This window comes from Massilia mucilaginosa, assembly GCF_011682145.1.
Taxonomy (GTDB): Bacteria; Pseudomonadota; Gammaproteobacteria; order Burkholderiales; family Burkholderiaceae_D; genus Telluria_A; species Telluria_A mucilaginosa.
Window position 1 is genome coordinate 1 of record NZ_WHJH01000004.1, and the last position, 55,811, is coordinate 55,811.

Here is a 55,811-nt window from a genome sequence, read left to right on the forward strand (position 1 = left end):
TCGCTACCGCCAAGCTCAACGGCCTTGATCCGGCGCGCTGGCTGGCCATCGTGCTGGAACGTCTCCCGACGTGCCCCAACAGCCAGATTGATTCGCTGCTGCCATTCCCCGACTTTACTTAGCGCTAAACAGGCTGTACAGGTGGGGCCGCTGGCCGCTTACCCGCCAACCCCGCTTCATGGCGATCCTTCCTACCGAATTGTTTTTGCCTTGGGCAAAACTTTTCAAAATATTTTTCGGTGCATTGGGCAAAAAATCGTGTTTTTCAAGGCCTTGAAAACCCCTGGTAGCGCCTTTAGATTGGATTCAACGGATGCTCCACGGAGGTCCGTCAACTTATCGCTTAACTTCTAAAAGGATACTTATCATGCGTACATTCGACCTTGCTCCTCTCTATCGTTCCGCTATCGGCTTCGACCGCCTGGCCAACCTGCTGGAATCGCAGCGCGCCGATGCGCAGCCCAGCTATCCACCGTACAACATCGAACTGGTCAGCGAAGACAAGTACCGCATTGTGATGGCACTGGCCGGCTTCGACCGCTCGGAAGTCGAGATCATCACCGAGCGCGACAGTCTGCACATCACCGGCCGCAAGCAGAAAGAGGACACCCAGCGCACCTACCTGCACCGTGGCATCGCGGCGCGTGATTTCGAGCAGCGCTTCCAGTTGGCGAACCATGTCAAGGTCACCACGGCCTCGTTCGACAACGGCATGCTGACCATCGAACTGGTGCGTGAAGTGCCCGAGGCGCTCAAGCCGCGCCGCATCGTCATCGACGGTGGCGAGAACGTGCAGGCGCTCGAGCAGCGCCAGGCCGCCTGATCGGGGCCAGCCGGCTCGCGCTGTATAGCCAGCTGAGCTAAACACCGGGGCGCCCGCAGCAAGGGGCGCCCCGTTCCACGTGCTGGCCGGCTTGTCGTTACCGGCGGCAAGAGCATTAAGACAACCCTAAGTCTGATACCGCATCATTGCATCATTGGCCAGGCAGCAAGTGGTCACGAAGCTGCAAGACAAAAGAAGCAAAACCAGGCAAAGCAACACAGTAAACAACAACAAGCGTTCATTACTGAACATATCCTTTCAAACCAGGAGTACGTCCATGCATAACGAAGGTGCCATCACTGTCATCACCGCCAAGCGTCTCACGCTAGCCCTTGCCGCCGCGGGCGCCATTGGCGGAGCGGTTGGTGCGATTGCGGTCAACCATAACAACGCAGTCGCCTCCGCTCCTGTCGCGCTCGCCGCGCAGGCACCCTCCGCCGTGCCGCCGGCCGCGCCATCGGCCGTGCCATCGGCCGCCCCCGTCAATCCAGGCGCCCCCGCGCCGCTGGCGGCCGGCGTGGTGCTGCCCGACTTCACCCAGATCGTCTCGCGCAACGGCCCGGCCGTGGTTAACATCCGCGTCATGGGCAGCACCAAGACCGCCATGGGCCAGCAGCGCGGCCGCGGCATGCCTCCGCAGTTCAACGAGGACGACCCGTTTTTCGAATTTTTCCGTCGCTTCCAGGGGCCGCAGATGCCCCGTGGACAACAACGCGACACGCCCGTTTTTGGCGCCGGTTCCGGGTTCATTATCAGCCCGGACGGTGTCATCCTGACCAATGCGCACGTGGTGCGCGACGCCAAGGAAGTCACGGTCAAGTTGAACGACCGGCGCGAATTCCGCGCCAAGGTGCTCGGCTCCGACCCCAAGACCGATGTGGCGGTGCTCAAGATTGACGCCAAGAACCTGCCGGTAGTGCCAATCGGCAAATCGAACGATCTCAAGGTGGGCGAATGGGTGCTGGCGATCGGCTCGCCGTTCGGCCTGGAAAGCACGGTCACGGCCGGCGTGGTCAGCGCCAAGGGGCGCTCGCTGCCCGACGACAGCCAGGTGCCGTTCATCCAGACCGACGTCGCGGTCAATCCCGGCAATTCGGGCGGCCCGCTGTTCAATACCAAGGGCGAAGTGATCGGCATCAATTCGCAGATCTACAGCCAGACCGGCGGCTACATGGGCTTGTCGTTCGCCATTCCGATCGATGTGGCGTACCGCATCAAGGACCAGATCGTTACCACCGGCAAGGTGCAGCATGCCAAGCTCGGCGTGACGATCCAGGAAGTGAACCAGGGTTTCGCCGATTCCTTCAAGCTCGACTCGCCCGAAGGCGCGCTGGTGTCGAACGTGGAAAAAGGCGGCGCGGCCGACAAGGCCGGCCTCAAGTCGGGCGACATCATCCGCAAGCTGAACGGCCAGCCGATCATTGCCTCGGGCGACTTGCCGGCCATGCTCAGCGTGGCCCGGCCGGGCGACAAGGTCAGCCTCGACGTCTGGCGTGACGGCAAGATCGTGCGCATCGATGCACGCCTGGCCAACGCCAGCGACAAGGTGGCGCAGGACGAGCGCGAACCGGCCGCCGGCGCCGACCAGAGCGCGAAGCTGGGCCTGGCCCTGCGTCCGCTCGACCCCAACGAGAAGCGCCAGTCCGGCATTAGCGCGGGCCTGGTGATCGAAGACGCGGCCGGCGCCGCCTCCTCGGCCGGGGTCCAGCCGGGCGATGTTTTACTGTCTGTCAATGGCCGTCCAGTCAATTCGGTCGACCAGGTGCGCGATCTGGTGGGCAAGGCCAGCAAGTCGGTGGCCTTGCTGATTCAGCGCGGTAATGACAGAATCTTCATTCCGGTGCGGATCGGGTAATCGTGCCCCTTCCGCCCGCAGGATACGAGAAAGAAGGATGTGATGCGGTTGCTGCTGGTGGAAGACGATACGATGATTGGCGAAGTGGTGCTCGACCTGCTCAGGGCCGAGCACTACGCGGTCGACTGGGTCAAGGATGGCGAAATGGCCGACACGGCCCTGCGCCAGTCGCAAAGCTACGACCTGGTCCTGCTCGACCTGGGCTTGCCGCGCAAGGATGGCCTGGAAGTGCTGCGCGCCATGCGCACGCGCAAGGACCGCACCCCGGTGCTGGTGGCGACCGCGCGCGACGCGGTCGAGCAGCGCATCGCCGGCCTCGACGCCGGGGCCGACGACTATGTCCTCAAACCCTACGACCTCGACGAGCTGCTGGCGCGCATCCGCGCCTTGCTGCGGCGCGCCGCCGGACGCGGCGAACCGGTCTTCGAATACAAGGCCATCAGCATCAACCCGGCCACCCGCGAAGTGCAGGTCAACGGCGTGCCGGTCACCTTGTCGGCGCGCGAGTGGGCGGTTCTGGAAGCCTTGATTGCGCGTCCCGGCGTGGTGCTCTCGCGTGCCCAGCTGGAAGAAAAGCTGTACAGCTGGCGCGATGAAGTGAGCAGCAACGCGGTGGAAGTGTATATCCACGGCTTGCGCAAGAAGCTCGGCAGCGATCTGATCCAGAACGTGCGCGGGGTCGGCTACATGGTGCCAAAACTATGAACCTGGCGCACTCGCTGCGCGGCCGTCTGTTGTGGTTTTTGCTCGCGGCCATCAGTATCGCCGCCGTGGCGCAAGCGTCGATCGCCTATCGCACGGCGCTGTCCGACGCCGACCAGATTTTCGATTACCACATGCAGCAGATGGCGCTGTCGCTGCGTTCCAGCGCGCCCTTGTCCAACAACACCGAGACGGCCGCGAACGTCGAGGCGGACGCCGAAAACAACGAGCTGATGGTGCAGGTCTGGACCCCGGACGGGGTGCGCGTATTCCGCACCGTCTCGCGCACCAACTTGCCGCAGCACGCGGTGCTGGGCTTTTCCAACGTTAAGGCCAACAACACCACCTACCGCGTGTTCTCGGTGCAAAGCAGCACCCAGACCCTGCAGATCGCCCAGGACATGGCGGTGCGGCGCAATATGGCCGGCAACCTGGCCCTGCGCACGGTCGGCCCGATCGCGGTGATGATGCCGATCTTGATGCTGGTCGTCTGGTGGGTCGTGAGCGGCTCGCTGCAACCGGTCTCGCGCGTGCGCACCCAGGTGGCGGCGCGCCAGGCGGACGACCTGTCGCCGGTGTCGGAAGCGGACTTGCCGGATGAAGTGCTGCCGCTGGTGCAGGAATTGAACCTCCTGTTCGGACGGGTGAAAACCGCCTTCGACGCCCAGCAGCATTTCGTGGCCGACGCCGCGCACGAACTGCGCACGCCGCTGCAGGCGCTCAAACTCCAGGTGCTGAGCCTGGAGCGGGCCGACAGCCCGGAAGCGCGCGGGGTGGCGGTGGGACGGCTGACGGCCGGCATCGAGCGCGCCACCCGGCTGGTCGAGCAATTGCTGGTGCTGGCGCGCCAGGAAGCGAGCGCGGCCAGTGGAGTGAAGACCCAGCCGGTCGAGCTGGCCGACCTCGCCAAGCGCGCCCTGGCCGACCTGGCGGGCGCGGCGCAGACGCGCGGCATCGACCTTGGGCTGGCGCGTGCCGACCCGGTGCGGGTGGCGGGCCAGCCCGACGCGCTGATGATCATGCTGCGCAACCTGATCGATAACGCGCTGAAATACACGCCAGCCGGCGGCACGGTCGACATCAGCGTGACGGGGGAGGGCAAGGGTGCGGCCCTGGTGGTGGAAGACAGCGGCCCGGGCATTCCGGCCGACGAAAGGGAGCGGGTATTCAACCGCTTCTACCGCATCGCTGGCAGCGAGGCCAGCGGCAGCGGTTTGGGGCTGGCCATCATCAAAGCGATCGCCGAGCGCCACGGCGCCAGGTTAGGCCTGGGCGAATCGGCCAGACTGGGCGGCCTGAGCGTCCGCATCGACTTCCCCTAGGGGTCAGACCCCGGTTTTTCAGTTGGGGGTCTGACCCCGGTGTTCCCGAAGTCGATAGCGGAGAGGGGGCTGACCCCGGTGTTGCCTGTAATCAACGGTGCATACGCCTACTTCTTAATAATCGCCTGCAACAACGCAAACGCCTCATGCCGAATCGTCGCATCGGCAGCGGCCAACTCCTTGCGCGCCTGCACCAGCGCAGGCTTCTTGAGCATCTTCTTTTCCGCCGCGTTCGGCACCGGCGGTTCCGGCGGGAACATGCTGGCCCGGCTGTTATACGTCTGCTGCAACAAACGCTTGCCATAATCCGACGCATAAAACGCCGTCAGTTCATTGGCCGCCTCGGTCCCGATCACGCGCGCCACCGGCAGCGCCAGGCGTTTGTAAATTTCCTGCGGCGTCACCTTGTCGAGCTTGGCGAACACGCTGGCGCGCTGCTCTTCATTCACATACCGGCTCGCACCGGCCACCGAGCGCATCATTTTTTCCGACTGCATGGCTTCCAGCATGGCTTGCACCGCCTGCACCCGGGCGGCATCGGGCGTTGCCACCGGCACCGACGCACCCGGGGTGGCGGTAGGCACGGCGGTAGGCACGGCGGCAGGTACGGCGGCCGGCACAGCGTGGGAAAGCGGCGCGCAGGCCAGCAATGCGGCCAGGGTCAGCGCGTAAGATCGTTTCATTTCTTCATCCTTTTCAACAGTCACAGGGCTGCCCGTCAACGGGCCAGCCGACACAATAATGCAAAAGGGCAGACCAGGTTGACGCGACCCGGCCTGCCCTTCACCTTTAGCGACCGCTGCGCTTAAAACTTATGCCACAGACGGGCGAAATACGACGCGCCGTTCATGCCGAACTGCACCGACTCATACTTGAAGCCGTTGTCGGTCTGGTCCGGATCCTGCTCGGTCGGCTTGACATTGAAAATATTCGCGCCGCCCACGGTCAGCTTGGTCTTGTCGCTGAAATTATACGTAAAACTCAGGTCGGCCGAGGTCTTGGCCTTGTACACCTGGTTCGGGGTCGGAGGACCGGACCAGGTGCCGAGGGTTTGCTTGCCGAAGTGGATCACCTTGAAGTCGGTGCCAATCTTGCCCAGCGAGTACTCGAAGCCCAAAGTCGCCTTGCGCCGCGGTCCGCCCTGTTCCAGGAACAGGCGCTCGCGTTCGGACAGCAGCACGTCTTCGTAGCCCTTGAAGGCGGCCGGCGCATTCACCCCGGTCACTTCGGTCTTGCTGATGTTCATGGCCAGGAAGGTATTGAGCTTGCCGCCGGCCAGTTCGCTGCGGTTCGACACTGTCAGGTCCAGGCCTTGCGTCTTGGTATCGATCGAATTGACGAAGAACTGGGCCGCGCCCACGCCCAGGGTGCTCAGCAGCGGCACGATCGGCGCGTAGTTGTCGGCGTCGAAACGGCCCGAGAACACGATGCGGTCGTCGATCGCGATGCGGTACAGGTCGGCCGTGATCGAGGTGGTCGGGGTCGGCGTCCAGGTGCCGCCCAGAGTGAAGCTGACCGACTCTTCTTCTTTCAGCTTGGGAATGCCGATCGCATTGGCCACATTGCCGCCGTTCGGCGCGAACACCGAATCGACCGGATTGCCGTTGACGAACTCGGTAAACGTCGACGAGAAGAACGCTTGCTGCAGCGACGGCGCGCGGAAGCCCGTGCTGGCCGAACCGCGCAGCAGGATCGCATCGCTGATCTTGTAGGCGGCGGCCAGTTTGCCGGTCACGCTGTTGCCGAAGTCGCTGAATTTCTCGTAACGCACGGCCGACAGCACTTTCAGGCGCTCGGTGATGTCGGTCTCGACATCGATGTAGGCCGCCACGCTATGGCGGCTGCGGTCGGTCGCGTCGGACGGGCGGAAGCCCGGAAAACCCTGGCTGCCCGGGTCGCCGCCGAAGCCGGGACCGTCGACATCGTTGTAGGAACCGGCTTCGCCGGCGAAGATTTCGTAGTTTTCCTTGCGGAACTCGGCGCCGAAAGCCAGGTTCAGGCCGCTCATGATGTTCGGATAGAAACGGCTGGCATCGGCATTCGTGGTCAGCTGCGTGGCGGCAAAACCGCCGGCGTCGAATTGTGAGGCCGACACGCCCTTGCCGCCCTTGAGCAGGTCGGCGTTGGCGATCGAGGCATTGAGCGTATTGCTGATGTTGTAAAGCATCTTGTTGTAGCCGTAGGTCTGCGAAAAGTCCGCATTCCACTCGCCCAGCTTGGCGCGATAGCCGACCGTGCCGTAATGGTCGTCGATATCGGCATTGATGTACGGTGCGAAACCGTTCGGATACATGGCTTGCGCATTACGCACCGGAATCTGGTCCGGACCGCGGCCGAACGCGGCCGACGAAGCATCGCGCTTCTGGGTGCCGGCCGTGAAATAGAGCTTGCCGTCGACCATGGGAATGTCGCCGTTCAGGTACAGGGTCTGGTTCTGCACCTTGCTGTCGCCGATGGTGCGCAGGCTGCCCGCGTCGGCCCGGTTCGAGCGGCCACGGTCCAGATACTCGGCCGTGATGCCGACCACGCCGCCGGCCACGGCCACGCCGCAGTAGGCCGAGGCCAGGTAGTTCTCGCCGTCGCCGGCCGAATACTGGCCGGCACCGAGCACGCTCTCGCAGCCGAGCGATTTTTTCAGTTCGATATTGATGACGCCGGCGATCGCATCCGAGCCGTACTGGGCGGCGGCGCCATCGCGCAGCACCTGGATGTTCTTCACCGCCAGCAGCGGAATCGCATTCATGTCGGTGCCGGTGTTGCCGCGGTTGCGCGCGCCGAAAATGTTCACCAGCGAGGTGCTGTGACGGCGCTTGCCGTTCATTAACACCAGGGTTTGATCCGAGCCCAGGCCGCGCAGGGCGGCCGAGTCGACCAGGTCGGCGCCGTCGGCCCCGCTCTGGCGCGTCGAGTTGAACGACGGCGAAATGTAGGTGAGCGTCTGGGCCAGGTCGAACTGGCCGCCCTGCTCGGCCAGGCGGGTCATGGGAATCAGGTCGACCGGGACCGCCGTATCGGTGGCGGAGTTGGCCGAGACGCGGCGTGAACCAACCACGCTGACGCTGGGAATGACTTCTTCTTTGGCGGCTGGCTGGCCCGACTGGGCGAAACTGGCGGGGGCATACACGGCGAGAGCGGCACTGCCGTACAAAGCGAGCAAGACGGACCTACGTAAAGTGGTGGGGGTGAACACGCGACGGTCTCCGGGTTTTTATGAGAAAGGAGATTGATTCTAATGCAATTTCCATGGCCGCCGTCCAGCACGTTGTGGCGCAATGACAACGTTGTCATTGCCCGTCCGCAGCCTCGGCCCGTCCGCCCACCAGGATCGCATCTGCCTCGCAGCGGGCGCGGATCAGACAGGGCGCGCCCAGTGCACCACCCTGATGCACCATGATGGTGCACCCCAGGTGGGCCGCCAGCGCGCCCGCCGCCACCCCGGTGGCGCGGTCTTCCATGGCCGCATCGAGATGGTTGAAGTTGCGCCCTTCGTACGTGTGCTCAGCGCTGCGCCACAGCACGTAGCAGCCGTTGACCCCGTGTTCGCGGCCCCACGCGACGATGCGCTCCAGGGGCGGGTGCAGCGCGTGCAAGGTGGCGCGCTCAGGCACTTCGATCAGCAGCTTGGGACTGCCGACCGAGGCCAGCACCGGCGCTGTCGCCAGCCTCAAATCGGGCTGGTCCAGCAGCCAGGCGGCCAGCGCCGTATCGACCGCGACCGCGACGGCGGGGACGGGCTGGGCTTGCAGCGCGACAAAATAGTCTTCTCCCTCGCGCCTCAGGAGCAAGGTTTGCGCGCGCATCGCCGTGCTCAGCACGATGTCCGACGCGGCCTGGCCGGCGCGCGCGAACAGCAGCTGCGCCGCGCCCAGGGTGGCGTGCAGGCACAGCGGACTCCTGGCATGCGGATAGTAATAGTCGGCGATGAATGCCTGGCCCGGCCCGGCGTCGAGAAACACGCAGGCCGGATGCGGCTGCCCGCGCGCAAATGCCTGGCGCGCGGCGGGCGTGGCCGGCCCGCCTTCGATCACCATCGCCATATTCCCGTGACCGGGCAATGCACCAAAACAGCGCACCAGATGAGCCTGCATAGTAATTCCCAATTGGTAAGAAAATGGCGGGAGGTATACTGTGTTTTCATACAGTAGTTTCCCTGATAAATTTGATTGTAATATTTTTCCATGAGTAGCACCGTTCCCGCCCCCAGCCTGCCCGATTACGCCGAGTTGTATTGTTTGACCAACTTTTCCTTCCTGCACGGCGCTTCCCACGCCGAAGAACTGGTGGCCCGCGCCGTCCAGCTCGGTTACTCGGCGCTGGCGATTACCGACGAATGTTCGCTGGCGGGGGTGGTGCGTGCGCATGCCGAAGCCAAGAAGGCGGCGCTGCCCCTGATCATCGGCGCCCATTTTCACCTGTGCCACGATGATGGCAGCGCGGCCCTGTCGCTGATCCTGCTGGCCCGGAACCGCAATGGCTACGGCAACCTGGCCGAGCTGATCACCCTGGCGCGCACGCGCACGGCCAAGGGGACCTACCTGCTCACCCCGGCCGACCTGGCCACGCCCGCCCCGCCGCAAGCCCACCTGGCCGGCATGCCCGACTGCCTGGCGATCTTGTTGCCCGCCTATCCGGGCCACGACCCGGCCGACCTCGACCGCCTGCACACCCAGGCCGCCTGGATCGCCGCCACCTTCCCCGATCGCGCCTGGCTGGGCCTGAACCTGCTGCACCGCGCGTTTGACGAAGCGCACCGCGCCACGGTCGACGAAGTGGCCTGGCAGCACGGGCTGGCCGTGGTGGCGCTGGGCCACGTCTGCATGCACGTGCGTTCGCGCAAACCGCTGCACGACACCCTGTGCGCGATCCGCCTCAACACGCCCGTGGCCGAGTGCGGCTACGCACTGGCGCAAAACGCCGAACAGCACCTGCGCGCGCGCCTGCGCCTGGCCAACCTGTACAGCCCCGAGGCGCTGGCCGAAACGGTGCGCATCGCGCGCCTGTGCACGTTTTCGCTCGACCAGCTGCGCTACGAATACCCGGACGAACTGGTGCCGCCCGGACAAACGGCATCGGGCTACCTGCGCGCCGAAACCTACATCGGCGCGCACCACCGCTTTCCCCTCGGCATACCGGCCAAAGTCCAGGAACAGCTCGAAATCGAACTCCAGCTGATCGGCGAACTGCGCTACGAACCCTATTTTTTGACGGTGTACGACATCGTGCGCCATGCGCGCTCGATCGGGATTTTGTGCCAGGGGCGCGGCTCGGCCGCCAACTCGGCCGTCTGCTACTGCCTGGGGATTACCGAAGTCGACCCCGCGCGCGGCAATTTGCTGTTCGGACGCTTCATTTCCAAGGAACGGGACGAACCGCCCGACATCGACGTCGACTTCGAACACCAGCGGCGCGAAGAAGTGATCCAGTACATCTACAACAAATACGGGCGCACCCGCGCCGCCCTGGCCGCCGTGGTGATCAGCTACCGTCCCAAGAGCGCCCTGCGCGACAGCGGCAAGGCGCTCGGGGTCGACCTGGCCATCGTCGAAAAAGTCGCCAAGACGCACCACTGGTTCGACAGCAAGGACGACCTGCTCAGCCGCCTGGCCGAATGCGGGCTCGACCCGGACTCGCCGCTGGCCCGGCAATGGGCGACCCTGGCCCAGCGCCTGCTTGGCTTTCCGCGCCACCTGTCGCAGCACCCGGGCGGCTTTGTCATCGCCGCCGGCAAGCTCTCGCGCCTGGTGCCGATCGAAAACGCCACCATGGCGGAGCGCAGCGTGATCCAGTGGGACAAGGACGATCTCGAAGAACTCGGCCTGCTGAAAGTCGACGTGCTGGCGCTCGGCATGCTCTCGGCGCTGCGGCGCGCGCTCGACCTGGTGGGCGAGCTGCGCGGCACGGTGTTTTCGCTGCAAGACATCCCGGCCGAAGACCCGGCCACCTACGACATGATGTGCGCGGCCGACACGGTGGGCGTGTTCCAGATCGAATCGCGCGCGCAGATGAGCATGCTCCCACGCATGCTGCCGCGCACCTTTTACGATCTGGTGATCGAAGTGGCGGTGGTGCGGCCGGGGCCGATCCAGGGCGGCATGGTCCATCCCTACCTGCGCCGGCGCCAGGGATTGGAAAAACCCGACTACCCCAAGGAGGAATTGAAGGAAGCGCTGGAACGCACCCTGGGCGTGCCGATCTTCCAGGAGCAGGTGATGCAGGTGGCCATGATCGCGGCCGGCTTCACGGCGGGCGAGGCCGACCAGCTGCGCCGTGCCATGGCCGCCTGGAAGCGCAAGGGCGGGCTGGAAAAATACTACGGCAAGATCGTCAACGGCATGCTCGAGCGCGGCTATACCCTGGAATTTGCCGAATCGATCTTCAGCCAGATCAAGGGTTTCGGCGAATACGGCTTTCCCGAATCGCACGCCGCCAGCTTTGCGCTGCTGGCCTACGCCAGTTCCTGGCTCAAGTGCCACGAACCGGCCGCCTTCCTGTGCGCCTTGCTCAACAGCCAGCCGATGGGCTTCTACAGCCCCTCGCAACTGGTGCAGGACGCGCGCCGCCACGGCATCGACGTGCGCGCGGTGGACGTGGCCATCAGCGGCTGGGATTCCAGCCTGGAGGTGGGGCAGGGCAGCCAGCCCGCCGTGCGGCTGGGCTTGTCGCTACAGCGCGGCATGCGTCCCGAAGCGGCGGCGCGGATCGAAGAAGCGCGCGCCGTCAAGGCGTTCGAGAGCGTGGCCGACCTCGCGCGCCGGGCCGCTCTGGACCGGCACGACCTGCAAGTGCTGGCGGGCGCCAATGCGCTGCACGGGCTGGCCGGCAACCGGCGCCAGGCGCTGTGGCAAGCGGTGGGCGCGGTGCCCGACAAGGACTTGCTGCGTCCCACCACGCCGGACGAAGACCTGCCGCTGCTCGCTGTCCCGAGCGAAGGCGAAGAGATTGTCGGCGACTATCGCTCGCAGGGATTGACGCTGGGGCGGCACCCGCTGGCGCTGCTGCGCGCGCGCCTGCTCGCGCAGCGTTTTTTGCCGGCCTCGCAACTGAACGATTTCAAGCAAGGCCAACTGGCGCGCGCCTGCGGCATTGTCACGGTACGGCAACGTCCGGCCACCGCCAAGGGCGTGCTGTTCGTCACCATCGAAGACGAGACGGGCAATGTGAACGTGATTGTCTGGCCGAGCCTGGTGGAACAGCAGCGGCGCGAAGTGCTGGGAGCGAGTTTGCTGGGCGTGTACGGCGTGTGGCAGAGGGAAGGGGAAGTGCGGCACCTGGTGGCCAAGCGGCTGGTGGACATGAGCCACCTGATGGGCCGGCTCGACACCAGCAGCCGCGATTTCTGCTAATCCTACAAGAAAAGCAGCCAACTCCCACAACCGGGGTCAGAGCTCTGACTCGAAACATTTCTTAACATTTCTTAACCGGGGTCAGACCTCGACGTCGAATAAAGCCGAGGTAGGACCGAGGACCGTTAACCTCAAAACCGTCATTCCCGCAGGCGGGAATCCAATTCTGTCGAGCCGCCTGTAACGGTGCGAAATTGGATTCCCGCCTGCGCGGGAATGACGGTTTTGAGGGTGGCGACAGGATCAGCGTTTGCTAACACTCAGCGTTTGCCGAGAGTCAGCGTTTGCCAAAAATCAGCGTTTGCCAAAAATCAGCGTTCGCCTAAGTCCAGCATCCGCCCCTGTCCCGCGCAATTTAATGCGCGTTGGTGCCGTAGTAGCTGTGAATCTGGCTCGACCATTGCTGGTTGGCCATATCCGGCCAGTGATCGGTATCGAAACCCGGCGCGTTGTCGATGCGCTCTTTGTCGATATCGAGCGTGAAGCGCTTGTTGGCGGTGTCGAGCGTCAACGCAGCCCAAGGCACCGCGAACAATTTCTCACCAATGGTCAGCACGCCACCGCTCGACATGACTGCATACGCAATCTTGCCAGTACGCATGTCGAGCATGATTTCTTTGATTTCACCGAGGTGCTCGTTTTTCAGATTGTGTACGTGGTCGCCGATCAAGGTATCCGCGCCCATCAGTTCCGGACCGGGGCCTTTCGAGCCTTTGTCGACATACATGCCATAAGCATCGCGTTCTTCGTAGGACATTTTGACCTCCTGTGGTAAAAGTTCAATCCTGAGGCTTGAGCAAGATCATGTCTGTTCGCTGGCGCACACCAAATGAGTAATCGGCAATCTTTCAAATTGATCAAGATGGAATGTCCGACGTAGCCGTCCGCTCGGCCGTTGTTGCTGTTTTTTACCTTGTTTTGCGGAAGCATTGGCTGGTTTAAGGTATAATTTCAATTTCCCGCACGTGCCGTTCGGCACCATCTGCAATGACCAAATTTGTCTTCGTCACCGGTGGCGTTGTGTCTTCCCTTGGAAAAGGGATTGCCGCCGCCTCCCTCGCCGCGATCCTCGAATCGCGCGGCCTTAAAGTCACCATGCTCAAGCTCGATCCGTACATCAATGTCGATCCCGGCACGATGAGCCCGATGCAGCACGGCGAAGTCTTCGTCACCGACGATGGTGCCGAAACCGACCTCGATCTGGGCCACTACGAGCGCTTCATCAGCACCCGCATGCGCAAGGTGAACAACTTCACCACCGGCCAGATTTACGAATCCGTGATCCGCAAGGAACGCCGCGGCGAGTACCTCGGCAAGACCGTGCAGGTGATCCCGCACATCACCAACGAGATCCAGGATTACATCTACCGCGGCGCCGAAGGCGTGGACGTGGCGCTGGTCGAAATCGGCGGCACCGTGGGCGACATCGAATCGCTGCCCTTCTTGGAAGCGGCGCGCCAGTTGTCGCTGCGCGCCGGCCGCAAGTCGGCCGCGTTTGTCCACCTGACCCTGGTGCCGTACATCGCCTCGGCGGGCGAACTGAAAACCAAACCGACCCAGCACAGCGTGCAAAAGCTGCGCGAAATCGGCATCACCCCGACCGCGCTGCTGTGCCGCGCCGACCGCCCGATTCCCGACGACGAACGCGCCAAGATCTCGCTGTTCTCGAACGTCGAAGAGCAGGCCGTCATCTCGGTGTGGGACGCCGACACCATCTACAAAGTACCGCAGATGCTGCACGACCAGGGCCTCGACGCGATCATCCTCGAAGCCCTCGGCCTGGAAGCGCCGCCGGCCGACCTGTCGATGTGGACCAAGTTGATCTACGCGCTGGAAAACCCGAAAGCGGCCGTCACCATCGGCATGGTCGGCAAGTACGTCGACCTGACCGAATCGTACAAGTCGCTCACCGAAGCGCTGCGCCACGCCGGCATCCACACCGAAAGCCGGGTCAACATCGAATACCTGGACTCGGAAGACATCGAGACCAAGGGTTGCGACCACCTGGCCAAGTACGACGCCATCCTGGTACCGGGCGGCTTCGGCAAGCGCGGCGTGGAAGGCAAGATCATGGCGGCGCGCTACGCCCGCGAAAACAAGATCCCTTACCTGGGCATCTGCCTCGGCATGCAAGTGGCCCTGATCGAATACGCGCGCCACATGGCCGGCCTGACCAACGCCAACTCGACCGAATTCGACACCGACACCGACCAGCCGGTCGTGGCCCTCATCAACGAGTGGCAGAACCATGACGGCAAGGTCGAAAAGCGCGACGAAAAATCCGACCTGGGCGGCACCATGCGCCTCGGCGCGCAAACCTGCGCGGTCAATCCGGGCACCCTGGCTGCCGAAATCTACGGCAGCGTGGTCACCGAGCGCCATCGCCACCGCTACGAAGCGAACAATCACTACCTGTCGCGCGTCGAAGCGGCCGGCATGATCGTCTCGGCGCGTACCCCGACCGAAGATTTGTGCGAGATCATGGAACTGCCGCGCACCGGAGAAAATGCGCACCCGTGGTACATGGGCGTGCAGTACCATCCCGAGTTCAAATCGACCCCGCGTACCGGCCACCCGCTGTTTACGTCGTTCATCAAGGCCGCGCTGGCGCACCAGGCTGCCAACGGCCATGCAGCGGCGGGCGCACCCACAGGAGATGCAGCATGAAGCTTTGCGGTTTTGACGTCGGCCTCGAGCACCCGATTTTCCTCATCGCCGGCACCTGCGTGATCGAATCGCGCCAGATGGCGATGGACACCGCCGGCACCTTGAAAGAAATCACCTCGGCGCTCGGCATCCCGTTCATCTACAAGTCATCCTTCGACAAGGCCAACCGCTCCTCGGGCACCTCGTTCCGCGGACCCGGCATGGACAAGGGCCTCGAGATCCTGGCCGACGTGCGCCGCGAAATCGGCGTGCCGGTCCTGACCGACATCCACTCGATCGAAGAAATCGCCGCCGTCTCGAGCGTGGTCGACGTGCTGCAAACGCCCGCCTTCCTGTGCCGCCAGACCGACTTCATCATCGCCTGCGCGCAGTCGGGCAAACCGGTCAACATCAAGAAGGGCCAGTTCCTCGCGCCCGGCGACATGAAGAACGTGATGGACAAGGCGCGCCAGGCCGCGCGCGACGCCGGCCTCAATGAAGACAACTTCATGGCCTGCGAGCGCGGCGCCTCGTTCGGCTACAACAACCTGGTCTCCGACATGCGCTCGCTGGCGATCATGCGCGAATCGAACTGCCCGGTCGTGTTCGACGCGACCCACTCGGTACAACTGCCGGGCGGACAGGGCACCTCATCCGGTGGCCAGCGCGAGCACATTCCCGTGCTCTCGCGCGCAGCCGTGGCGGCCGGTATCGCCGGCCTGTTCATGGAAACGCACCCGAACCCCGCCCAGGCGCTGTCGGACGGCCCCAACGCCGTGCCGCTCGGCCGCATGAAGGAACTGCTCACGACGCTCGTCGAACTCGACCGCGTGGTCAAGAAAGCCGGCTTCCTCGAATCGAGCTTTGCGTAAGTTTGTATAGTGCGGCACTTGCCGCCGTCCTGATCGCCCTGACAGATGCAGGCGGACCGTTCGCGGTCCGCCCACCTTTTTCTTACCCTTTGGAGATTGAAATATGAGTGCTATCGTTGACATTATCGGCCGCGAAATTCTCGATTCGCGCGGCAATCCAACCGTCGAATGCGACGTGCTGCTCGAATCGGGCGTGATGGGCCGCGCGGCGGTACCGTCGGGCGCCTCGACCGGCTCGCGCGAAGCGATCGAACTGCGCGATGGCGACAAAAGCCGTTACTTCGGCAAGGGCGTGCTGCAAGCCTGCGAAAACATCAATACCGAAATCTCCGAAGCCATCATGGGCCTGGACGCGAACGAACAAGCGTTCCTCGACCGCACCCTGATCGACCTCGATGGCACCGACAACAAGAGCCGCCTGGGCGCCAACGCCATGCTGGCCGTGTCGATGGCGGTCGCCAAGGCCGCCGCCGAAGAAGCCGGCCTGCCGCTGTACCGCTACTTCGGCGGTTCGGGCGCGATGCAAATGCCGGTGCCGATGATGAACGTCATCAACGGCGGCGCGCACGCCGACAACAACCTGGACATCCAGGAATTCATGATCATCCCGGTCGGCGCGCCGAGCTTCAAGGAAGCAATCCGCTACGGCGCCGAGATCTTCCACACGCTCAAAAAGATCCTGCACGAGAAAAAACTGGCGACCTCGGTCGGCGACGAAGGCGGTTTCGCGCCGAACGTGGCCAACCACGAAGAAGCCATCAAGCTGATCATGCAAGCGATCGAGCAGGCAGGCTACGAGCCGGGCACGCAGATCTGCCTGGGCCTGGACTGCGCCGCGTCCGAATTCTACAAGGATGGCAAATACCACCTTGAAGGCGAAGGGATGCAGCTGACCTCGACCGAGTTCACCGACATGCTCGAAACCTGGTGCGACAAGTACCCGATCATCTCGATCGAAGACGCGATGCATGAAGGCGACTGGGATGGCTGGAAGATCCTGACCGACCGCCTCGGCAAAAAAGTGCAGCTGGTGGGCGACGACCTGTACGTCACCAACACCAAGATCCTGAAAGAAGGCATCGAGAAAGGCATCGCCAACTCGATCCTGATCAAGATCAACCAGATCGGCACCCTGACCGAAACCTTCGCGGCAATCGAAATGGCCAAGCGCGCCGGTTATACTGCCGTCATCTCGCACCGTTCCGGCGAGACCGAAGACTCGACGATCGCCGACATCGCCGTTGGTACCAATGCCCTGCAGATCAAGACCGGCTCGATGTCGCGTTCGGACCGCATGGCCAAGTACAACCAGTTGCTGCGCATCGAAGAAGACCTGGGCGACATCGCCAGCTACCCTGGCCGTAGCGCTTTCTACAACCTGAAGTAAGCCGACCGCACCGGCTGGCCGTGCGCCGGCCGGTGCCATCCTCCTTTTCATGCGCCTCATTACGCTCGTTCTTGCGACCCTCCTGATCCTGATCCAACTGCCGCTGTGGCTGGGCAAGGGTGGCTGGCTGCGCGTGGGCGAACTGGAAAACCAGGTGATCGTCGCGCAGCGCAAGACGGTGGAACTGAAGGCGCGCAACGCCAAGCTCGACTCCGAAGTGCACGACCTGACCAACGGCACGGGCGCGGTGGAAGAACGCGCGCGCTTCGAGCTCGGCATGATCAAGAAGAACGAGATCTTCATCCAGATTCTGGATGCCAACGGCCACCCCAAAGAATCGGCCACCCCGCTCCCGCCGGTCAAGCCCGACACAAAGACTACCCCCTGAAGCAAACTCCCACCACCGGGGTCAGAGCTCTAATTCGAAATTAGTTAGCCTCTGGCACAGTTACGCCCAACCGGGGTCAGAGCTCTGAAGCGAAACAATTTTCGCTTAGGTAACTTCTTCGATCCACATTGCGCCCCAGCAAGCGCAAGTTTCATCACTGCTCATCGATTCCTGCCATGGGGCGATTGAGTGCGCGTGGATGGCGGAACACATTCGTTTTTACAGCAAGCACCAACTCGCGTTGCCGGAAAGTCAGAAATTGCTCATTAAAGCTCTGACCCCGGTTGTAGGGGGGTGACTCTTGAGCGTGTCGGCGGCGATACCGAATCGTCGGATAATTCCTCTGCTGTTTCTCATTTTCACTCATTTTCGTTGACAACGAGCTTCAATCGGTATTTAATTTCTGTAACGACAGAAATGAATGAAATTGGAGAAATCATGGCATTGGGACCGACCGAACGGAAATTCGTCCTGCACTGGGGCGAGATGGGGACGCGCTGGGGCGTGAACCGCACCGTGGCGCAGATTCACGCGCTGCTGTTCCTCGCCAACCGCCCGCTGGCGGCCGAGGATATCGCCGAGACCTTGTCGGTCGCGCGTTCCAACGTGAGCAACAGCCTCAAGGAGCTGCAAAGCTGGAACCTGATCCGCGTCACCCATTTGATGGGCGACCGCCGCGATCACTTCGTCGCCCTGCAGGATGTGTGGGAGATCTTCCGCGTCATCGTCGAGGAGCGCAAACGGCGCGAAATCGATCCGACCCTGACCGTGCTGCGCGAATGCGCCATCGAGGGCGATACCGATAGCGCGCTCGAACCAGCCTCGCTGGCGCGCATGAACGAGGTGCTCACGTTCCTCGACATGCTCGGTACCACCTACGACGATTACAAGCACCTGCCGCCGGCGACCCTGCAGCGCTTCCTGAAGATGGGCGGCAAGGTCGCGCGCTTCCTCGGACCGGACGACAAGGACCCATCATGAGCGGCGCCGAACTGACGCTCTACTTCGACGGCAAGTGCCCGTTCTGCCGCGCCGGCATGGACAAGCTGGCGCGCTGGGACCGCGCCGGACGCCTGGCGTTTGCCGATATCGCCGCCCCCGGCTTCGATCCGACCCACCTGGGCGTCGACATGGCCGCCCTGAACCGCGAGCTGCACAGCCAGACGCGCGACGGCCGCGTACTGGTCGGCGTGGACAGCCTGCTGCGCTCTTACACCCTGGCCGGCCAGGCCTGGCGCGTGCTGCCGCTGCGCGTGCCCGGACTGCGCACCGTGTGCAGCTGGTCGTATCGCCTGTTCGCGCGCCACCGCTACCTGATGTCGCGCGCGCTGGGCTACCGCTCCCCGACCTGCACCGAAGGCGTGTGCGAGCGCCCCAATCCCTTCTTCAAACGCTGAAAGCCCATATGCACTCTGCCACTCTTCGCCGCTGGGCCATCCGCTGGATGTTCGCGGCCATCGTCACGCACCTGGTGGTCGGCATGCTGCTGCCGTGGTTCGCCGACGCTGCGATCTTCAGCGGCTACCATCGCGGCATCGAAACCGCCTTCTGGGGCGCCACCGTGCCGCCCCAGGCCCACGCGCAGCAGATCTGGTGGATCTCGCTGTTCGGCCCCACCGTGCAAAGCGCGGCGCTCTGGATGGGCGCCCTGGCGTGGATCGGCGCCCGCCAGCGCAGCGCCTTTGCCTGGGGCGCGCTGATCGCCGGCATGCTGTTGTGGGCGCCGCAGGACATGCTGGTGTCGCTGCGCGCCGGCTGCTGGGACAATGTCTGGATCGATACCTTCGCGCTGGTGACGATGCTGCCGCCGCTGGCGTACCTGTTCTACGTCGACCGCGCGCAGGCGGTGCGCGCATGATCGCGTCCGAAGGCGAGTTATTCAAGAAGATCCTCGGTCCCGCATGGCGCGGACTGCACCCCGATATCCAGGCGCGCTTCGACCATAACCCCATGCCCGGCAAGCCTTTGTACTACACCGGCCGCATGACGGAGCTGACCTGCTCGAGACTCGGCCGCGTGCTCGGCTACCTGACCATGCCGCTGATCCGGGGCGCGCTGATGCCGTATAACGACGCCGACTTTCCGGTCGATATCGAGGTCTATTCGAAAGAGGGCAGCGCGGCCATTTTCAAGCAGCGCATCTATCGCCTCAACGGACGCAAGCCGGTGCAGTTCACGTCCTACATGCTCGAGAGCGCGCGCGGCGAAGTGCTCGAATACGTCGGCATGGGGATGGGGATGAAGCTGGTGCTGGCGGTGCGCGACGGGAACCTGCATTTCGAGAGCGATGGCTATTTTTGGCAGGTGGCGGGCGTGCGCATTCCCGTGCCGGCCTGGCTCACGCCGGGCAAGACCTACCTGTGCCACCGCAATAACGACAGCGCGCAGTTCGATATCCGTATCGAGATCCGCCACGCGCTGTTCGGTACAACCTTCACGCAGGCGGGCGTGTTTCGCGAGGTACGGCCATGAATACCCATGTATTGGCATTGCAGTTGATGGCGTTCCAGGGATGCCTGGGCGCCTTCGACACCCTGTATCACCATGAACTGACCGAGGCGCTCCCGGGGCGCGCCAGCGCCAGGCTGGAACTGTCGATCCACGCCGTGCGCGCGCTGATGTACAGCGCCATGTTCATCGGCCTGTCGTGCTGGCGTTTCAATGGCCTGTGGGCGGTGCTGCTGCTGGTCGTCTTCGCGGTCGAAATCGTGCTGACCCTGTGGGACTTCGTGGTCGAGGACAAGACCCGCCTGCTGCCGGCCACCGAACGCGTCACCCATACGGTGCTGGCCATGAACGGCGGCGCCTTCATCGCCTTGCTGGCGCTGAACGCGGGCGAAGCTCTGGCGCTGCCGACCGCGCTGGTGTGGGAACCGCACGGCGCCCTGAGTATCTTCCTGTTCGTCTGCGGCCTCGGGGTCGGCTTGTCCGGCATTCGCGATGCATTCGCGGCGCGCGCGCTTGCCCGCCAGGCAGCGCAGGCGCGCGCACCCGTCTTGCGTTTCGGGGATGCCGAGTGCGCGGTGCTGGTCACCGGCGCCACCGGGTTCATCGGCCAGAAACTGGTGCGCGCACTGCTCGCCGACGGCCATCGGGTCACGCTGCTCACGCGCCAGCCGCGCGCCGCTGCCTGGATGTTCGACGCCCGCGTGGAGTGCATCGCCGACATGGGCGCCTTGCCGCCTGCGCGCCGCATCGATGTGGTGGTGAACCTGGCGGGCGCCCGCATTCTGGGCTGGCGCTGGAGCGAGGCGCGCCGCGCGGCCTTGCGCGCCAGCCGCATCGGCACCACGCGCAAGGTGGTCGCCTGGATCGCGGCGGCGCATCACAAGCCGGCGCTGATGCTGTCGGCGTCGGCCATCGGCTACTACGGCATCCAGGCGCAGGGGATCGATACGGTGCTCACCGAACGCGATGGACCGCAGCCGATGTTCATGTCGGACCTGTGCCGCGAGTGGGAAGAAGCTGCCTACGCGGCCGCGGCGCATGGCGTGCGCGTGGCGTGCATGCGTTTCGGCCTGGTGCTCGGCACCCAGGGCGCGCTGCCGATGATGCTGTTGCCGGTCAAGCTGGGCATGGGAGGCCCGCTCGGGGGCGGGCGCCAGTGGCTGTCGTGGATCCATGTGGACGACCTCATCGCCGGCATGGCCCACCTCTGGACGACGGGAGAGGGCGGGGCCTGGAACTTCACCGCGCCTGAAGTCCTGTCGCAGGCGGACTTCAACAAGGTGGCCGCCAGGGTGTTGAAACGCCCGTACTGGCTGCCGACGCCCGGCTGGCCGATGCGCCTGGCGCTGGGCGAACAGGCCGACCTGCTGCTCGAAGGCCAGCGCGTGGCGCCGGCCAGGCTGCAGGCCAGCGGTTTCGCCTTCCGCCATCCGGCCCTGGCCGGGGCGCTGGCCAATTTGTTATGACGCTTAGAGCCTATCTCAGTAGATCGGGGGAAGCTGACGGTGATGCATGGCAGGCGAGGGCAAGGCGCGAGGAGGCCGCATGGCTAACCATGCAACGACGAGGGTATTTCGAAGGAATACCGAGGCGGCACTCGCCCCAGCGCGGCGCGCGGCAGGGCGGGGCCGACATCGACGCTGGTGACGGCGGCGAAGCTGGAAGGGGCAAGCGCGGCCGCCATGACCAGGGCGAGCAATGTCCTTCGGGGTGTGCGCATGTCGACCATCTCATGTACGCTAAAAACTCAAAAGGTCTTTCAATTCCTGGGCATTGCGGCGCGAGATTTCCAGCACTTTGCCGTCGCTCATGGTCACCTCGTATCCCATCGAGATCGATTCTTCGATGGCGCGGATTTCCTGCAGGTTGATGATGCACTGGCGGTTGGCGCGGAAGAAGAACTTGACCGGCAAGCGCTCTTCGATGCTGTTCAACGATTTTTTGACGTAGGCTTTTTCGCTGCCGAAGAAAATGCGCACGTAGTTCTTGCAGCTTTCGATATAGCGGATCGTCTCCAGGCTCACCAGGTGGCAGCGCTCGCCGTCCTTGACGAAGATTTTGCTGTTGATGTCGAGCGGCGGCCTTGCCACCGCCGCCGGCGCGGCATCGGCCGCGGCCAGCTTGGCAATCGCGGTGGCCAGCCGTTCGTGGCTGACCGGTTTGAGCAGGTAGTCGATGGTGTTGTAGTCGAACGAGCGGATCGCGTATTCGGAGTAGGCGGTCGTGAAGACGATGCGCGGCAGGTAGTCGAGCATCTCCAGCAGGTCGAAGCCGCTGGCGCCCGGCATGTGGATGTCGAGGAACAGCACGTCCGGCCGCAGTTCTGCGATCATCGGCGCGGCCGTTGCCGGGTGATCCGCCTGGCCGACCACCTCGACCCCGTCGAACTGGCCGAGCATGCGCACCAGGCCCTCGCGCGCCAGGCGCGAGTCTTCAATGACCATCACCCTCATGCGGCGCGCTCCAGCGGCAGCGTGACAGTGACCTTGAAGGCGCCATCGGCGTGCGCCGCGTTCAGGGTGGCCAGCTCGCCATACAGCAGGTGCAGGCGCTGTTCGATATTGAGCAGGCCGATGCCGGTGCAGCCGGGCCTCTGGACGGGGGCGTCGGGGGCGTCGTTGCGCACTTCCAGTTGCAGGCACTGGCCCAGCTGGCGCGCGTCGACCTTCAGGGTGCCGCCGCCCTGAAGCTGGTCGAGGCCATGCTTGACGGCGTTCTCCACCAGCATCTGCAAGACCATCGGCGGCATCAGCGCGTCATCCAGGCCGGGCGCGATGCGAAGGGAGAAGTCGAGCCGTTCTTCCAGCTGCGTCTTGACGATGGCCAGATACTTGGTGATGATGCCCACTTCATGATGCAGGCTGACTTTTTCGTGCCGGCTGCTTTCGAGCGAGTAGCGCAGGATGTCGGAAAACGAGGTAATCATGGCGTCGGCGCGCTGCGCATCTTCGTGGATCATGAAGCGGATGTTATTGAGTGAGTTGAACAGGAAGTGCGGATTGAGCTGGTTCGACAGGCTGCTCAACTGCGCTTCCTTGAGGTTGTTCTGCAGGCGCAGGTTGAACAGTTCGGCGTTCTTGATGCGCCGGCTGCTGCTCACGCTGATGTAGATGAAGCCCCATACCGCCACGAACAGCTGGCTCTTGGGTGCTTCGTCCATGAACTTGTTCATGATGAGTTCGGACGGGATCACCGGTATCTTGAGCGCTTTGTATTTGGCGCTGATGGCTTTCAAGAACATCGGCGTGACCACGGCCGTGACGCAGGCGCCGATCACCATGCCGGCCAGCGCGCTGTAGATCACCACGATGGCAATCAGCCTGGCGATCGGCACCGCGTCGCCGCCGCGCCGCTTGTACAGCCAGCGCAGCACCAGTACCGCCAGCGTGTAGAACGGAATCCACGCCAGGCTGGTATAGACCTGCAATCTGACCATGAAACCCCACACCACGGCGATGGCGATGCTGGCCGTCAGCCCGACCGCCACCGCGCTGAAGTGGTAAAGCCAGAAGTCGCGCTCGCGCGGGAAGAAGTGAAGTGGCATGCGGTCGGCTTATCCAGTGGATGATCGGAGAGCGCATTCTAACAAGACGGCCGGTCCGGCCTGGTCGCCGCCTTACTTGGCCGCTTTGCGCCGTTCGCGCTCGGCCGCGCGCGCGGTGACCAGTTCCGCTTCGAAGCGCGCCGCCGACGCAGCCTGCGCTTGCACCGGTCCGCCCAGCGCCAGGCGGAAGCCTTCGCCGATGCTGCTCGGGTTATCGATTCCCGCGTGGCCGCGCACCACCGTGCGTACGTTGCGCGACGAGAAGCTGCCGCCCCGGTGAATCATCATCGGCGACTCGCGCTTGCTGCAGTTGGTGGTCCATGCCGAGCCGTCGACCGGCGCGCCGTCGTAGTTCAGGTGTTCGCAATCGGCCACGTATTCACCCACATTGCCGATCATGTCGTACAGGCCGAAGGCGTTCGGCTCGTACATGCCGACTACGGTGGTAAAAGCGGCGCCGTCTTCGCAGGTGGCCGGTTTTCCGGTGCGGCCGATGATGGCGGCGATCGCCTTGCTGCCCGTGAAATCGCGGATGTTCGCATGGCGGCACACCTGGGTGGCGTCGTCGCCGAAGTAATAGTCGCCCGTGCTGCCGGCGCGCGCGGCGTATTCCCATTCGGCTTCCGACGGCAGGCGGTATGGCTTGCCGGTTTGGGCCGACAGCCATGCGGCGTAGGCGGTGGCGTCCTTCCAGGTGACGCACATGACCGGATGGTAGTCGCCTGGCGCGTATGCGGGCGTGTTCCAGGCGCCAGGGCCCATGTCCATGCCCCATTCGGTGCTGGCGAACTTCCAGCACTGGTTCTCGGTCTTGTGGCCGGTCGCTTCGACGAACTGGCGGAACTGGCCGACGGTCACTTCATATTTCGCCATCTGGAAGGCGGGCACGCGCACCGCGTGCACCGGCTGGTCGGTCGGATAGTCCTTGGCCGTGCCCGGAACGGTGCCGCCCATCGTGAACGTGCCGCCTTTGATGGCGGCCATCGGCGGTTCGGTCACGCTGCCGGGGGCGGCTGCCGCGCCGGTCGATGCCATCAGGGCCAGGGAGAACAGGAGGGTGCTTTGCATGTCGTGCCTTCATCAAGTGGGGTGGTGAGAATGAAGTGCATTCTGGGGGAGCATGCTGTCGTTTTGGCAAAAAGGTGCCGACCGGCGCTATGCGGGGATGAGCGGCGCTGCGGACCGGCAGACACGTCCCGTAACACTTCTTACCGGTGCATGCTGGTTGCAAGGAGCGAATCGCGGTGTAATGGGTACATGGACGACACGCAGTAGTCGCCCTGGTCCCCGGAGCGGCAGTATGTTCAGGCGGCCCATTTGCTGCAGGCAGTATTGACGACAGGAGTTCATATGCACAAGAAAGCCCTCATCATCGCCCTCATGGCTGTTTGCATGGGCATCGGCAGCGCAGCGTTCGCTCAATCGCGCGACTATCGCGGCGAGCATGGTCAGCGCAGCGAGCACAATGAACGCAATGACCGCTACGAGCGCCATGAGCGCCATGAGCGCGACAATCGTTATGAGCGTGACCGTCACGACAATCGCCGCGGCGACCGTTACGACGGCCCGCGCGGCGGCTACCAGGGCCACGATGAGCGTCCGGCGGCGCGTCACCACTTCCGTCGCGGCGCGTACCTGGATCAGCGCTATCGGGGCAGCAGCTACGTGGTGAGCGACTGGCGCAGCCGTCGCCTGAGCGCGCCGCCGCGCGGGGCGCACTGGGTGCAGGCCAATGGCGACTATGCGCTGGTGGCGATTGCCACGGGACTCATTACACAGGTGCTGTTGAACCAATAACGCCGATACCGGGGCAGGGGCTACAATGCCGCTTTTGCTCCGGCCGCGCCGCCTGGTCTTTCATGACACCGAACCACAAACCCTTTCATCCCGACCTGCTTGCGCTCCAGCAGGCATACGACGCGCACGGCCTGACATGGAACGTGCCCCGGTGCGAGGCCGAAAGCGCGGACTATGCGGCGACCGCCTTCGAAGTCGATGGCCTGCGGGTGCGCTTCCGGGTTGCCAAAATCACGCCGACCAAGGTGGGGCAGTTCGTCACGCTGTGGAAGCGCATCGGCGCCGGCCCGATCCAGCCTTTCGACGACACCGACCCGGTCGACCTGTTCGTGATCAGCACCCGCGACGGCGAACAGTTCGGGCAGTTCGTCTTCCCGACGGCGGTACTGGCCGCGCGCGATGTGCTGGCGCGCAGCGGGCAGGGCGGCAAGCGCGCGATTCGCGTGTATCCGCCATGGGTTGCCACGACCAGCAAACAGGCGCAGGCCACGCAGCGCTGGCAGCTCCCGTATTTTGTCGCGAACGGCGCCGATGCCATCCGCATGGGGACGTTGTACGGCCGGGCCGCGTTACCAGGCCGCAACGACGCGTGACACGCTTGCCATCGACCCGCCACCGGGTGCACAATCTGTCGAAACGAAGCACCGCAGCCACTTTCATCTACGGGAACTGCCATGAGCCGTCGACAAAACCGAACCAGGCTGGTTTTTGACTCATCCCTGCGTACATTGCCGGAGCAGGATATCCGCACCATCCTGCGCGCGGCCGATCCGCTGATTGCCATTGCCGGGCGCGCCATGCTGATCAAAGTCCTGAGGGGGTCGCGCGCGCAGGATGTCCTCAAGTACGGGATGGATGACAATCCGTGCTACGGCGCTTACCAGGGCCGCACCGAGGCCGAAGTCCTGGCCATGGTCGACTGGATGATCCTGAACGATTACCTGGGCCTCGATTTTGCGGGTGACTTGCCGCTGCTGTTCTATACAGAACGGGGATGGAGCATCGAACGCGAGATTTACGCCAACGAGCTGATAGACGGCTTCGACAAGTTGCTGGCGCAGGCCGCGCCGCCGTATGACATGCTGTATCTGAAGGACCGCAGCAGGGACATGATATTGCTGCTGCTCGAGATCCTGCATGAACGTGCCGATCCGAAGTATGTGCCCATCCTCGAGGCGTGGGCACAGGTCGACTATGCCAAGGTGCGCAAGGAGATTGCCCGCGTCATTGGGCATGTGAGCGCGCCGGCGCCTGCGTCCCAGTCTGCTGCGACTTCCAGTACTCCAGCGGCGACCTCCCCACCAGTTTCGTGAAGTCGCGCGTGAAGTGGGCCTGGTCGAAAAACCCCAGCTGGCTTGCCAGGGCCGCCAGGTCGACCGGCCCGGGCCTGGCCAGGCGCCAGCTCGCCTCCTGCAGCCGGTAGCGCTGAATGACCCACTTGGGCGACACCCCGACATAATTACTGAACAGCCTTTGCAGCGCGCGTTCTTCGATCCCCACTTGCGCGCACAGGGCGGCTACGCTGGCCGGGCCATCGACGGCGGCGGCGGCGGCCACCGCTTGTTCGGCGGCCAGCGCGCGTGCGTCCGGCGCCGGCAGCACGGCGAGCAGCATCGCTTCTGCCGCAATGACCATGCCGGCGTCGCCGGCGCCGCCGAGCACATGCTGTTCGGCCTCGATCGCCGGCACGCGCAACACATCGTCGACTGGCATGGTGCGGTCGGCCAGGGTTGATACCGGATGATCGATGAAGGGACGCAGTCCGCCCGGCCTGAAGCGTACCCCCAGCACGCGGCCCGCGCCGGCCACGCTGCGCTCGAACGCGCCGCGCACCACGCCGTGGATGGCGCTCTGGCCACGGTCGAACACCAGGTGCGCGTTCGGATACGGCAGCACGCGCTGAATCTCCGGCGCGCGCTCGCCCATGTTCCATTCGACGATCCAGTAGTAGTCGACAAACGGCGCCAGCGGCGCCGCCGGCGGATAGGTGGCCAGGCGGATGCGGCGCGCCATGCCGAGCGGATCGACGATGCCTTTCGGCGTCGCTGGGGCGGTGTCGGGTTTATCCAAGATGTTTGTCGTCCTTGCGCATATTGTGGTGGTTCCCGCGAGCGGCCGCGCGTTTGGCCGCGGCGCCGCCCATCCTCGACTTGAAAGCCAGCCATGTCCTTGTTCCGTTCCAGCGCAGCCGCGCTCTCCCTGCTCGCCGCCCTGCCACCCGCCAGCGCCCAGTCGGCGCCAATCACGCAGCGTGCCAGCGGGCCGTTCGAGATCACGATCATACCCGCCGGCGCCCCCGACAAGGAAGGCCGCACCGCCACCGCCCGCATGGCGCTCGACAAGCGCTATACGGGCGCGCTGGCCGCCAGCGGCAAGGGCACCATGCTCACGGCGGTGAGCGATACCAAAGGCTCGGCCGCCTACGTCGCCATCGAGCGTGTCAGCGGCACGCTGGCGGGGCGCAAGGGCAGTTTCGTGCTCCAGCATGCGGGCACCATGCGTGGCGGGACGAGCCAGGCCGCGATTACCATCGTTCCCGATTCGGGGACGGAGGAGTTGAGCGGGATCGGCGGCAGCGTGGTGCTCACCGTCGTCGACGGCCAGCACTTTTACGCGCTCGACTACACGCTGGGCAATTAGTGTCCCGAGTCAGAAATTGGTTGAATAAATACGGCGATAATCGCGCCGATACCGCGTCACAAATGCTCGCCAGGCATTTGCCTGTCTGCGCTTTGTTCCTTGTCTCGGTGCGATTTCGCCATATTTAATCATCAACGAATTTCCAACTCGGGACACTAGCCGCGCACGGCGTCGACAAAGGCGCGCAGGGCGGGCGGCATCTGGCGGCGGCTGGGGTAGTACAGGAAATACTGGGACGGCGCGGCCTCGCACTCGGCCAGCAGCACCTGCAAGCGGCCGGCGCCGATGTGGGCCGCCGCATCGGCGTGGTAGACGTAGGCCAGGCCGGCGCCGTCGAGCGCCGCGCGGAGAATCAGCTCGTCGTCGTCGAACACCAGCGCGCCGTTGACGGCGACCGAGAAGCTGCGACCGCCCTGCGCGAACTCCCAGGCGTAGCGGCTGCCGCTGGGGAAGCGCCGGCCGATGCAGCTGTGATTTGCCAGCTCGCGCGGCGTGGCCGGCGCCCCGTGCAGCGCCAGATAGGCGGGTGAGGCGACGACCACGAAGCGTTGCGGCGGGCCGAAAGGAATGGCGATCATGTCGGCGGCCAGCCGTTCGCCGAAGCGCACGCCGGCGTCGAAGCCGGCGCCGACGATGTCGAGCAGGCCGTCGTCGGTGACGGCCTCCAGCTGCACGCGCGGACAGGCGGCGGCGAAGCGCCCCAGCATGGGGGCAAGCAGCAGGCGGGCGGCGGAGCGCGGCAGGTTGATGCGCAGGGCGCCGGCCGGCACGTCCTGCAGGCTGTCCAGTTCCGCCAGGGCGTCGGCGATTTCGCCGATGGCCGGCGCCAGGCGGGCCAGCAGGCGCGCGCCGGCCTCGGTCGGCGTCACGCTGCGGGTGGTGCGGTTAAGGAGGCGCACGCCGAGCCGTTCTTCCAGCGCGCGCAGGGTGTGGCTCAGCGCCGAGGCCGAGACGCCGCGTTCGGCGGCGGCCTTGCGGAAGCTGCGCAGGCGGGCCACGGCGGCGAAGGCGCCGAGTTCGTGCAGGTCGGTCATGGATTGATGAATTCTTCTCAGTAGTGCATGCGCAATAAGGCATCTTATCCGATCAAACCAGGCCGCGCATACTGGCTGCTTCATTCAAACCACAAGGAGTTAGCTGTGATGAAAACGCGCACATTGGGTTCGACCGGCTTGTCGGTGTCGGCCATCGGCATCGGTTGCATGGGAATGAGCTTCGCCTACGGCGGCGCCGACGAGGCAGAGTCGCTCCGCACCTTGCACCGCGCCGTCGAACTGGGGGTGACGATGTTCGATACCGCCGAAGTCTACGGACCCTACGCCAACGAGGAGCTGCTGGCGCGCGCTTTTCGCCAACTGCGCGGCAAGGTGACCATCGCCACCAAGTTCGGTTTCCGGATCGGGGCGCAGGGGCGGGGCATGGAGCGGGTGACCGGGGTGGACAGCCGCCCGGAACACGTGCGCGCGGCGGTCGAGGGCTCGCTGGCCCGGCTGGGCGTGGAGACAATCGACCTGCTGTACCAGCACCGGGTCGATCCGGCGGTGCCGATCGAAGAGGTGGTCGGCGTCATGGCCGATCTGGTACGCGAAGGCAAGGTGCTGCATCTGGGTTTGTCGGAGGCGTCGGCCGAGACCTTGCGGCGCGCTTGCGCGGTGCATCCGATCGCCGCGCTGCAGTCGGAGTATTCGCTGTGGAGCCGCGAGGTGGAGGACGAGGTGCTGCCGGCCTGCCGTGAACTGGGCGTGGGCTTTGTGCCATACAGCCCGCTGGGACGGGGCTTTCTCACCGGGCAGCTGGGTTCGACCGAGGGACTGGCGGCGGACGATTACCGGCGCGGCCTGCCGCGCTTCCAGGACCAGGCGCTGCGCGCCAACGCGGCGCTGGTGACGCGCCTGGAGCAGTTGGCCGCCGCACGCGGGGCCAGCGCGGCCCAGCTGGCGCTGGCCTGGCTGCTGGCGCAGGGTGATCACATCGTGCCGATTCCGGGCGTGCGCCAGCTGGCCAATCTGGAGCAGAACGTGGCAGCCGCGGAACTGGTGTTGAGCGCGGCCGACGTGGCGGCGATTGCCGCCGCCGTGCCGCGCGGTGCGGTGAGCGGCGCGCGCTACAACCAGAAGGAGATGGGCATGGTCGGGTTGTGAGATGCCGGCGCGGCCGGTGCTGGCACGCGTCAGGCGAATACCGTGAGCGACGGCGCCGCCCGGGGTCCGCTGTCGTAGGCGCGTTGCAGCGCCAGGCGGCGCGGGTCGGCGCTGTCCGGCGCGGCGCTATCCGGCGCGGCGGCCGATGGCGTTTGCGTGCTGCGTTCGGCGGCCAGTTCGGCGCGTGCCTGTTGTTCCATTTGCCCGGCCTGGGCGGCGACGGCGCGGTCCGCGCCCGACGGGTCGGCCGGCGCCAGCGCGGCCGCTGCGATGGCGCGCGCACGGCTGATGGTCTCCTGCGGCGTGCCGCCGGGCGAGGTATCGATCTGCACTTCGCCGCCGATGGCATAGTTGACGCCATTCGGTCCGCGCTGGTAGGTATAGCTGGCGCCGGAGAGCGCCAATCCACCGGCGGCGGCCAGGTGGGCCTGTTCGTGCTGGCGTACTTCGGCGTCGCGGGCCTTGAGCTTGTCGATCCGGGCCAGCGCTTGCGGCGTCGGTTCGGTGCGCGCAGGGGCTGCGCGCGCCACAATGGCGGCGGGGACTGCGCTGGCGGTGGCGGCGACGCTGCTCATGGTGGGGCGCGTGTTTGGGTTGCGGATGCGTTCACGGGTGACGGTGAAAAACCGGCCCGGTGCCGCCAGGATGGCTCGTCCACAAGCCGCCGGCTGCACCGTTTTCCGATGATAGCAAATTTATGGGCTGTGCATACATTGGCGGCGCGCCGGCCTGTGGCATGATGACGGCCGGTCCGCCAGTGTCAAGGACAAGCGCTCAGGCTTGCAGGCCGTGCCCGCGTGAGGGCGTCAGGCCGGCGCCAGGTCGAGCAGGTACAGCGCGCCGTCCACCCGCGCGCCGTCGACGATGGCAAGCTGCGGCAATTCGCGCGCGTGCACGAAGCCGCATTTGCGCAGCACCGCCGCCGAGCCCTGGTTGGCATGCGTGATCTCGGCGCGCAGTTCTTTCAGCTGCCAGGCCGTGCGCGCCAGGCCGATCAAATTGCGCAGGGCGAAGGTGGCCAGGCCCTTGCCGGTCTGGTCGTGCGCGATGCGGTAGCCCACTTCGGCCGAACCCTCGGCGCGGTCGATGTCCTTCAGGTTGGCGCGTCCGACGATGCGCCCGTCCTCATCGAGCAGCAGGCACGGATGCCAGGCGCCGCTGGCGTGGCCTTCCAGGTATTGCGCAATGTGGCGCGCCACGCCGTCGGGCGAATAGAACGCCGGCTCGCGCGCTTCCACATGGCGTTCGAACCAGGCGCGGTTGGCCAGTTCGAACGCCAGCAGGGCGTCGGCGTCGTCCTGCCCGAGGGTGCGCATGGTGTGGCTGGAGACGGCTGTCATGCTCAGGCCTGCGGCGCGCTGGCGATGCTGGCCAGCACGGCGCGCACGGCGTCCGGCACCGGCACCGAACGGTTGCTTGCGCGGTCAACGTAGACGTGCACGAAATGCCCCGCCGCGGCGGGCAGCGCTTGGTCGTTGCGGTACAGCGCCAGCTCGTAGCGCACGCTGGAGTTGCCCAGCCTGGCCACGCGCACGCCCACATGCACCGTGTCCGGGAAAGCGATCGAGCTAAAGTACGAGCAGCCCGTATCCACCACCAGCCCGACCACGCTGTCGGCGTGGATATCGAGCACGCCGCGCGCGATCAGGAACTGGTTCACGGCGGTGTCGAAGAAGCTGTAGTAGACGACGTTGTTGACGTGCTGGTAGGCGTCGTTGTCCATCCAGCGCGTGGGAATGGCCAGGAAATGCGGGAACGCGGAGCGGGGCGAGTCGCGCATGTCAGTGCTTCACGTCGCTGGCGGGAATGAGCAGGTCGACCGGCGTGTCGCCGACGAACAGCTGCGCGCAATCGACCTTGTCGAACGCGTAGTGCTTGCCGCAGAAATCGCAGTCGATCGCCAGCTGGCCCAGTTCATCGAGGGCGCCGTCGACTTCTTCGCGTCCCAGCATCTTGAGCATGTTGCCGACTTTTTCGCGCGTGCAGCTGCAATGGAACTGGGGATGGGCCGGGTCGAACACGCGGATCGTCTCTTCCCAGAACAGGCGGTTCATCAGGGTCTGGATGTCGGTCGAGAGCAGTTCTTCCCGCTTCAGGGTCGAGGCCAGCATGACGGCGCGGTTCCAGGTCTCGAGTTCGTCGGCTTCGCTGCTTTGCTTGATCTGGTCATCCTTGCCGCTGTGGCGCGGCAGCTTTTGCAGCAGCAGGCCGCGCGAAACGCTGTCGTCGGCCCCCAGCCACAGGCGCGTGTCGAGCTGCTCGGAACGCAGCATGTAGTTTTCGATGACGGTCGCCACGTCGTCGCCGTCGAGCGGCACGATGCCCTGGTAGGGCTGCTGGCCCGGCATCTTGTCGGTCGGGTCGAGGGTGATGACGAAGCGCGCCTTGCCGCCCGGGTTGAGCAGGTCGGTCAGGCTGGCGTCGTCGGCCACGCTGGTGCCTTCGGCCACCTTGGCGGTGGCGCGCATGCGCAGCTCGGAATCGCATTCGACCACCAGCAGGCGCACCGGCCCGTCGCCGTGAATCTGCATGATGATGGCGCCGTTGAACTTGAGGTTGGCCGAGAGCAGGGCCGCCGCGGCGACCATTTCGCCGAGCACCGTCTTGACGGCCGGCGGGTAGCTGTGGCGCTGCAAGATCTCGCGCCAGGTGGTGGAAATGTCGACGAACTCGCCGCGCACGGCGGCGTTGTCGAAGATGAATTTTTGCAGGGTGTCGTTGTTATTGTCTGTAGTCATTGTTTATCCAATCTTTTTCAGTTGCGTCTTGAACAGCTGGGCGCGCGCCACGTAGCTGGCGGCGCTGCCTTCGAGGCGCGCGATGTCTTCCTCGCCCAGGGTGCGCACGGCCTTGGCCGGGGCGCCGATGATCAGCGAGTAGTCGGGGAATTCTTTGCCTTCGGTTACCAGCGCACCGGCGCCGACCAGGCAACCCTTGCCGATCTTCGCGCCATTCAGGATCACGGCCTGGATGCCGATCAGCGAGCCGTCGCCCACCGTGCAGCCGTGCAGCATGGCCTGGTGGCCGATGGTCACCTTGCTGCCGATGGTGAGCGGAAAGCCCATGTCGGTATGCATGACCGTGCCTTCCTGCACATTGCTGTCGGCGCCGATCGTGATGCGCTCGTTGTCGCCGCGAAGCGTGACGCCGGACCAGACCGAGGTATTGGCCTGCAGCGTCACTTTGCCGATCAGGCTGGCCGAATCGGCGACGTAGGCGGACTCGTGAATCTCGGGCGCGTGCTCGCCCAGTTGGTAGATAGCCATGTTGGTGTCGGGAAGCGTTGGAATGGCGCTATTTTACGCCGCCCCGGCCGTTTCGACGCGGCATGGCCATTTCTTGCCGCCCCGAGTGGAGGATGTTGGGCGTTTTCTTCTAATCACAAGGCGGGATGGCGCAAGGGCATTTGTTTCGCGTAGGATTGTTTTCTTTTCTGACACAATTATCTTGGAGGCATCATGCGATTGTTCCCTGTTGCGCGGCGGGCGGCTGTACTTGCCGCTGTCTTGTCCTTGGGCGGCGCCATGGCGCTTCCGGCGGCCGCTGCGGCCGATTTCACCACGACCGGCGGCTACGCCGCAGCCTGCGCCGAGGTGGCACGCGGGGCCGTGCCCAGCGATGACGATGCGCGGGTGGCCGCCGTCATCTGCCGCGATACCGCGCTGGTCAGCCAGATCGTGACCTGGGCCAGCCAGGGCATGAAGCGGATGGACAAGCAGGACATGCCGAAGGACGCCATCATGGTCGAGGTGAGGAAGGAAATCGACTATGTGATCGCTGAACTCGGAACCACGCGCAAGCTGCTGGCCCAGATCAAACTGGGCAAGCGCACCTCGCTGCGGCTGGCGCCGGCCCGGTGGGAGCGCGATATCGACGGCGACGGCACCGTCCAGCTGTGGGAGAAATACCTGTTCGCCCTGCCCAAACGCGGGCAGCAGGGCTTTCGCATGACGGCGCCGAGCAACGAGCAGGCGTACTACGACAGCCAATACAATCTGGGCGCGGTCATCCGCGTCGACCAGAGCGATATTTTATGGTCGCTCGCGTACCATCATTTTATCGAGGGCATGCTGACCAATCTGCGCGCCTTCGAGCTGACCGACAAGTTCGACGGCCTGATCCTGGCGCGCCCGGAACTGCTGAAAGCGGCGCACAAATTGATCGGCAACGGCTTTGTCATTTCTGGAAAAATGCGCCAGGAAGTGCTGGACGAGACCGATGACGATGAGGAGTGGATCGGCAATCCGAAGCAGGCGGGTAGCGTGTTCCCGGTGCCGCTTGACGCGGCCGGCTTTGCCAGCTGGGGGATGATGGTCAAGGAAATGTCGGCACTGTGGCAGGGGCGTACCTTGCTGCCGGCCACGCGGGGCGGACGCGGGATGCTGGCGGTGATGGCGCCTTTGTGTCCCGAGGGGAGCGGGCTGAACGTGGCGAAGTTGTATCTGCATCCACCGGCGGCAGCTACCGTCTACAGCTTCCGCAATACCAAGCTGCCGGCCGGCAGTTGCCAGCGCATCGACAAGGGGCACCCGCTGTCGCCGTTGCCGCAGATGGCCGAGCAGGCCGCGACGACCGATACGGGAATGGGATTTTTGCGGTATTTGTACTGGACTAACTGAGGGTGCGGTACAGGGCTTGACCAGCGCTGCGTTGGGCGTACTATATCGGCATGGAAGTTGACACTGCACGCATCGGGCTGCCTCAGTAGCCTTGGTAGCGAACCTAAGGATTTCCGTGCAAAGAATATCGCCTCCAAGAGCGGTTCGCGTTCCTTGGTCAGACCGGTTTCCGAAGGTGCTCAGTCACTCGGCTGAAACGGCTGTAAAGCAACATTTTGCATATATGGCGGCGAAAGCTGGCGATGCCGAGGCTGCATTTCTTCTCGTCATGGATACCATGGGCGATAAAGCGATTCGGTGGATGGTCGACTTGGGCAGTGCATTTCAACCAGTTCTCATCAGCGTTCATGCAGAAGAGCGCGCGGGTGTGAACGCCATCCCGGCGGTTTTTGCCGATATCTTGAGTCATATTGTCGGTTGGGATGTCGAGAAGAACGTGGTGCAGGCTAACGTAGTTAACCCTACCGGAGCAAGCGGCTTTGCCAGATTGGCCAAGCAGGCGTTTTTCAAGGGCGCCGTCAGACCGGCCGTGTACATCATCGTCGATGATTTTGTCGGGCAAGGCGGAACAATTGCGAATCTTCGTGGACACTTGCACAGGCAGGGTGGGCGTGTTCTTTGTGCGGCTACGCTGACTGGCAAAGCGCACTCTGCCTTGATTTGGCAGAGTGCCGGGCAGCTAAATGAATTGAGAGGAAAGCATGGTCAGCTCGAAGAATGGTGGAGCAAGCGATTTGGATTCGGATTCGAATGCCTTACTGCTTCCGAAACCCGTTACCTCATCAACACGCCAACGAGCCATAGAATCCGCGATCGCATCGAAGCGGCTCTTGCAGAGTAGTCAGTTAACGCCCAGCAAGTTAGTGGTGACGCTTCCTACTGGCGCAGCGACGGGAAAATCCAGAACGCTGACCGCGAAGGAGGTGTTGTCGCTCAGACAAACCAAGCGACAAGTCGCCGAGTATGTGATGCGTGAGTTAGCAAATCGGGCGAAGTAAATAATCGCAAGGAAATCCGATCAATTATTCTTGTCGATACCGTTGCTGGATCACGTCGCAGTCCGGCCCTGCCGCCCGGTATCGCGCATCTGAAAGCGCTTGACCTCAAGCCCGCTTGCGGTTTTATAGTGGCATCGTTTCCTCCCGATCCTCCACCAGAAAGCCATCGATGCACACCAAAAACCAAGCCGGCATGTCCTTCATCAATCCCATCGGGCTGGTCGACCCGCAGCCCAACGGCTACACCCACGTGGTGATCGCGCCCACGCCCGCGCGCATGGTGTACGTGGCCGGGCAGGGCGGCGAGAACGCCGCCGGCGAACTGGCGCCCGACTTTGCCGGCCAGGTCGCGCAGGCGATCGCCAACCTGCGGACGGCGCTGGCCGCCGCCGACGCCAATCTCGACCATGTCGTCAAGATCAGCGTGCTGATCGTCGACCACAGCATGGAACGCCTCGGCATCCTGGGCCAGGCCGTGCGCGCCGCATGGGGCGAACGTCCGGCCCCGGCCTGCACCCTCATTCCGGTGCCGCGCCTGGCGCTCGACGGCATGCTGTTCGAAATCGAAGCGACCGCCGTCGCCCCCTTCATCCATCCCGACTGAGGGTGTGGCAACGGCAGCCGCAAGCACGGGAACAAGGCGGGAAAAGTTCTCCGGTATAATGCGAACGGTCGTTCTTTTTTATTGTCGAGTCCTCTCATGAAACCTTCCCGTTCCGAATTTCTGACCGTGCGCGGCTTGCGCACCCACGTGCGCCACTGGGGCAGGGAGGGCGCGCCCAAGCTGTTCATGGTGCACGGCTGGATGGATGTGTCGGCCTCGTTCCAGTTCGTGGTCGATTGCCTCCAGCAAGACTGGCACGTCATCTCGCCCGACTGGCGCGGCTTCGGGCTCTCCGAGCGCAGCCACTCGGACACCTACTGGTTCCCCGACTACGTGGCCGATCTCGATGCCATGCTCGACCATTACGCGCCGGGCGAGGCGGTCAACCTGCTCGGGCACAGCATGGGCGGCAATGTGGTCGGTATTTACGCCGGCGCCCGGCCGCACCGGGTGCGCCGCCTGATCAACCTGGAAGGCTTCGGCATGCCCGCGTCCAAGCCGGAAAAGGCCCCGGCACGCTACGCCAAGTGGCTCGACGAGATGCGCACGCCGCCCTCGCTGCGTACCTATCCGAGCCAGGCGGCGGTGGCGGCGCGCCTGCAAAAGACCAATCCGCGCCTGAGCGACGCGCGCGCGCAGTTCCTGGCGCAGCACTGGTCGGCGCAGAACGACGCCGGCGACTGGGAGATTCTGGGCGACCCGAACCACAAAAAGCCGACCCCGCTCGGCTATCAGGTCGAAGAGGTGATGGCCTGCTGGTCGGCGATTAGCGCGCCGGTGCTGTGGGTCGAGGCCGAGGATACCAATATGTGGCAGTGGATGGGGCCGCGCGAGCAAGCGCGCATCGAGGTCGACCGCCGCCTGGGGCACCTGAAGACGGTCAGCTCGCGCATGATGGCCGATGCGGGCCATATGCTGCATCACGACCAGCCGGAGCAGCTGGCCAGGATGGTGGAAGCGTTCCTGGCCTGAGCACGTGCGCGGGCAATCGGCGCCGCGCCGCGTCAATCGCTCAGTGAGCGTACAATAAAGCCTGTCCCCACCCTGCTGCCGATCCGAGCCTTGCCTGCGTATGCTGAATGTAGATCTCCATTGCCACTCGACCGTCTCCGACGGTGTCCTGGCGCCTGCCGCCGTTGCCGCCCACGCGCACAAGGCGGGGGTCAACGTCTGGGCCCTGACCGACCACGACGAAGTCGGCGGCGTGGCCGCGGCGCGCGAAGCGGCCGGGGCGCTGGGCATGCGCTTTGTGTCCGGCGTCGAAATCTCGATCACCTGGGCCAACCAGACCGTGCATATCGTCGGCCTGCAGATCGACGAGAACAATCCCGGCCTGGTGCAGGGCCTGGCCGCCACCCGCAGCGGCCGCGATGGGCGCGGGCGCGAGATGGCCGCCCAGCTGGCCCGCGCCGGCATTCCCGGCGCCTACGAGGGCGCGCTCAGGTTCGTCGACAATCCCGACCTGATCTCGCGCACCCATTTCGCCCGCCACCTGGTCGAGTCCGGGGTGTGCGCGAACATCCCGGAAGTGTTCCGTAAATACCTGGTCGAAGGCAAACCCGGCTACGTGCCGCACCGCTGGGCCACCCTGGCGCAGGCGCTGGGCTGGATCCAGGGCGCGGGCGGCATTGCCGTGATCGCCCATCCGGGCCGCTACAAGCTCGGCATGGTCGGGCAGGGCGCCTTGTTCGACGAATTCAAGCAGCTCGGCGGCACGGCGATCGAGGTGGTTACCGGCAGCCATACGCCGGACCAGTATCCCTTGTACGCCGAAGAAGCGCGGCGCTATGGTTTCCTGGCCTCGCGCGGCACCGATTTCCATGCGCCGGGCGAGTCGCGCGTCGATTTTGCCGCCTTGCCGCCGCTGCCGCGCAGCGTCAAGCCGGTCTGGCACGACTGGTTTTAGGCGCGGCCGGCCAGGCGCGGCCGGCCAGGGCTGCCGGCTTAAGCGGTCCTGAACAGCGCCGTCCCTGCCCATGGCGGAGGCGGCGCGGCTCTTGTATTTGTCACGCTCGGGCCTTATCTTATTCTCCTGTCCACCAATGCCGAAGCCGGGAGGCTTGCCATGAAGCGCGTTTTACTGTTCCTTGCCACTAACCTTGCCGTGATCCTGGTCCTGACCGTGGTGCTGAACCTGTTCGGCATCGGGCGCGGGGTCAGTGCGTCGGGCATCAATCTCGGCCAGCTGCTGGTGTTTTCGGCCGTGGTCGGTTTCACCGGCGCCATCATTTCCTTGCTGCTGAGTAAAACCATGGCCAAATGGTCGACCGGCGCGCGCGTGATCGACACGCCGTCCGGCGCCGGCGAAGTATGGCTGGTCGGCACCGTGCGCAAGCTGGCCGAGCGGGCCGGCATCGGCATGCCCGAGGTTGCCGTCTACGATGGCGCGCCGAACGCCTTCGCCACCGGCGCCTTCAAGAATTCGGCCCTGGTCGCGGTCTCCACGGGCCTGCTCGAGAGCATGGACCGCGATGAAGTCGAAGCCGTGCTGGGTCACGAAATCGCCCACGTCGCCAACGGCGACATGGTCACGCTGACCCTGATCCAGGGCGTGGTCAATACCTTCGTGGTGTTCCTGGCGCGGGTGGTCGGCTTCGTGGTCGACAAGGTGGTGCTGCGCAATAACGAGCGCGGCCCCGGCATCGGCTACATGGCCACCGTGTTCGTCTGTGAACTGCTGTTCGGCCTGGTGGCCTCGATGATCGTCGCCTGGTTCTCGCGCCAGCGCGAATTCCGCGCCGACGCCGGCTCCGCCAAACTGCTGGGCAGCCCGCGTCCGATGCAGCAGGCCCTGGCCCGCCTCGGCGGCCTGGCGCCCGGCGCCCTGCCGTCGCAGATGTCGGCCTTCGGTATCGCCGGCGGCGGCAAGGGCTGGGGCGCGCTGTTCTCGACCCACCCGCCGATGGAAGAACGCATCGCCGCCCTCAACAACCTGCCTCCCGCATGAGCCAATTTTTCGCCATCCATCCCGACAATCCGCAGGCGCGCCTGATCAAGCAGGCCGCCCAGATCATCCATGCCGGCGGCATCGTCGCGCTGCCGACCGACTCGTGCTACGCGCTGGTCTGCCACCTCGACGACAAGGCGGCGGTGGACAAGCTGCGCCGCATCCGCGGCATCGACGAAAAACACCACCTGACCCTGCTGTGCCGCGACCTGTCCGAAATCGCGGTGTATGCGCGGGTCGACAACCGCCAGTTCCGCCTGCTCAAGGCCGCCACCCCGGGGCCGTACACGGTGATCCTGGAAGCGACCCGCGTGGTGCCGCGCCGCCTGTCGCACCCGTCGCGCAAGACCATCGGCCTGCGCGTGCCCGAAAACGCCATCGCCCAGGCCCTGCTGGAAGAATTGGGCCAGCCGCTGCTGGGCACCACCCTGATCCTGCCCGATCCGGACGGCGAGGGCGATGAACTGCTGACCGACGCCGACAGCATCCGCGCACGCATCGACAAGCAGGTCGAGCTGATCATCGACGGCGGCGCCTGCTCGCTGGAGCCGACCACCGTGATCGACCTGACCGGCGACGACGTGGTGCTGGTGCGCCAGGGCCGCGGCGATGCCGCCGCGTTCGGACTCTGAACGCGCCCGCGCGGCCCGCGCCCGGCCCGCATCCGGCCGCGCCGCCTGCGCGCGCCCGCTCGCGTAGCATCGCGCCATGAACAGCCCCGACGCGCTCCTGCGGACCGTGCTCATGTTCGGCATCCCGGTGCTGTATGCGCTGGCGCTGCACGAAGCTGCGCATGGCTATGTGGCGCGCCTGCTTGGCGACGACTCCTCGGCCAAAGAGGGGCGCCTCAGTCTCAATCCCCTGCGCCATATCGACCCGTTCGGCACGATCTTGCTGCCGATGCTGATGTACTGGCTGATCCAGCTGCCGTTCGGCTACGCCAAACCGGTGATGATCGAGTACGACAGCCTGCGCGAACCGAAGATCAAGAGCATGGCCTGGGTGGGGCTGGCCGGCCCGGCCGCCAACCTGGCCATGGGCGTGGCCTGGGCCGTGGCCGGCCTGGTGCTGAGCGCGAGCGGCATGCACAACGGCTTTTTGCGCGGCATGGTGCAGGTCGGGGTGTCGTTCAACGCGGTCATGATCGTCGTCAACATGTTGCCGATTCCACCGCTCGACGGCAGCAATGTCGTGGCCGGCCTGCTGCCCGACCGGGTGCTGCGGGCGCTGCCAAGCTTTCCCAAGGACGAGGTGCCGGTCTTGCCGGGTTTGTTGCCGACGCGACTGGCGAACTGGCTGACCTGGACCGACGTCGGCGGCGTGCTGCTGTTCTGCACGCTCATCGTGCTGATCAAGCTGCATGTGCTCGACAGCTTCATGCTCAAGGCGACCCTGATGGTAAGCTCGCTGTTTTCGCTGATCGCCTCGCCGATTTCATTTTTTCTGCATGTATAAAGGATTTCCGATGACCGACGCCCTCCTTGCCGCCGACGCTTCCCCCTGGATCGCCCGTTTTGCTCCGCTGGCGCGGCGCGGCGAGGCGCTCGACCTGGCCTGCGGCAGCGGCCGCCACGCGCGTCTGCTGGCCGCGCTCGGCCACCCGGTGGTCGCCCTCGACCGCGATCCGGAGGCGCTGGCCGCCGCCGCCGGCCCCGGCATCACCACCATGGCATTCGACCTGGAAGACGGCACGGCGCCCTGGCCGTTCGAGGAAGGGCGCTTTGCCGTGATCGTCGTCACCAATTACTTGCACCGGCCCTTGATTCCGGCGCTGGTGCGCAGCCTGGCGCCGGGCGGCCTGCTGATTTATGAGACCTTTGCAGGCGGAAACGAAGCCTTCGGCCGTCCCAGCAATCCGGCGTTTTTGCTGCACGAAGGCGAGCTGCTGCGCCAGGCGGCGGCCCATCACCTGCGCGTGCTGGCGTTCGAAGACGGTTTTACCAGCCTGCCGAAGGCGGCCATGGTGCAGCGCCTGTGCGCTTGCGGAGCCGATTTTGCCCGGGAAGATGCGCATCTTGACGGGGGCGCGGCGGCGACCGAGGTGCGATTCTAGTCAACAATGAACCATTCGGGCGGGCGATCCGCTACAATCGGGGTTTTATCTACCAGCATAGTTACCTACATATGATCAAGGGCAGCATAGTAGCAATCGTCACCCCGATGCATGCAGACGGCAGTCTGGACCATCCGGGCCTGCGCAAGCTGATCGACTGGCACATCGCCGAGGGCACCGACGGCATCGTGATCGTCGGCACCACGGGCGAATCGGCCACCGTCAGCGTCGAGGAACACTGCGAACTGGTCAAACTGGCCGTCGAGCACACTAACGGCCGGATTCCGATCATTGCCGGCACCGGTGGCAATTCGACCTCCGAAGCGATCAAGCTGACCGAATATGCCAAGGAAGTCGGGGCCGATGCCGCACTGGTGGTGGTTCCGTACTACAACCGTCCGACCCAGGAAGGCATGTATCTCCACTTCAAGGCCATCGCCGAAGCGGTCGACCTGCCGATCATCCTGTACAACGTGCCGGGCCGTACAGTCGCCGACATGAGCAACGACACCGTCGTACGCCTGTCGAGCATTCCCAACATCGTCGGCCTCAAAGATGCGACCGGCAACATCGGCCGCGGGCTGGAACTGCTGCGCAATGTCGACAAATCGTTCGCCGTGTACTCGGGCGACGATCCGACCGCGATGGCGCTGATGCTGTGCGGCGGCGCCGGCAATATTTCGGTCACCGCCAACGTGGCGCCGCGCGCCATGCATGAGCTGTGCGTAGCGGCGATGGGCGGCGACATCGCGCGCGCCGTCGAGATCAACAACACCGTCATGCCGTTGCACCAGAAACTGTTTATCGAGCCGAATCCGGTCCCGGTCAAATGGGCACTGGCGGAAATGGGCCTGATGCCTGCCGGTATCCGCCTGCCCCTGGCGCCGCTCGGGCAAGACTGCCACGATGCGGTCCGCGGCGCCCTGCGCGAAGCCGGCGTCCTACCACAGCCCTGACCCGCAAGGGTCGGATCATCCCAGACACCAGCTGCCTTTCAGCTTCTCATTCAGTAACGACATGACTATTCGCAATACATTAACAATGGCCAAGGCCCCGGCATTTTCTCCTGCAGCGACGCGCGGCCTGGTGCTGTCGGCGCTGATGGTCAGCCTGTCCGGCTGCGGCATGATCAGTTCCGTCATTCAACAAGACAAGCTCGATTACCGTGGCGCCAAGAAGGCCGCCTCGCTGGACGTACCGCCCGACCTGACCCAGCTCGAACGCGACAACCGCTACGCGATTCCCGAAGGGCGCGGCGTGGCGTCGGCCTCGACCTACCAGCAGCCGAAGGGCACCACGGCGCCGGCGGCCGGCGGCCAGGCGGTTGGCGTGCTTGGGACCGAGGCCGTGCGCGTCGAGCGCAGCGGCAACCAGCGCTGGCTGGTGGTCAACCAGACCCCGGAGCAACTGTGGCCGCAGCTCAAGCAGTTCTGGGCCGATTCGGGCTTTACCGTCATCAGCGAGTCGGCCACCACCGGCACCATGGAAACCGACTGGGCCGAGAACCGTTCGAAGATTCCGCAAGACTTCATCCGCCAGTCGATCGGCAAGGTCTTCGATTCGCTGTACTCGACCGGCGAGCGCGACAAGTTCCGCACGCGCCTGGAGCGCACCCCGAACGGCACCGAAATCTACATCAGCCATCGCGGCGCGGAAGAAGTGCTGGTCGGTTCGCAAAAGGATTCGACCACCTGGACCGTGCGTCCGAACGATCCGGGCCTGGAAGCGCAGTTCCTGAGCCGTTTGCTGGCCAGGCTGACTGGCGTGGCCGACGTCAAGCCGGCCGAAGCGGCCGTGGCTGCGGCCCCGCAAGCGCCGCAGAACGCCAAGCTGCTGGGCGATTCGGTCGAAGTGGCCGAAGGGTTCGACCGCGCCTGGCGCCGCGTCGGCCTGGCGCTGGACCGGGTCGGCTTCACGGTGGAAGACCGCGATCGCGTGCAGGGCGTGTATTTCGTGCGCTATGTCGATCCGGACCTGGCCGAGAAGGACGGTTTCCTGACCAAGCTGTTCAGCTTTGGCGCCTCGTCCGACAAGGCCAAGGAAGCGCAGCGCTTCCGCGTGGCGGTCAAGGCGGAAACGGGCGCGACGGTGAGCAAGGTGACCGTGCAGAGCAACGAGGGCAAGCCGGAAACCTCGCCAACCGGTGCCAAGATCCTGAAACTGCTGAGCGACGAACTGAAGTAAGCGTTTGCGCAGGCATGAAAAAACCGGCCAAGGCCGGTTTTTTACGTTGGAACTTGTTTCGGACGGGGCTCAGGGTAACAGTACCGTCAGTTGTGACGTTAAGGCCAAGCGCCGCACATCGCCAATCTCCAGGCGAAAAAAAACCGGCCCGCAGGCCGGTCTTTTCAAATCGCGCTGATTACTTGGCAGCCGATGCAGCAGCCGAAGCAGCGTCCGAAGCGGCAACCGAAGCGGCAGCAGCAGCGTCAGCAGCAACGGAAGCAGCCGAAGCTGCGGTTGCGGCAGCAGCAGCTGCTTCAGCTACTGGAGCTGCTGGAACTTCAGCTGCTGGGGCAACAACAGCTGGAGCTTCAACAGCTGGGGTTACTGGAGCAACTGGGGTTTCTTCTTTTTTGGTGCAAGCAGCCAGGGCTACGGCCAGCAGGGAGACGATCAGCAAAGATTTTTTCATGGGTTTTCCTTAGTTAATGCACTAAATGTGACAACGTATATTGCGATGAATAATTACCGGTAATTATCGCTCGTTAGGGAATTCTCGTTAGCTTTCGTACCTGTAATGGTGCTTGACAGACAACGGAAACTTCCTAACCCGATATTATAGCTAAATTTGGTGCTTCGCAATAGCACCATGATGCTTTTATGGAAGCTTTTTGCGAACTGGCAACATTCATGTTGTGATAAAAGGCATCTTCATGCTCATTTCATCGGCTAATTTGCTGCATCTCCAACTTATATTCAGATTCGACCGTTTTGGGCCTTACAAACCCTTACAAACCAGTCGTGGTTGCGTGTAAGGTTGAAACAGCCTCCAGCCAGATAGCTGCGAATCTTTCTCTGCTCAGTTCGGTAGCGGCCGGGGCATCGAAGGCCGCTTCACCGCGCATGTGGTCGCTGTGAAAGCGGCGCACGATGTGGCTGCCGTCGGCGATGCAGAAGGAATCGGTCAGGTGATGCAGCGAACGCGGCGTCGCCCGCACCTCGATCTTGTGGTTGAAGTCGCGCAGCAGGCGCACGAAGCGCGGGTAATGGCGCTCGATGTGGGTGCTGTGATGCATGGCCAGTTGGATGGCGCCGCCGCCGGCCAGGAACTGGCGCAGGGCGGCATCGGTCTCGCTGCTGCCCAGAGGGAACGCCGAAAAGTCCGGATCGAACATCGCGAGCGTCAGGCGCGCGCGCCCCACGCAGTCGCGCAGCTGGGCCTCGAATTCGGCGTGCGAGTTGAACTTGAAAACGGCGGCGTCGGTCATGGCAGTGTCCTTGTTAGCGTCAAGATCAGGCGTCAGGCTCAGGCGAGTTCGATCCAGCCATCCTGGTACCAGGTGTACAGCGCATCCATCACATCGTCGGAGGCGCTGGCCACGGCCGCACCGGGCAGCGCGCGCTCGTTGGCCAGCACGTCCAGCACGGCCTTGTCGGCGCGGCCGACGGCAAACGATTCGCCGTTGATGAACACATGCTTGCCACGATACAGCATCTGCGACTTGAGCGAGAGCGCCACGCCGCGCTTGGCGGCGGTCTCGGCGAAGCGCCCCATGGTCAGCGGCTTGGCCGGGCCGGTGAAGAACACATTGTGCTTCGGCTCCGACATGTGCTCGCCGACGAAAATGGTGATGTCTTCCTCGGTGAAGCGCACCTTGTTCATTTCTTCGGTGATGGCTTCGAGCATGTTGCGCGGAATTTCGGCCGGGTTCCTGGCCACGTCCAGGTCCGGATCGGCGTAGCGGCCCGGCAGGTCGATCGAGTCGGCCATGAACTGCAGGAACGCTTCGCCCAGTTCCTGGTAGGACGGCGAACGGAAACCGATCGAGTACGTCATGCACTCGCCCTCGGCCACGCCGTCGTGCGCGTAGTGGGGCGGCAGGTACAGCATGTCTCCCGGTTCGAGCACGAATTCTTCCTGCGGCTTGAAGTTTTTCAGGATTTTCAGCGGCTTGCCCTCGACCAGCGACAAATCCTTTTGCGCGCCGATGCGCCAGCGGCGCTTGCCGTGCGCCTGCAGCAGGAACACATCGTAGGAATCGAAGTGTGGACCGACCCCGCCGCCATCGGTGGCGTAGCTGATCATCAGGTCGTCCAGGCGCGCGTCCGGGATGAAACGGAACTGGCGCAGCAGCGCGTCGCAGCCCTTGTCGGCCAGATTGGCGCCCTGCACCAGCATGGTCCATTCACGTTGCGTGCGCGGCGGCAATTCGGTCAGCGGGCCGTGCTGCATGCTCCAGTCGCCGTCGGCCTGGGTGATCAGGCGCGATTCGACATGGTTGAGTTTGGCAAGCGCGGCCAGCGCGTCCAGCTTGAGCAGGGGCTTGAAGCCGGGAATTGCCTGGCGGATCAAGAGCGGTTTCTTGTGCCAGTAATCGCGTAAAAACTGGGCGGGCGTGATATCGCCCAAGAGCGTTAATTTTTTCATGCGACATTATAACCAAGTCCGAAACAGGGCAAGGCGGCGGGGAGGTATAATCCGCCAGTACACACTGAAAGGAAGCACTATGAAGATTGCCAAAAACACGGTCGTAACGGTCAAGTACAAATTGTCCGACGCGCAGAACAATCTGATCGAAGACGGCAGCCAGCCGATGGTCTATCTTCACGGCGGCTATGAAAATACGCTGCCGAAAATCGAAGAAGAACTCGATGGCAAAGAAACCGGCTACGCCTGCGTCCTGCAGATCGAACCGGACGATGCGTTCGGCGACTACGACTCGGCACTGGTCAAGGTTGAAGCGCGCGAGCGCCTGCCGGAGCCGCTCGAAGTCGGCATGCAGTTCGAAGGCATGCCCGATGGCCCGGACAGCGATGAAGAAACCATGATCTTCACCGTCACCGACATCGCCGACGACAAGGTTGTCCTCGACGGCAATCACCCGCTGGCTGGCATCGCGCTGCGCTTCGAGCTGGAAGTGACCGACGTGCGCGAAGCGCTCGACGTCGAAATCGCGCACGGCCACGTGCACGGCGCGCATGGTCACCACGACCATGACGACGAGGATGACGGCGCCGAAGGCGACCACTTCCGCAGCCATCCGGTGCATTGATTCCGCGCGGGCGGGGCGCTCTTGCGTCTGATTTGCGCCTGCCCCGCGTCCGGTCCGTGCGGCGCCCGAGATCTTCTCCGGCGCCGCATTCGTTTTACGGCTTCTGAAGCAGGAACATCTTCTCGCTGCCCGGCGCCACGCGCATGCGCAGCACGCTCGATCCCACACTGACATGTCCGAGGTTGCCGCGCCAGGCGATCGCCGGCGCCGGTCCCGCCGGCGGCGCGGTATCGACCAGCAGCACCTTGCCCGCGAATTTTTGGGCCGACGCCAGTACCTGGTGGCGCGCCGCGGCGTAGCCGTCCTGGCGGCTCTCGCCCGGTCCCAGCATGGCCAGCAGGCCTGGCTTTTCGCTGTGGATCTTCATGTCGCCTTCGGTAAACAACACCACCGCATCGAACTTCTTGCGGTGGGCCGTGCCGAACAGGCGCTTGAGCCAGAAACGGTTGGCCACGGCGCGGTCTTCGAACTCGCTGTTGCGGCCCGCTTCGGGACGGTAGTGATTGTTATCCGAGGTCAGGTTCATGGTCGCATACAGCACGTTGCCGACCACCCAGTGCGCGTTCTCGGCGTAGCTGCGGAACTGCGAACTGGTCGACAGGCGCAGCAAGGGCAGCTGGCGCTTGCCGAGCGAATCGGCGTCCGGATAAAACAATTCGCGCAGGCGGTTCAGGCGGTCCACCGCCACCTGGCTGCCGGCGCCGTTGGTGCAGCCGCTCCAGTCGCTGGCGGCGGGCACCACGATCATCGGGCGGCGCGCCCCGGCGAACAGGTCGCGCCGCTGCGTGTACAACTCGTCGCTGCACGGCTCGCGCTCGGCCTTGATGCCGGTGGCGACGATAAAGGCCACCGCGCCATCGTCGCTGGCGGCGATGGCCTGTTCCAGCTGGGCCTCGCTGCCGCCATCGCTGAAGCGGTGGCCGATGATGGCGAACTGGTAGGGCGCCGGTCCCCTGGCGGCAGCCGCCTTGCCTTGCGCGGCGGGGGCGCCGGGCGTGGCCGACAGCAGCGCCGCGCACAGGAACGCGGCCAATGGCGCGGCGCGCATCATGGCGTGGCCAGGCGCTTGAGCTGGTACAGCTGCTCGAGCGCTTCGCGCGGGGTCAGGGCATCGGGATCGATGGCGGCCAGGGCGTCGAGCAAGGCGTCGTTGGCTGCGATGTTGGCGTCATCGTGCGATGGCGCCGGCGCCACGTCCTCCGGTTCCACGCACGGCAGCGCGAACAGGTCCAGCTGCGGCGTGGTGTCGAGCGCCTGCGATTCGAGCCGCGCCAGGTGCTTGCGCGCGGCCTTGATCACCGCCTGCGGCACGCCGGCCAGCTGCGCCACCTGCAAACCGTAGCTTTGCGACGCCGGACCCGCCTGCACCGCGTGCAGGAAGACGATGCTGTCCTTGTGCTCGACCGCCGAGAGGTGCACGTTGGCCGCGCTCGGGTGGCTTTCGGGCAGTTGCGTCAGTTCGAAATAGTGGGTCGCGAACAGGGTGAAGCTGCGGCTGGCGTCGATCAGGTGGCGCGCGATGGCCCACGCCAGCGCCAGGCCGTCGAAGGTCGAGGTGCCGCGCCCGACTTCATCCATCAGCACCAGCGACTGCGCGGTGGCGCCGTTGAGAATCGCCGCCGATTCGGTCATCTCCACCATGAAGGTCGAACGTCCGCCGGCCAGGTCGTCGGTGGCGCCGATGCGGGTGAAGATGCGGTCGATCGGGCCGATGGTCGCGCTGGTGGCCGGCACGTAGCTGCCGATGTAGGCCAGCAAGGTGATCAGGGCCACCTGGCGCATGAAGGTCGATTTACCGCCCATGTTCGGGCCCGTGATCAGCAGCAGGCGGCGTTCGTCGTTGAATGTGCAGTCGTTGGCGATGAAGCGCTCGATCTGGTTTTCCACCACCGGATGGCGGCCCTCGCAAATGACCAGGCAAGGCTCGGCGACCAGTTGCGGCGCGCACCAGTTGTGCTGCAGCGCGTGGGTGGTGAGCGCGGTGAGCGTGTCGAGCTGCGCCAGGCCCTGCGAGATGGTCTGCAGGGTGCCGATGTGCGGCGCCAGGTCGGCCAGCAACTGGTCGTACAGGATTTTTTCGCGCACCAGCGCCTTGTCCTGCGCCGACAGGGCCTTGTCTTCGAACACTTTCAGTTCCGGCGTGATGTAACGCTCGGCGTTCTTCAGGGTCTGGCGGCGGCGGTAATCGTCCGGCACCTTGTCGGTCTGGCCGTGCGTGACTTCGATGTAGAAGCCGTGCACCTTGTTGTATTCGACGCGCAGGTTGGCGATGCCGGTACGGGCGCGCTCGCGCGTCTCCAGGTCGACCAGGAACTGGCCGGCGTTTTCGGACAGGCCGCGCAGTTCGTCGAGTTCGGCGTCGAAGCCGCGTGCGAACACGCCGCCGTCGCGCACCATGGCAGCCGGTTCCGGCGCCACCGCGCGCTCGAGCAGGTCGAGGCAGATGGCGGGCGTGGCCAGCGCGGCGTGAATGGTGGCCAGCAGGCTTTCTTCGCCGGCGATGAAGGCTTGCTGCACCGAGCGGCGCAGGGTTGGCAGCTGGCGCAGGCCGTCGCGCAGGCTGGCCAGGTCGCGCGGACGGGCCGAGAGCAGCGCGATGCGCGTGGTGATGCGTTCGATGTCGGGCACCTCGGCCAGGGTGGCCGAGAGGGCGCCGGCGGCGTCGCTTTGCGCAAGTGCCGCAATGGCCGCGTGACGGGCGCGCGCCACGTTCTGGTCGCGCCGCGCGTGGTGCAGCCAGTGGCGCAGCAGGCGCGAACCCATCGCCGTGCGGCAGTGGTCGAGCAGCGAGAACAGGGTAGGCGACTCCTGGCCGCGGATGGTTTCGGTCAGTTCCAGGTTGCGCCGGGTGGCGGCGTCGAGGCCGATGAATTCGTTCTCGGTTTCGGTCGACAGGCTGCGCACGTGCTGCAGGCCGCGGCCCTGGGTCGACTGGGCATAGCGCAGCAGCGCGCCGGCCGCGCCGAAGGCGGCGCCCAGGCCATCGGCGCCAAAACCGGTGAGAGTGGCCACGTTCAATTGGTCGAGCAGGGCCTTGTGGCCGCCGACCACGTCGAAGTGCCAGTCGGGCACGCGCTGGTTGTGGGCGCTGCCGTCGTCGTCGAACAGGTCGGCGCCGCTAGCGTCAGCGCGCAGGATTTCGGCCGGGGCGATGCGTTCGAGTTCCTGTTTCAGGCGCAGGCCGACGGTGCGGCTGTCGCCCGAGAATTCCATCAGTTTCAGGCCGCCGCTGGCCAGCGACAGCCACGCGAGACCCGTGGTGACGACCTTGCGCTGGCTGATCATGCACACGGCCAGCAGCGGGCGTTCGGCCTTTTCGGGCAGCAGGTCGGCATCGGTCAGGGTGCCCGGAGTGACCACGCGCATGACCTTGCGCTCGACCGGGCCCTTGCTGGTAGCCGGGTCGCCAATCTGTTCGCAGATCGCGCACGACTCGCCCAGTTTGACCAGTTTGGCCAGGTACGGGTCGAGCGAGTGGAAGGGGATGCCGCACATCTTGATCGGGTTGCCGTTCGAGGCGCCGCGCGCGGTCAGGGTGATGCCGAGGATGCGCGCGGCCTTTTCGGCGTCGTCGTGGAACAGCTCATAGAAGTCGCCCATGCGGTAGAACACCAGCATGGTCGGGTAGTCGGCCTTGATGCGCAGGTATTGCTGCATCATCGGCGTGTGCTTTTCGGCAGGGCCATTTTTGACGGCGGCGGCGTTGATCTCTGAAGGGGTGGTGGTCATCGTAACTTTCAATCCGGTGCGGGCGCGGCATTGTCACTGCCGCGTCGTGAGGGCGCCATTTTACCGCCTTGGCACGCGGGCGAGGTGAAGTGATCGCAGAGGCGGTGCGCGCGACCTTATGCGGGCGTTATCCAGGTTTTTGGATGTCAATAATGCAGATGTGCTGACACCGTACCGGCCAATCTGGAACGTATCGAAATTCAATACTCACGGTGACAGTAGCCCGGCAACTAAACAATATCTTAAATATAAGGTTCCTCATCCTGCAAGGTGTTTACAATGCCAACTAGCAATTGTTAGTTAAATTGTGAAACGGCTTGATTGTCGTGCGCCAGCTTCGCGCGCGTACCGTCTTCCGCCCTCCGGACGAGTCGTACGCGTGTCGTCGGGGTACTTCCACAGCAGTTATTTCGCACAGCAGCTAGTTCAATTACGATGAAACACACCGGTGTCAGCAAAGCGTCATTCTTTTGGGTTTTACAGGGTCTATGCACCCTTCACAGAAAACCTTTTTCCCCTGAAATAGCACAACAACAGTTAGCCGCGCCCTATTCAACCGACTCTTTGGCCGGCGCTCTCACTTCCTTTGGCTTCAAGGCCGACATCGGGTCGGTCAAATCCGCCAGGCTCCACAAGGAATCCTTCCCGCTGGCCGCGTTCCTGCGCGACAGCGGCGAGCAAGCCGGGTCCGGGACGGACGGCGCTTGCGTCGTCGCGCTGGTATTGCAGGCCGGCCGCGACAGCGTCCTGGTCGTCGAGCCGGACGACAGTGCACCGCGCACGATCTCGTTGGCCGAGTTCGGCGAACGGTTTCTGGGCAAAATCATCCGCGTCACCCCGGAGAGTACGGATGCCAGCGATCCCGACAGTGAAGAACTTGCGCGCCAGTCGCGTCGATTCGGATTCAGCTGGTTTGTTCCCGAATTGCTAAAACATAAGAAATTGTGGCAGGAAGTGTTGCTCGCATCGCTGGTGATCCAGCTGATTGCGCTGGCAACGCCCTTGTTTACGCAGGCGATCATCGACAAGGTTGTCGTCCATCACAGCCAGAGCACGCTGATCGTCATCGCCATCGGCATGGCTGTGTTCATGCTGTTTTCGGCGGTACTGTCGTGGATGCGCCAGTATCTGGTGCTCCATACCGGTAACCGGGTCGACGCCGCGCTGGGCGCGTCCGTGTTCGGGCGTTTGTTCAAGCTGCCGCCGATGTACTTCCAGCACCGTCCTACAGGCGTCATTGCGGCGCGCCTGCAGGGGGTTGAAACGATTCGCGAATTCATCTCCAGCGCGGCGGTCACCCTGGTGCTGGACTTGCCGTTCCTGCTGATCTTCGTGGCGATCATGTTCTACTACAGCGTGACCTTGACGCTCGTGGTACTGGCGATTCTGGCGGTTATTGTTCTTCTGAGTATTGTGGTCGCGCCAATTTTCCAGGACCGTTTGCAACAGCAATTCCTGCTGGGGGCGCGCAACCAGGCGTTCCTGACCGAGTACATCGGCGGACTGGAAACGGTCAAGTCGCTGCAGATGGAACCGCAGCTCGACGCCCGCTACAGCAACTACCTGGGCAGCTATCTCGACGCCAGTATGTCGACCAAGCAACTGGCAAACGGCTACAACACCTTGTCGAACCTGCTCGAACAACTGATGAGCCTTCTCATCCTCGGGGTCGGCGCCTACACCGTGATGAACAATACCGAGTTCACAATCGGCATGTTGATCGCGTTCCAGATGTTCTCGGGCCGCTTGTCGCAGCCGATGCTGCGCCTGGTTGGCTTGTGGCAGCAGTTCCAGCAGGCCAGCCTGTCGGTCGACCGCCTGGGCGACCTGATGAATGCGCCGGTGGAACCGTATTCCCTGGTGCCGGCGCGCACCAATACGCGCGCCGGCAAGATCGAGATCGACACGGTTGCTTTCAAATACGCCGAGCACTTGCCGCTGGTGTATCAAAACCTGTCGCTGACGGTGCAGCCGGGCCAGACCATCGGCATCATGGGCGCCTCCGGTTGCGGCAAAAGCACACTGGCCAAGCTGCTGCAAGGTTTTTACCAGCCCAGCGCCGGGCGCATTCTGGTCGATGGGGTTGATATCCGCTATCTGTCCGCCAATGAACTGCGCAGCCATTTTGGCGTGGTTCCGCAAGAGACGGTCCTGTTCTCGGGCACCATCTTCGAGAACCTGCAAATGGCCAGTCCCGACGCCAGTTTCGAGCAGGTCACGGCGGCGTGCCAGATGGCGGAAATCCATAGCGCCATCGAGGCGCTGCCCAAGGGCTACCAGACCGAGATTGGCGAGCGTGGAGCGGGCCTGTCCGGCGGGCAGAAGCAGCGTATTGCGATTGCGCGCGCCTTGCTCAAGCGGCCGAGCATTCTCGTCTTCGATGAAGCGACGAGCGCACTCGACCAGTCCACCGCCGAACAGTTTGCGCACACCATCAACGCCTTGCGCGGCAAGGTCACGATGCTGTTCATTACCCACGGCATGCCCAAGGGCTTGCAGCTCGATGCAGTCTATCGACTCGGCCCGAACGGAGCGCAGCGCGTCACCCTGGCGCCGGCTCCTGCCTCGCTCGGCAACCCAGGGTTCCCGAATGCCGAATCGCCCCTTAGCGCCGCATAAACAGAAATGACTACCATGAGCTCGAATCAAACGCCCGCCGCTGCGGCGGCCCCATCCCACGCCGATCCGTCCGGCGCGACGGTCATTCCACTACGTCCGCCCAAGCGCTGGCACGACCCTTTAAGCCGGATTGAACGGCAGGACCCCAGCACGGCGGGCCGCATGGTGCTGCGCGCGGTGTCGGTACTGGTGCTGGTGCTGATTGTATGGGCGGCCTTCGGCAAGCTCGACATTATCGCCAGCGCCGACGGCAAGCTGGCGCCGCAAACTCTGGTCAAGATCGTGCAACCATCCGAGGCGGGCGTGGTCAAGGAGTTGCTGGTGCGGGAAGGCGACACGGTCAAGGCCGGGCAGGTGCTTGCGCGCCTGGATGCAACGCTCGCCAGCGCCGACAAGAGTGGCGTCAGTAGTGACCTGGTTACCCAGAAAATGCAGGCGCGGCGCATCGAGGCTGAACTGTCCGGTAAACCGATGATGGCGCACAACGGGGATGACGCGCTGTTGTTCGCCCAGGTGCAACGCCAGTACCAGGCGCGCCGTGGTGCATTCAACGATAGCCTGGAGCAGGAGAAAGCACTGTTGCAAAAAATGGAGTTCGAAAAGAAGAGTGCCGGCGAGACGCTCGCCAAGCTGGAGCAGACCCTGCCCACGTATCAGGCGGCCGCCAAGAACCTCGCCGAGCTGTCGCGCGACGGGTATGTGCCGACGCGCCAGAGCGATGACAAGGGGCGCGAGGCGATTGAAAAGGCAAAGGATCTGGACGCGCAACGGTCGACCGTGGCCGCGTTGAATTCGGCGATGGCGGCGCAGCGCCAGAAACTCAGTCAATTGCACAGCACGTACAAGAGCGACCTGGAGCGTGAACTGGCGGAGATTCGCGCCAAGCTGGGCCAATTGCAGCCCAGCCTGGACAAGAGCAGCTATCGCGAAGGACAGATGGTGCTGCGCGCACCGCAGGATGGCGTGATCAAGGACCTTGCGACGACCACGACCGGAGCGGTGGTGCAGCCGGGCGCGGTTGTGCTGACCTTGGTGCCGAAAGACGAGCTGTTGTTTGCCGATGTGAATATCAAGAACGAGGATGTGGGGTTTGTCGCGGTGGGGCAGAGTGCCAAGGTAAAGCTGGCGGCGTACCCGTTTCAGCGGCATGGCATGTTGAGCGGGACTGTCATTCACATCAGCGCTGATGCCAGCGAGCCATCGCGGGCGGATGAGGGCGGGGGTGGGAGTAAGGGGCAGCCGAGCGGCAGCGCGAGTTACAAGGCGCGCATTCGCCTGGATCGGCAAGCGCTGAATGATCCGCAAGGCAAGCTTCTTCATATTGCGTCCGGGATGCAAGTCGTGGTGGAAATTAATCAAGGTAAGCGTACTGTATTGGAATATCTGTTATCTCCGGTGCAGAAGGCGGCTGCTGAAGCCGCGCGTGAGCGATGAGGGCGTGGCATGGGACGAGCCTGAATTTTTATCTTTATCCAATTTTTCCTGTTCGCCACTCAACTATTTGGCAGGGGGAAATAGGCGATTTTTTCAATTCCGCATGAAAATTAAGCAGATGGGAAACGTTAATTTTGAATTTGGATTTAATAATGGGGGAATTAATGGTGATAAAAGTAATGCAGCGAACAATGCTGGGAAATTGCATAATCTTGATCGGTAAAAAATTGGAGATTGTATGGAAATAAAAGCGCCAAGTATTTTTCAGGGGCAAGGAAAACGATTCTTTTTAATCATTGCATCGTTGTCAGTAATTTTTGTCGGCGTTTGGTACATTAAGGCCAAGGCTGCACATGCGGCCTGTCAGCAAAAAATATATGGGGAAGCGCGAGAATTGGAACGGAAAAATAAATTGAGCGAGGCACGTCGCCTTAATGAGTTTTTGTGCGATGAGAGTTTTTACCAGGATCCACAAAATAGTGAGGGGACGTGTAGGGCGGCAGAACGACTGGGGAAGTTATTTTCAGCGGCCGAAATTGAGATCAAAGGAGCGCTTGAGAACTATAAAAGAGAACGTGGAATTTATCCTGATAGTCTGAATCTCATCCGGGATCAGTTAAGTAAAAATGCGAATAACATTGCTGCGCAACTAGTATATTGTAAGAAAATGCATATCAATGACAAAAAAGGATTGTGTGAAAATGGCACGGGTTTCTTTTCTGCGTCCCCTTTCATGTTAATACCTGTAAGTGAAGATTTCAGAAAATCTCCATCAGCGAAGGATGAAAATGTTCCGATTTTACGGCAGTGCGCGGTGACTTTTTTTTGATTCTGAATTATTGCATTTTATGGTTATTGAAAAATTTGAACGTGGCACTGAATTATATCGTGGGGTGGGCAAACTCGTTTGCTACCGCATAACATTTGTAGTTTGTAAATGGAGTATTGTATGACTTTGCCTACTGCTGTAGAGATTACCAATTTTTACCTATATGGTAAAACTGCCGTCCCCGCTGATCTTACGGATGCAGCACTAGTTAGATCGTCTGGCATAGTCGAGTCTTTCGACATTGCAGTCGTTGAGTACATGGCCGGGCCTGGTCGTTTCGTTGTCCCTGCTGATTTTGAAGCAGTGAATCGATTTTTGAGTCCAACTCTACATGATACATCTTCGCATGCACTTGTTCCGGGTGTCTACGACAAAAAAGAAATTTTCGCCACGATGGGCATCGAATCAGCGATCGTTAAGGTGAATCAATCGTGGCATGATGATCATAATGGAGATTATCTTGATCGGGCTTATATTTGGGGGAATACCGCTTTCTATATAGCCTCAAGTGCGCGTTTCATTATCGAGAAAGATGGGCGGCGCCATATTGAGGATTTCGCTATTTTGCCTTATGTAAATAAGGATAGTTTTGAGAATTTCGATTTAACCGGTGGGGACATTTTTACTGATTTTGCCAACAACAAAATTGGCCCGCGCATAGATCCATCCAGTGTTGGGAGAACGGAAAAATTGATCACTGGACTTGGTCGGAGGATTAATTTTAGATTTACTAATGAAGCTCTATTGCCGTTACGATCAGTGAATTTCAATTCTATGGGGAGATCCGCCGGGAATGGCGTCTTGCCAATCGAAGTAATTTGGGAGAATGAAGAATTTCTAACTAAGCTTTGGAAT

56 protein-coding genes (1 of these 56 running past the window's edge) are annotated in these 55,811 nt (G+C 63.6%); 37 read left to right on the top strand and 19 right to left on the bottom strand.

Going from position 1 to position 55,811, the window contains the following annotated elements:
- From F2P45_RS05270 to F2P45_RS05290, 5 genes are all read left to right on the top strand, one after another.
- The coding region (locus tag F2P45_RS05270) for a transposase domain-containing protein (RefSeq protein WP_166871194.1) at nt 1-122 on the top strand (122 nt) is incomplete at its 5' end.
- A gap of 245 nt (nt 123-367) precedes the next feature.
- Nucleotides 368-823 carry an Hsp20 family protein gene (locus F2P45_RS05275; protein ID WP_166871196.1) on the top strand — a complete coding sequence of 152 codons (456 nt, stop codon included), beginning with the start codon at nt 368-370 and terminating at the stop codon, nt 821-823.
- A gap of 277 nt (nt 824-1,100) precedes the next feature.
- Nucleotides 1,101-2,678 carry a DegQ family serine endoprotease gene (locus F2P45_RS05280; RefSeq protein ID WP_187367144.1) on the top strand — a complete coding sequence of 526 codons (1,578 nt, stop codon included), beginning with the start codon at nt 1,101-1,103 and terminating at the stop codon, nt 2,676-2,678.
- Nucleotides 2,679-2,720: 42 nt separating this feature from the next.
- Complete coding sequence (locus tag F2P45_RS05285) at nt 2,721-3,383, top strand: response regulator (RefSeq protein ID WP_166871198.1); 663 nt, start codon at nt 2,721-2,723, stop codon at nt 3,381-3,383.
- Nucleotides 3,380-4,702 carry an ATP-binding protein gene (locus tag F2P45_RS05290; RefSeq protein ID WP_166871200.1) on the top strand — a complete coding sequence of 441 codons (1,323 nt, stop codon included), beginning with the start codon at nt 3,380-3,382 and terminating at the stop codon, nt 4,700-4,702. Before F2P45_RS05285 ends, F2P45_RS05290 begins: the two co-directional genes overlap by 4 nt.
- Before the next feature lie 107 nt (nt 4,703-4,809).
- Here the strand turns inward: F2P45_RS05290 and F2P45_RS05295 are convergent, their stop codons facing one another.
- The 3 genes from F2P45_RS05295 to F2P45_RS05305 form a co-directional block, all read right to left on the bottom strand.
- Nucleotides 4,810-5,385: a hypothetical protein gene (locus tag F2P45_RS05295; protein WP_166871201.1), complete on the bottom strand. Its 576-nt coding sequence runs from the start codon at nt 5,383-5,385 to the stop codon at nt 4,810-4,812.
- A 122-nt stretch (nt 5,386-5,507) separates the two neighbouring features.
- Nucleotides 5,508-7,892 carry a TonB-dependent receptor plug domain-containing protein gene (locus F2P45_RS05300; protein WP_166871203.1) on the bottom strand — a complete coding sequence of 795 codons (2,385 nt, stop codon included), beginning with the start codon at nt 7,890-7,892 and terminating at the stop codon, nt 5,508-5,510.
- 94 nt (nt 7,893-7,986) lie between these two features.
- Nucleotides 7,987-8,790: a PhzF family phenazine biosynthesis protein gene (locus F2P45_RS05305; RefSeq protein ID WP_166871205.1), complete on the bottom strand. Its 804-nt coding sequence runs from the start codon at nt 8,788-8,790 to the stop codon at nt 7,987-7,989.
- Between the two features lie 90 nt (nt 8,791-8,880).
- Here F2P45_RS05305 and F2P45_RS05310 point away from each other — a divergent pair, with 90 nt between their 5' ends.
- Nucleotides 8,881-12,045, top strand: coding sequence for an error-prone DNA polymerase (locus F2P45_RS05310; RefSeq protein WP_166871207.1), 3,165 nt, complete (start codon nt 8,881-8,883; stop codon nt 12,043-12,045).
- Nucleotides 12,046-12,400: 355 nt separating this feature from the next.
- On the opposite strand, the gene F2P45_RS05315 is transcribed toward F2P45_RS05310, so the two are convergent.
- Nucleotides 12,401-12,802 carry a PRC-barrel domain-containing protein gene (locus F2P45_RS05315; RefSeq protein WP_166871209.1) on the bottom strand — a complete coding sequence of 134 codons (402 nt, stop codon included), beginning with the start codon at nt 12,800-12,802 and terminating at the stop codon, nt 12,401-12,403.
- 230 nt (nt 12,803-13,032) lie between these two features.
- Between F2P45_RS05315 and pyrG the strand changes: the two genes are divergently transcribed.
- The 9 genes from pyrG to F2P45_RS05355 all read left to right on the top strand — a co-directional run bounded on the left by pyrG (nt 13,033) and on the right by F2P45_RS05355 (nt 21,252).
- Nucleotides 13,033-14,712 (top strand): CTP synthase, encoded by a 1,680-nt coding sequence (pyrG, locus tag F2P45_RS05320; protein ID WP_166871211.1) that lies wholly within the window; start codon nt 13,033-13,035, stop codon nt 14,710-14,712.
- The gene (gene kdsA, locus F2P45_RS05325) at nt 14,709-15,563 is read left to right on the top strand and encodes a 3-deoxy-8-phosphooctulonate synthase (RefSeq protein WP_166871213.1); all 855 of its coding nucleotides are present in this window, start codon (nt 14,709-14,711) and stop codon (nt 15,561-15,563) included. The genes pyrG and kdsA overlap by 4 nt, the downstream gene beginning before the upstream one ends.
- Before the next feature lie 103 nt (nt 15,564-15,666).
- Nucleotides 15,667-16,950: a phosphopyruvate hydratase gene (eno, locus tag F2P45_RS05330; protein ID WP_166871215.1), complete on the top strand. Its 1,284-nt coding sequence runs from the start codon at nt 15,667-15,669 to the stop codon at nt 16,948-16,950.
- Between the two features lie 49 nt (nt 16,951-16,999).
- On the top strand, nt 17,000-17,338 hold the full coding sequence (gene ftsB, locus F2P45_RS05335) for a cell division protein FtsB (RefSeq protein ID WP_166871217.1): 339 nt from the start codon (nt 17,000-17,002) through the stop codon (nt 17,336-17,338).
- A gap of 438 nt (nt 17,339-17,776) precedes the next feature.
- Nucleotides 17,777-18,319, top strand: coding sequence for a GbsR/MarR family transcriptional regulator (locus tag F2P45_RS05340; protein ID WP_166871219.1), 543 nt, complete (start codon nt 17,777-17,779; stop codon nt 18,317-18,319).
- Nucleotides 18,316-18,735, top strand: coding sequence for a thiol-disulfide oxidoreductase DCC family protein (locus F2P45_RS36010; protein ID WP_229504924.1), 420 nt, complete (start codon nt 18,316-18,318; stop codon nt 18,733-18,735). The genes F2P45_RS05340 and F2P45_RS36010 overlap by 4 nt, the downstream gene beginning before the upstream one ends.
- Nucleotides 18,736-18,743: 8 nt before the next feature.
- Nucleotides 18,744-19,196 carry a cell division protein gene (locus F2P45_RS36015; protein WP_229504925.1) on the top strand — a complete coding sequence of 151 codons (453 nt, stop codon included), beginning with the start codon at nt 18,744-18,746 and terminating at the stop codon, nt 19,194-19,196.
- On the top strand, nt 19,193-19,810 hold the full coding sequence (locus F2P45_RS05350) for a DUF4166 domain-containing protein (RefSeq protein WP_166871221.1): 618 nt from the start codon (nt 19,193-19,195) through the stop codon (nt 19,808-19,810). The genes F2P45_RS36015 and F2P45_RS05350 overlap by 4 nt, the downstream gene beginning before the upstream one ends.
- On the top strand, nt 19,807-21,252 hold the full coding sequence (locus F2P45_RS05355; protein ID WP_166871223.1) for a TIGR01777 family oxidoreductase: 1,446 nt from the start codon (nt 19,807-19,809) through the stop codon (nt 21,250-21,252). The genes F2P45_RS05350 and F2P45_RS05355 overlap by 4 nt, the downstream gene beginning before the upstream one ends.
- 273 nt (nt 21,253-21,525) lie before the next feature.
- Here F2P45_RS05355 and F2P45_RS05360 read toward each other — a convergent pair whose 3' ends face one another.
- From F2P45_RS05360 to F2P45_RS05370, 3 genes are all read right to left on the bottom strand, one after another.
- Entirely contained in the window at nt 21,526-22,230 is a 705-nt protein-coding gene (locus tag F2P45_RS05360; RefSeq protein WP_229504926.1) for a LytR/AlgR family response regulator transcription factor, read from the bottom strand.
- A 5-nt stretch (nt 22,231-22,235) separates the two neighbouring features.
- Nucleotides 22,236-23,330 carry a sensor histidine kinase gene (locus F2P45_RS05365; RefSeq protein WP_166871227.1) on the bottom strand — a complete coding sequence of 365 codons (1,095 nt, stop codon included), beginning with the start codon at nt 23,328-23,330 and terminating at the stop codon, nt 22,236-22,238.
- Between the two features lie 72 nt (nt 23,331-23,402).
- Nucleotides 23,403-24,398 (bottom strand): formylglycine-generating enzyme family protein, encoded by a 996-nt coding sequence (locus F2P45_RS05370; RefSeq protein WP_229504927.1) that lies wholly within the window; start codon nt 24,396-24,398, stop codon nt 23,403-23,405.
- Between the two features lie 282 nt (nt 24,399-24,680).
- Between F2P45_RS05370 and F2P45_RS05375 the strand changes: the two genes are divergently transcribed.
- The 3 genes from F2P45_RS05375 (at nt 24,681) to F2P45_RS05385 (ending at nt 26,440) form a co-directional block, all read left to right on the top strand.
- Entirely contained in the window at nt 24,681-25,127 is a 447-nt protein-coding gene (locus F2P45_RS05375; protein ID WP_166871229.1) for an RcnB family protein, read from the top strand.
- 62 nt (nt 25,128-25,189) lie between these two features.
- A complete protein-coding gene (locus tag F2P45_RS05380) occupies nt 25,190-25,720 on the top strand; it encodes a MepB family protein (protein WP_166871231.1) in 531 nt (176 codons plus the stop codon).
- 81 nt (nt 25,721-25,801) lie between these two features.
- Nucleotides 25,802-26,440 (top strand): RQC-minor-1 family DNA-binding protein, encoded by a 639-nt coding sequence (locus tag F2P45_RS05385; protein ID WP_166871233.1) that lies wholly within the window; start codon nt 25,802-25,804, stop codon nt 26,438-26,440.
- On the opposite strand, the gene F2P45_RS05390 is transcribed toward F2P45_RS05385, so the two are convergent.
- The gene (locus tag F2P45_RS05390) at nt 26,352-27,197 is read right to left on the bottom strand and encodes a helix-turn-helix domain-containing protein (protein ID WP_229504928.1); all 846 of its coding nucleotides are present in this window, start codon (nt 27,195-27,197) and stop codon (nt 26,352-26,354) included. The two genes, F2P45_RS05385 and F2P45_RS05390, sit on opposite strands and share 89 nt — an antisense overlap.
- A gap of 93 nt (nt 27,198-27,290) precedes the next feature.
- On the opposite strand from F2P45_RS05390, the gene F2P45_RS05395 reads away from it, so the two are divergent.
- Nucleotides 27,291-27,767 (top strand): DUF3224 domain-containing protein, encoded by a 477-nt coding sequence (locus F2P45_RS05395; protein ID WP_188130089.1) that lies wholly within the window; start codon nt 27,291-27,293, stop codon nt 27,765-27,767.
- A 155-nt stretch (nt 27,768-27,922) separates the two neighbouring features.
- On the opposite strand, the gene F2P45_RS05400 is transcribed toward F2P45_RS05395, so the two are convergent.
- A complete protein-coding gene (locus tag F2P45_RS05400; protein ID WP_166871235.1) occupies nt 27,923-28,801 on the bottom strand; it encodes a LysR family transcriptional regulator in 879 nt (292 codons plus the stop codon).
- Nucleotides 28,802-28,909: 108 nt separating this feature from the next.
- Here F2P45_RS05400 and F2P45_RS05405 point away from each other — a divergent pair, with 108 nt between their 5' ends.
- The gene (locus F2P45_RS05405) at nt 28,910-29,908 is read left to right on the top strand and encodes an aldo/keto reductase (protein ID WP_166871237.1); all 999 of its coding nucleotides are present in this window, start codon (nt 28,910-28,912) and stop codon (nt 29,906-29,908) included.
- Nucleotides 29,909-29,937: 29 nt separating this feature from the next.
- On the opposite strand, the gene F2P45_RS05410 is transcribed toward F2P45_RS05405, so the two are convergent.
- The 5 genes from F2P45_RS05410 to F2P45_RS05430 all read right to left on the bottom strand — a co-directional run bounded on the left by F2P45_RS05410 (nt 29,938) and on the right by F2P45_RS05430 (nt 33,174).
- Complete coding sequence (locus tag F2P45_RS05410; protein WP_166871239.1) at nt 29,938-30,483, bottom strand: putative metalloprotease CJM1_0395 family protein; 546 nt, start codon at nt 30,481-30,483, stop codon at nt 29,938-29,940.
- Nucleotides 30,484-30,714: 231 nt separating this feature from the next.
- Nucleotides 30,715-31,248 carry a GNAT family N-acetyltransferase gene (locus tag F2P45_RS05415; protein ID WP_223164678.1) on the bottom strand — a complete coding sequence of 178 codons (534 nt, stop codon included), beginning with the start codon at nt 31,246-31,248 and terminating at the stop codon, nt 30,715-30,717.
- A 2-nt stretch (nt 31,249-31,250) separates the two neighbouring features.
- Nucleotides 31,251-31,688 (bottom strand): acyl-CoA thioesterase, encoded by a 438-nt coding sequence (locus F2P45_RS05420; RefSeq protein ID WP_166871241.1) that lies wholly within the window; start codon nt 31,686-31,688, stop codon nt 31,251-31,253.
- Nucleotide 31,689: 1 nt separating this feature from the next.
- Nucleotides 31,690-32,646 (bottom strand): Hsp33 family molecular chaperone HslO, encoded by a 957-nt coding sequence (gene hslO / locus F2P45_RS05425; protein WP_166871243.1) that lies wholly within the window; start codon nt 32,644-32,646, stop codon nt 31,690-31,692.
- Between the two features lie 3 nt (nt 32,647-32,649).
- Complete coding sequence (locus F2P45_RS05430; protein WP_166871245.1) at nt 32,650-33,174, bottom strand: gamma carbonic anhydrase family protein; 525 nt, start codon at nt 33,172-33,174, stop codon at nt 32,650-32,652.
- A 192-nt stretch (nt 33,175-33,366) separates the two neighbouring features.
- On the opposite strand from F2P45_RS05430, the gene F2P45_RS05435 reads away from it, so the two are divergent.
- The 11 genes from F2P45_RS05435 to bamC all read left to right on the top strand — a co-directional run bounded on the left by F2P45_RS05435 (nt 33,367) and on the right by bamC (nt 43,313).
- Entirely contained in the window at nt 33,367-34,527 is a 1,161-nt protein-coding gene (locus F2P45_RS05435; protein WP_166871247.1) for a hypothetical protein, read from the top strand.
- 115 nt (nt 34,528-34,642) lie between these two features.
- Complete coding sequence (locus F2P45_RS05440; protein ID WP_223164679.1) at nt 34,643-35,368, top strand: phosphoribosyltransferase; 726 nt, start codon at nt 34,643-34,645, stop codon at nt 35,366-35,368.
- A gap of 326 nt (nt 35,369-35,694) precedes the next feature.
- A complete protein-coding gene (locus F2P45_RS05445; RefSeq protein ID WP_229504929.1) occupies nt 35,695-36,129 on the top strand; it encodes a RidA family protein in 435 nt (144 codons plus the stop codon).
- A gap of 96 nt (nt 36,130-36,225) precedes the next feature.
- Complete coding sequence (locus tag F2P45_RS05450) at nt 36,226-37,101, top strand: alpha/beta fold hydrolase (protein ID WP_166871249.1); 876 nt, start codon at nt 36,226-36,228, stop codon at nt 37,099-37,101.
- A 100-nt stretch (nt 37,102-37,201) separates the two neighbouring features.
- Complete coding sequence (locus F2P45_RS05455; protein WP_166871251.1) at nt 37,202-38,035, top strand: 3',5'-nucleoside bisphosphate phosphatase; 834 nt, start codon at nt 37,202-37,204, stop codon at nt 38,033-38,035.
- Nucleotides 38,036-38,194: 159 nt separating this feature from the next.
- Nucleotides 38,195-39,076, top strand: a complete 882-nt coding sequence (htpX, locus tag F2P45_RS05460) for a protease HtpX (RefSeq protein WP_166871252.1) — start codon at nt 38,195-38,197, stop codon at nt 39,074-39,076.
- The gene (locus F2P45_RS05465) at nt 39,073-39,708 is read left to right on the top strand and encodes an L-threonylcarbamoyladenylate synthase (RefSeq protein WP_166871254.1); all 636 of its coding nucleotides are present in this window, start codon (nt 39,073-39,075) and stop codon (nt 39,706-39,708) included. Before htpX ends, F2P45_RS05465 begins: the two co-directional genes overlap by 4 nt.
- A 76-nt stretch (nt 39,709-39,784) precedes the next feature.
- Nucleotides 39,785-40,531, top strand: coding sequence for a site-2 protease family protein (locus tag F2P45_RS05470; RefSeq protein ID WP_166871256.1), 747 nt, complete (start codon nt 39,785-39,787; stop codon nt 40,529-40,531).
- Nucleotides 40,532-40,541: 10 nt separating this feature from the next.
- Entirely contained in the window at nt 40,542-41,129 is a 588-nt protein-coding gene (locus F2P45_RS05475) for a class I SAM-dependent methyltransferase (RefSeq protein WP_166871258.1), read from the top strand.
- A 71-nt stretch (nt 41,130-41,200) separates the two neighbouring features.
- Entirely contained in the window at nt 41,201-42,085 is an 885-nt protein-coding gene (gene dapA, locus F2P45_RS05480; protein WP_166871260.1) for a 4-hydroxy-tetrahydrodipicolinate synthase, read from the top strand.
- Nucleotides 42,086-42,146: 61 nt separating this feature from the next.
- Entirely contained in the window at nt 42,147-43,313 is a 1,167-nt protein-coding gene (gene bamC / locus F2P45_RS05485) for an NlpB/DapX family lipoprotein (RefSeq protein WP_229504930.1), read from the top strand.
- Between the two features lie 178 nt (nt 43,314-43,491).
- Here bamC and F2P45_RS05490 read toward each other — a convergent pair whose 3' ends face one another.
- From F2P45_RS05490 to F2P45_RS05500, 3 genes are all read right to left on the bottom strand, one after another.
- Nucleotides 43,492-43,764 carry a hypothetical protein gene (locus F2P45_RS05490; protein WP_166871261.1) on the bottom strand — a complete coding sequence of 91 codons (273 nt, stop codon included), beginning with the start codon at nt 43,762-43,764 and terminating at the stop codon, nt 43,492-43,494.
- Nucleotides 43,765-44,080: 316 nt separating this feature from the next.
- Nucleotides 44,081-44,560, bottom strand: coding sequence for a DUF7931 domain-containing protein (locus F2P45_RS05495; protein WP_166871263.1), 480 nt, complete (start codon nt 44,558-44,560; stop codon nt 44,081-44,083).
- 38 nt (nt 44,561-44,598) lie between these two features.
- On the bottom strand, nt 44,599-45,720 hold the full coding sequence (locus F2P45_RS05500) for a cupin domain-containing protein (protein WP_166871265.1): 1,122 nt from the start codon (nt 45,718-45,720) through the stop codon (nt 44,599-44,601).
- Nucleotides 45,721-45,799: 79 nt separating this feature from the next.
- Here F2P45_RS05500 and F2P45_RS05505 point away from each other — a divergent pair, with 79 nt between their 5' ends.
- Complete coding sequence (locus F2P45_RS05505; RefSeq protein WP_166871267.1) at nt 45,800-46,345, top strand: FKBP-type peptidyl-prolyl cis-trans isomerase; 546 nt, start codon at nt 45,800-45,802, stop codon at nt 46,343-46,345.
- A gap of 94 nt (nt 46,346-46,439) precedes the next feature.
- On the opposite strand, the gene F2P45_RS05510 is transcribed toward F2P45_RS05505, so the two are convergent.
- Both F2P45_RS05510 and mutS read right to left on the bottom strand, forming a co-directional pair.
- Nucleotides 46,440-47,396 (bottom strand): hypothetical protein, encoded by a 957-nt coding sequence (locus F2P45_RS05510; protein WP_166871269.1) that lies wholly within the window; start codon nt 47,394-47,396, stop codon nt 46,440-46,442.
- Complete coding sequence (gene mutS, locus F2P45_RS05515; RefSeq protein ID WP_166871271.1) at nt 47,393-50,074, bottom strand: DNA mismatch repair protein MutS; 2,682 nt, start codon at nt 50,072-50,074, stop codon at nt 47,393-47,395. Before mutS ends, F2P45_RS05510 begins: the two co-directional genes overlap by 4 nt.
- 564 nt (nt 50,075-50,638) lie before the next feature.
- On the opposite strand from mutS, the gene F2P45_RS05520 reads away from it, so the two are divergent.
- From F2P45_RS05520 to F2P45_RS05540, 5 genes are all read left to right on the top strand, one after another.
- Nucleotides 50,639-52,693 (top strand): peptidase domain-containing ABC transporter, encoded by a 2,055-nt coding sequence (locus F2P45_RS05520; RefSeq protein ID WP_308613334.1) that lies wholly within the window; start codon nt 50,639-50,641, stop codon nt 52,691-52,693.
- A gap of 15 nt (nt 52,694-52,708) precedes the next feature.
- Nucleotides 52,709-54,127: an HlyD family type I secretion periplasmic adaptor subunit gene (locus F2P45_RS05525; RefSeq protein WP_229504931.1), complete on the top strand. Its 1,419-nt coding sequence runs from the start codon at nt 52,709-52,711 to the stop codon at nt 54,125-54,127.
- Nucleotides 54,117-54,350: a hypothetical protein gene (locus F2P45_RS05530; protein ID WP_166871275.1), complete on the top strand. Its 234-nt coding sequence runs from the start codon at nt 54,117-54,119 to the stop codon at nt 54,348-54,350. The genes F2P45_RS05525 and F2P45_RS05530 overlap by 11 nt, the downstream gene beginning before the upstream one ends.
- A gap of 15 nt (nt 54,351-54,365) precedes the next feature.
- Nucleotides 54,366-54,956: a hypothetical protein gene (locus tag F2P45_RS05535; RefSeq protein ID WP_166871276.1), complete on the top strand. Its 591-nt coding sequence runs from the start codon at nt 54,366-54,368 to the stop codon at nt 54,954-54,956.
- Between the two features lie 120 nt (nt 54,957-55,076).
- Nucleotides 55,077-55,811: the start of a putative Ig domain-containing protein gene (locus F2P45_RS05540; RefSeq protein WP_166871279.1), read on the top strand. 9,516 nt of this gene lie beyond the right edge of the window; 735 of the gene's 10,251 nt are visible here — the first part of the coding sequence; it begins with the start codon at nt 55,077-55,079; its stop codon lies off the right edge, out of view.

Excerpts from the sequence above, each read along its gene's own strand:
- F2P45_RS05400 (WP_166871235.1), bottom strand. The coding sequence starts at position 28,801 with ATGACCGACCTGCACGAACTCGGCGCCTTCGCCGCCGTGGCCCGCCTG.
- F2P45_RS36015 (WP_229504925.1), top strand. The coding sequence starts at position 18,744 with ATGCACTCTGCCACTCTTCGCCGCTGGGCCATCCGCTGGATGTTCGCG.
- pyrG (WP_166871211.1), top strand. The coding sequence starts at position 13,033 with ATGACCAAATTTGTCTTCGTCACCGGTGGCGTTGTGTCTTCCCTTGGA.
- F2P45_RS05535 (WP_166871276.1), top strand. The coding sequence starts at position 54,366 with ATGGAAATAAAAGCGCCAAGTATTTTTCAGGGGCAAGGAAAACGATTC.
- F2P45_RS05290 (WP_166871200.1), top strand. The coding sequence starts at position 3,380 with ATGAACCTGGCGCACTCGCTGCGCGGCCGTCTGTTGTGGTTTTTGCTC.
- F2P45_RS05450 (WP_166871249.1), top strand. The coding sequence starts at position 36,226 with ATGAAACCTTCCCGTTCCGAATTTCTGACCGTGCGCGGCTTGCGCACC.
- eno (WP_166871215.1), top strand. The coding sequence starts at position 15,667 with ATGAGTGCTATCGTTGACATTATCGGCCGCGAAATTCTCGATTCGCGC.
- F2P45_RS05430 (WP_166871245.1), bottom strand. The coding sequence starts at position 33,174 with ATGGCTATCTACCAACTGGGCGAGCACGCGCCCGAGATTCACGAGTCC.
- F2P45_RS05395 (WP_188130089.1), top strand. The coding sequence starts at position 27,291 with ATGTCCTTGTTCCGTTCCAGCGCAGCCGCGCTCTCCCTGCTCGCCGCC.
- F2P45_RS05365 (WP_166871227.1), bottom strand. The coding sequence starts at position 23,330 with ATGCCACTTCACTTCTTCCCGCGCGAGCGCGACTTCTGGCTTTACCAC.
- F2P45_RS05405 (WP_166871237.1), top strand. The coding sequence starts at position 28,910 with ATGAAAACGCGCACATTGGGTTCGACCGGCTTGTCGGTGTCGGCCATC.
- F2P45_RS05305 (WP_166871205.1), bottom strand. The coding sequence starts at position 8,790 with ATGCAGGCTCATCTGGTGCGCTGTTTTGGTGCATTGCCCGGTCACGGG.
- F2P45_RS05475 (WP_166871258.1), top strand. The coding sequence starts at position 40,542 with ATGACCGACGCCCTCCTTGCCGCCGACGCTTCCCCCTGGATCGCCCGT.
- F2P45_RS05455 (WP_166871251.1), top strand. The coding sequence starts at position 37,202 with ATGCTGAATGTAGATCTCCATTGCCACTCGACCGTCTCCGACGGTGTC.
- F2P45_RS05350 (WP_166871221.1), top strand. The coding sequence starts at position 19,193 with ATGATCGCGTCCGAAGGCGAGTTATTCAAGAAGATCCTCGGTCCCGCA.
- bamC (WP_229504930.1), top strand. The coding sequence starts at position 42,147 with ATGACTATTCGCAATACATTAACAATGGCCAAGGCCCCGGCATTTTCT.
- F2P45_RS05370 (WP_229504927.1), bottom strand. The coding sequence starts at position 24,398 with ATGCAAAGCACCCTCCTGTTCTCCCTGGCCCTGATGGCATCGACCGGC.
- F2P45_RS05360 (WP_229504926.1), bottom strand. The coding sequence starts at position 22,230 with ATGGTCATTGAAGACTCGCGCCTGGCGCGCGAGGGCCTGGTGCGCATG.
- F2P45_RS05510 (WP_166871269.1), bottom strand. The coding sequence starts at position 47,396 with ATGATGCGCGCCGCGCCATTGGCCGCGTTCCTGTGCGCGGCGCTGCTG.
- F2P45_RS05380 (WP_166871231.1), top strand. The coding sequence starts at position 25,190 with ATGACACCGAACCACAAACCCTTTCATCCCGACCTGCTTGCGCTCCAG.
- F2P45_RS05315 (WP_166871209.1), bottom strand. The coding sequence starts at position 12,802 with ATGTCCTACGAAGAACGCGATGCTTATGGCATGTATGTCGACAAAGGC.
- F2P45_RS05470 (WP_166871256.1), top strand. The coding sequence starts at position 39,785 with ATGAACAGCCCCGACGCGCTCCTGCGGACCGTGCTCATGTTCGGCATC.
- F2P45_RS05355 (WP_166871223.1), top strand. The coding sequence starts at position 19,807 with ATGAATACCCATGTATTGGCATTGCAGTTGATGGCGTTCCAGGGATGC.
- F2P45_RS05445 (WP_229504929.1), top strand. The coding sequence starts at position 35,695 with ATGCACACCAAAAACCAAGCCGGCATGTCCTTCATCAATCCCATCGGG.
- F2P45_RS05435 (WP_166871247.1), top strand. The coding sequence starts at position 33,367 with ATGCGATTGTTCCCTGTTGCGCGGCGGGCGGCTGTACTTGCCGCTGTC.
- F2P45_RS05495 (WP_166871263.1), bottom strand. The coding sequence starts at position 44,560 with ATGACCGACGCCGCCGTTTTCAAGTTCAACTCGCACGCCGAATTCGAG.
- F2P45_RS05375 (WP_166871229.1), top strand. The coding sequence starts at position 24,681 with ATGCACAAGAAAGCCCTCATCATCGCCCTCATGGCTGTTTGCATGGGC.
- F2P45_RS05410 (WP_166871239.1), bottom strand. The coding sequence starts at position 30,483 with ATGAGCAGCGTCGCCGCCACCGCCAGCGCAGTCCCCGCCGCCATTGTG.
- F2P45_RS05385 (WP_166871233.1), top strand. The coding sequence starts at position 25,802 with ATGAGCCGTCGACAAAACCGAACCAGGCTGGTTTTTGACTCATCCCTG.
- F2P45_RS05525 (WP_229504931.1), top strand. The coding sequence starts at position 52,709 with ATGAGCTCGAATCAAACGCCCGCCGCTGCGGCGGCCCCATCCCACGCC.
- F2P45_RS05415 (WP_223164678.1), bottom strand. The coding sequence starts at position 31,248 with ATGACAGCCGTCTCCAGCCACACCATGCGCACCCTCGGGCAGGACGAC.
- F2P45_RS05295 (WP_166871201.1), bottom strand. The coding sequence starts at position 5,385 with ATGAAACGATCTTACGCGCTGACCCTGGCCGCATTGCTGGCCTGCGCG.
- kdsA (WP_166871213.1), top strand. The coding sequence starts at position 14,709 with ATGAAGCTTTGCGGTTTTGACGTCGGCCTCGAGCACCCGATTTTCCTC.
- htpX (WP_166871252.1), top strand. The coding sequence starts at position 38,195 with ATGAAGCGCGTTTTACTGTTCCTTGCCACTAACCTTGCCGTGATCCTG.
- dapA (WP_166871260.1), top strand. The coding sequence starts at position 41,201 with ATGATCAAGGGCAGCATAGTAGCAATCGTCACCCCGATGCATGCAGAC.
- F2P45_RS05285 (WP_166871198.1), top strand. The coding sequence starts at position 2,721 with ATGCGGTTGCTGCTGGTGGAAGACGATACGATGATTGGCGAAGTGGTG.
- F2P45_RS05465 (WP_166871254.1), top strand. The coding sequence starts at position 39,073 with ATGAGCCAATTTTTCGCCATCCATCCCGACAATCCGCAGGCGCGCCTG.
- F2P45_RS05505 (WP_166871267.1), top strand. The coding sequence starts at position 45,800 with ATGAAGATTGCCAAAAACACGGTCGTAACGGTCAAGTACAAATTGTCC.
- F2P45_RS05420 (WP_166871241.1), bottom strand. The coding sequence starts at position 31,688 with ATGCGCGACTCGCCCCGCTCCGCGTTCCCGCATTTCCTGGCCATTCCC.
- F2P45_RS05340 (WP_166871219.1), top strand. The coding sequence starts at position 17,777 with ATGGCATTGGGACCGACCGAACGGAAATTCGTCCTGCACTGGGGCGAG.
- ftsB (WP_166871217.1), top strand. The coding sequence starts at position 17,000 with ATGCGCCTCATTACGCTCGTTCTTGCGACCCTCCTGATCCTGATCCAA.
- F2P45_RS05280 (WP_187367144.1), top strand. The coding sequence starts at position 1,101 with ATGCATAACGAAGGTGCCATCACTGTCATCACCGCCAAGCGTCTCACG.
- F2P45_RS05275 (WP_166871196.1), top strand. The coding sequence starts at position 368 with ATGCGTACATTCGACCTTGCTCCTCTCTATCGTTCCGCTATCGGCTTC.
- mutS (WP_166871271.1), bottom strand. The coding sequence starts at position 50,074 with ATGACCACCACCCCTTCAGAGATCAACGCCGCCGCCGTCAAAAATGGC.
- F2P45_RS05490 (WP_166871261.1), bottom strand. The coding sequence starts at position 43,764 with ATGAAAAAATCTTTGCTGATCGTCTCCCTGCTGGCCGTAGCCCTGGCT.
- hslO (WP_166871243.1), bottom strand. The coding sequence starts at position 32,646 with ATGACTACAGACAATAACAACGACACCCTGCAAAAATTCATCTTCGAC.
- F2P45_RS36010 (WP_229504924.1), top strand. The coding sequence starts at position 18,316 with ATGAGCGGCGCCGAACTGACGCTCTACTTCGACGGCAAGTGCCCGTTC.
- F2P45_RS05310 (WP_166871207.1), top strand. The coding sequence starts at position 8,881 with ATGAGTAGCACCGTTCCCGCCCCCAGCCTGCCCGATTACGCCGAGTTG.
- F2P45_RS05500 (WP_166871265.1), bottom strand. The coding sequence starts at position 45,720 with ATGAAAAAATTAACGCTCTTGGGCGATATCACGCCCGCCCAGTTTTTA.